Raw genomic sequence first — 56,977 nt, 5'->3', positions numbered from 1 at the left:
TGGAGCCGGTGCTCGACTACGTCGAGGCCCGCAAGCTGCCGCACACCGGCATCGAGTCGCTGCGCACCAACGGCGGCGTCGCGGAGGCGCTGCTCGCGCTGCGGCAGGAGAAGGTGGTCACCGCCTACACCGAGGGCACCGAGCCGGTGTTCTCGATCGAGCCCGGCCACCACATCGTCGCGGCGTTCTACCGCAACTCCGCGATCCACCACTTCGTCAACCGCGCCATCGTCGAGCTCGCCGTGCTCGAGGTCGACGACGCCGACGACGGTCGGGAGGCGCTGGCCGCCGGCTTCACCCACGCGCTCGCCCTGCGCGACCTGCTCAAGTACGAGTTCTTCTTCCCCGACAAGGAGACCTTCCGGTCGGAGCTCGCCGACGAGCTGACGCTGATCGACCCCCACTGGACCGAGGTCGGCCGGCCCGTCGCCCGCACCAAGGAGATCCTGCTCGCGAGCAAGTTCCTCTGCGCCCACCGGGTGCTGCGGTCCTTCGTCGACGCCCAGTGGCTGCTCGCGCAGCGCCTCGCGGCGTGGGACGTGGCGACCCCCGTCGTCGACGACGAGCTGTTCGACGACTGCCTCGCCGTCGGCCGCCAGCTCCTGCTGCAGGGCCGGCTGCACGGCCCGGAGGCGTTGTCCCGCGAGTTGTTCGCGTCGGCGCTGCGCCTGGCGGGGAACCGGGGACTCGTGGCGCTGCCCGACGACCCGACCCCCGAGGACCTCGCGACCCTCGCCACCCGTCGGCAGGAGTTCGCCGACGAGATCCGCGCCGTGGTCGGCCGGGTCGTCCGCATCGACGAGACCGATGCCCGCAACCGACAGGAGAGCACCGGTGTCAGGCCCTAGTCCCGAGTCCCTGCTCGCCGACGTCCGCGACGCCCCCGAGGGCCCGGCCGTCGGCGCGTTCTTCGACTTCGACGGCACCGTCATCGCGGGCTACTCGGTGGTGGCGTTCATGCGCCATCACCTGACCCACCTCGACATCGACGTGCCGACGACGGTGCGCACACTCGCCGCCGCCGGCAGCCAGGCGCTGGAGACCGAGGAGGACTTCAGGAAGTTCCTCGGCATCACGCTGCGCACCTGGGTGGGGCGGACCCCCGAGGAGCTGGAGAAGCTCGGCCGGCAGCTGTTCCGCGACGAGATCGGGCCGTCGGTCTACCCGGAGGCGTGGCGGCTGGTGCGCGCCCACCTGGAGCGGGGCCACACCGTGGTGCTCGCGTCGTCGGCGACGCGGTTCCAGGTGCAGCCGGCCGCCGAGGCCCTGGGCGTCGACCACACCATCTACACCGCGGTCGAGGTGGGCGAGGACGGTCGGATCACCGGTCGGCCCGACGGCCGCAGCCCCTACGGCGAGGGCAAGGCCGCCGCGGTGAAGGAGTTCGCCGCCGCCCACGAGGTCGACCTCGACCAGAGCTTCGCCTACTCCAACGGCAACGAGGACGTGCCCTTCCTCGCGACCGTCGGCCGCCCCACCGCGGTCAACCCGTCGTCGGGCCTGCGCCGGGCCGCGGCCGAGCGCGGCTGGCCGACCATCGACTTCCCCGGCCGGCCGTGGACCGGTCCGGTCGAGGTCGCCCGCACCGTCGGCACCTACGCCGGGATGATGGGCGGGTTCGTGACGGGGCTCGGGCTGGGCCTGCTGGGCGGGTCGCGCCGGGCGGGACTCAACCTGGGCATCGGGCTCGGCGGCGACCTGTCGCTGCTCGCCTCCGGGGTCACGCTCGACGTCGTCGGCGGGCACCACATCTGGGAGAACCAGCCCGCGGTCTTCCTGTTCAACCACCAGAGCCAGCTCGACGTGCTCGTCCTCGGCGGCCTGCTGCGCGGCAACTTCGCGCCGGTGGCGAAGATGGAACTGGCCAACAACCCGCTGTTCGGGCCGCTGATGCGGCTGCTCGAGACCGCGTTCATCGACCGCGCCGACAACGCGCAGGCCCGCAAGGCCCTCGAACCCGCCGTCGAGCGGCTGCGCTCCGGGGTCTCGGTGGTGATCGCCCCCGAGGGCACCCGCTCGGCCACACCGAGTCCCGGTCGGTTCAAGAAGGGCGCGTTCCACCTCGCGATGCAGGCGGGCGTGCCGGTGATCCCGCTCGTGTTCCGCAACACCGGTGAGCTGATGAGCCGCAACGCCATGGTCATCCACCCGGGCGTGGTGCAGGTCGCGGTGCTGCCGCCGATCGACGTCTCGTCGTGGGACCCGCAGGACCTGGACGAGAAGGTCGAGGGCGTGCGGCAGCAGTACCTCGACACGTTGGCCAACTGGCCGGGCGAGTAGCCGACCCTGACGTCAGCGGTGGCACACGGCTGACGTCCGGTGTCAGCCGTGGGCCACGCTCACCGGCCGACGAAGCGCGGCGTCCGCTTCTCCTCGCGGGCGCGGCGACCCTCCGCGAGGTCCTCGCTGGCCCAGCAGGCGCTGAAGCCGGCAGCGACGGCGTCGAGGGTGACCGGGTCCGTCGGGTCCTCGAGCAGCCGGTTCACCGCGAGCTTGTTGTAGGCGAGCGTGAGCGGGGCGAGGGCGGCGACCTCGGCCGCCCAGGCCAGGGCCGCCGTGCGCGGGTCGTCCGCGGTCCGGTCCACGAGGCCCGCCGCGGCGGTCACGTCGAGGCGCTCGCAGGTCAGCAGCATCCGCCGTGCCGGACCGCCACCGGCGAGCAGCGCCAGCCGCCGGACGGTCCACGGGTCGACGGCGAGCCCGAGCGCCGCCGTCGGGAGCCCGAAGACCGCCTGCGGGGAGCACACGCGCAGATCGGCGGCGATGGCGAGTTGCGTGCCGGCCCCGATCGCCGGCCCCTGGACGGCCGCGACCACGGGCACCTCGACCTCGACCAGCCGCTGCAGCATCGCGTAGAGCGCGTCGAGGAACCCGGCGTCCCCGACGGTGTGCAGGTCGGCCCCGGAGCAGAACGCGGTGCCCTCGCCGGTGAGCACCACCGCCCGGGTGCCGCCTGCGATGGCGGTGTCCAGCGCGGCGTGCAGGTCACGGCAGTGCTCGGTGTCCAGGGCGTTGCGCCGCTCCGGGCGGACGATGCGCAGCTCGGTCACGGCGTCGTGGACGTGCGTCTCGATCACCGTGCCATCGTGTCAGCGGTGGCACACGGCTGACGTCGGACGTCAGGAACCCGCCACCGCCGCCGCGTAGGCCGCCGCCAGCCGCTCCGTGGCCGACGGCCCCTCCGGCGCCGGAGCGCCGAGGTGCACCGTCCGCAGCTCGGCCATGAACGCCGCCCAGAGTTCGGGGCCGCCCGCCTCCAGCAGCTCGGCGCGGACGCGCAGCGGCTCCGAGGTCTCCCGGTGGCGCAGGCCCCACGAGCCGAGTACGGCGTAGACCGGGACGAGCTGGATCGCCGCCTCGGTGAGGCTGTACGTGGCCCGGCGTCCGCGCCCGGGGTCGTCCCGGGTGAGCAGTCCGCCCTCGACCAGCCGCTTCAGCCGGTCGGCGAGGATGTTCGAGGCGATCCCCTCCTGCGACCCCGCCAGCAGCTCCCGGAAGTGCCGTCGGCCGCCGAAGGTGATGTCGCGGAGCACCAGCAGGCTCCAGCGGTCGCCGAAGGCCTCCACCGCCTGGTTGATGGGGCAGCCGGATCGCGTCTCCATGGCGCTTGCACTTTACCACCGCTTGTCGTTAGAACTGGTTGCATGTCACCACCACTTGCGACCGCCGAGACGCTCGGTCCCGACGACGGGTGGCCCGTGCTGCTGATCGGGGGTGCCACGTGGTCGCGCGACTGGTGGGACGGGATCGCCACGGCACCGCTCGTGCGGGCCGGCGCCCGCGTCGTGCGCTACGACCACCGCGACACCGGGGAAGCCGAGCACTGGCCGCCGGGCGCACCGGGCTACACCGGCGCGGACCTCGTCACCGACGCGCTCGCCGTGCTCGACGGACTCGGGATCCGGGCCGCCCACGTGATCGGGCTGTCGATGGGCGGTGGCATCGCGCGGGAGCTCGCGCTGACGCACCGCGACCGGGTGAGCGGGCTGACCCTGATCGCGACGACGGCCGTCGACCCGCGCGTCACCGGGCTCCCCGGCCCCGACCCGTCCCTCGCCCCCGGACCGGAGCTCGACGACCCCGTGGAGACGATCGTCGAGGGCGAACGGCCCTGCGCCGGCCCCGGGCGCTTCGAGGAGGCCCGGGTCCGGGCCATCGCCCGGCAGGTCGTCGCCCGCACCCGGGACCTGGCGAGCGCGACCAACCACGTCCTCGTGGCCGGCGACCCGACGACCGGCCCCGACGATCTGACCGCTCTCGCCGGGCTGCCGGTCACCGTGGTGCACGGCAGCGCCGACCCGGTGTTCCCGCTCGCCCACGGCCACGCCCTCGCGGCGGCGATCCCGGGTGCGGAGCTCGCCGTCGTCGAGGGCATGGGCCACCAGCTCCCGCCGGAGCGGGACTGGGAGCCCGTCGTCGGGACGGTGTTCAGCCGAGCGCGGCGATGATCCTCGGGCGCATCTCGCTCGCCGAGATGACCGCATCCACGGACCCGACCTCCACCGCCCGGTGGATGCTGTGCACCCGGTCGAACTCCGCGGCGACCTCCCCGAGCTTCTCGGCCCGGACGGCCGTGCGGACCTCCCGCAGGCGCGCGGCGAGCGGGGCCCGGTCCACCTCGTCGGCCGCGCGGACCGCCTCGGTGAGCTCGGTGACCCGCGGGTCGGCCTCGGTGCGCTTGTCGACCTCGGCGGCGAACACGACCGCCGCGGCCGGTGCACCGCCGATCACCGAGGCGAACGAGCCCTCCACGGCGAGCACCGTCATGCGGGGGTTCAGCGCCTTCGAGAACACCACGAACGCCCCGCCGTGGTACCGCGAGATCACGCAGAACACGATCGGACCGTCGAAGTTGACCACCGCGCGGCCGATCTCGGCGCCGTACTCGAGCTGGATGTTGCGCATCGAGTCCGGCGAGCCGTCGAAGCCGGAGAGGTTGGCCAGCACGACGACGGGGCGGTTCCCGCTGGCGGCGTTGATGGCCCTGGCGGCCTTCTTCGACGACTTCGGGAACAGGGTGCCCGCGGTGTAGGTGTCCGGGCCGTCGGTCGGCGGGAAGCCGCGGCGCGGCACGGCACGCGACTCGATGCCGAGCAGGCAGACCGGCTGCCCCCCGAGGTGCGCGTCGAAGACGACCGCCGTGTCGGCGTCCGCCATCCCGGCCCAACGCTCCAGCGTCGGGTGGTCGGCGTCGGCGAGCGCCCGCATCACCGTGCGGATGTCGAACGCCTTCTTGCGGTCCGGGTTGGTGGCCGACGAGAAGATCTCGCCGATCGTGGTGAACGTCGAGTCCGGCGAGTCGTGCGGTGCCGTGGTGATGTCGCGGTCGACCGGGTCGCTGGTCGGCAGGCGCCGCGGGCCGGCCTCGCCGGGGACCACGTAGGAGTGCTCGTGGTGGGCGAGCACGATGTCCCGGGCACTGCCGAGGTCCGGCGCCCAGTACTGCGCCTGGCCGTTGGGGCCCATCACGCGGTCGTAGCCGCCGATGCCGAAGTTGTCCTCGGCCGACACCCCGCCGGAGAAGTCGAGCGACTGCTTGCCGGTGAGCACCATCGCCGACTCCGGCGTCATCACCAGGATGCCCTTGGTGTGCATGAGCATCGTGGCCTCGGCGTTCCAGTACGGCTGGGCGCCGACGTTGATGCCCGCGACCACGATGTCGATCTCGCCGCCGGCCTGGGTGAACTCGATGATGCGCTTGAGCCCGCGCGCCACCCAGTCCATGTTCTCGGTGCCCGAGCGCATCGCGATCCGCGCACCGGCCGACAGCGCGTACCACTCCACCGGCACCTGCATCGCCTCGGCGAGGTCGAGGGCCGCGATGATCCGCGAGCACTCCGGCTCCGACACCGCACCCAGGGCCTTCGTCGGGTCGCCCGCGAGGACCACGCGGGTCACGCCCTCGGGGTAGGCCTCGGTCGGGGTGGTGACGACGGCGACGACGATGCCGGCGCTGTTGCCGCCGGGCTCCCGGTGGACCGGCACGAGCCGCCCGACCCCCGGGGTCGAGCTCGGCGGCGCCGCGTCTCCCGCTGCGTCGACCGCTGCCTCGAGGTCGTACTCGACGATCGTGCCGGTCTCCCCGGCCACGACGTTGAGCACCTCGTAGGGGTGCACCGTGCCGCGACGGCGGGCCCGCATCACCTTCTGCCCGTAGTCGTCCATCGGGGCGAGCCGCTCGGTGGGCGGCGGGCCCACCGAGTACTGCACCCCGGCCCCGGGCTGGGCGTAGAAGCGGCCGGTGATCGGATACACGCCCTCGGGGGTCGCGATCCGGCCGGACGCGAGGACCTCGTCGATCCCGGCGCCCGAGGTGATCGGCGCGATGCTGGCCCGGACCGCCGTGACCTGCTCCAGCTCGGCCTCGATCGGCGGCCAGATGTGCAGCCAGACGTGGTTCATGTCGAGCGGGACCGAGCGCGAGGACCGGACCGCCCGGGCACGCCGGATGCCCTCGACGCAGTCGGCGATGGCGCGCTCGACCTGCGGCAGCGAGGTGACCCGGCCGTCGGCGTCGCGCACGACGGCGAGCTCGCGCACCTGGGCGAGCGCGACGAGCCGCTGGTCGGCGGGGTTGTCCTTCGCGATCGCGTGGTAGAGCAGCACGTCGTCCGGGGCGTCGACGCGGGTGATGTCGAAGTTCCGCAGGCGCCACAGGTCGAGCCGCCGGCCGACCATCGGGTGCACGCCGCGGACGAGGTCGTCCTCGACCAGCCCGCCGTCGTCCCCGGGCCGCATGGTGAAGTAGCCGACCGGACGTCCGGGCGTGCAGACCGCCACCGCGACCCGGCGCACGGCGTGCGCGAAGGCGGTGGCGCCCAGCCGCTCGCGCAGGGCCGCGCAGCAGGCCTCGGCGTCGTCCGGCGCGTCCGGCCAGGCGAGGTAGAGGTCGACCACGGCCGCCTGGCCGGGGTGGTGCGCCGCCACGCGCTCGGCCAGGGCGGTGGCGAGGGCGCTGTCGGGCGTCAGCTCGTCGACGGTGCCGACCGTCGACACCAGCCGCGTCGGGCGGGCGTCGAGGACGTAGTCGGCCTCGACCGCCGGCCGGTCGGCCACCGTCGGCGTGCGCAGGTCGTCGAGGTCGAAGCCGCGGTAGTGCCGCCGGGTCAGCACGTCCAGCAGCGGCTCGCGGACCGGGACACCGGCCAGGAGGCGGTCGGCGAGCAGGCCGACGATCCGCTCCGGGGTGGCGGCCAGCGCCTCGATCCGCTCCGCGCGGTCGGGGGCGTCGGGGTGCTCGTCGAGGTAGGCCAGCTCGGCGGCCACGCCCTCGAGCGCGGCCGCCCGCTCGCGCGCGACCACGGGCTCGTCGAACCAGCGGTAGCGCACGCTGCGCGCCAGGTCGCCGACCGCGGGGAACCGTCGCTGCATCGCGCGGACGAGCCGGTCGAGCAGCTCGCGGACGCCGACGGCCCGGTCGTCGTCGATCGCGGGCTCCACGAGCCAGCGCTGCAGGATCGCGGTGACGATGGCGAGGTCGGGGTCGGAGCGGCCCTGGGCGAGGAAGACCCGGAAGACGACCCGCTCGAGCTCGGGGGTGCGGGCGAGGTCGTCGATGCCGTAGTGCGCCAGGACGCTGCGCAGCTTGGCCGTGAACATCTCCGGCAGCGCCCCGCGCTCGACGTCGAGGCTCTGCAGGTAGGTGTGGAAATACTCGCGGGGGCTGTGCACCCGCATCTCGGCCCGGGCCTCCTCGTCGGCCGGGCGGTTGCGCGAGAGCTCGGCGAAGTCGGCGAAGACCGCGAGCAGGTCGATCTCGGCGTCGCGGACCTCCTCGCCCGCCGCCGCGCGGGCGTCGCGGTCGGCCAGGTAGCGGGCGAGGGCCGCCTCGGTGCCCCAGCCGCCCTCCTCGCCGGGCCCGACGTCGTAGCCGAGCAGCACCGCGACCAGGTCGTCGAGGGCACTGCCGGCGTCGTCGCCCGCGTCGGGCAGGTCGAGCTCGACGGCGGCCGGGTCGGCCTGCTCCGCGGCCTCGTCGGGGTCCTCCAGCGGCTCGAGACGCGCGAGCGGCGTCCCGGTCTCCACCTGGCTGCCGGTCGAGACGTGCAGCTCCCGCACCACGCCCGCGAACGGCGCGTGGAGCTGGGTCTCCATCTTCATCGACTCGAGCACGAGCACCGGTGCCCCCGCCGCGACCTCGTCGCCGACCGCCACCGGGACGGCGACCACGAGCGCGGGGGCGGGGGCGCGCACCACGCCCCCCTCGTCCCGGCTGACGCGGTGCGCGATGCCGTCGACCTCGACGAAGTGCACGGGGCCGTGGGTCGCCGAGAGCACGCGGTGGCCCTGGCCGCCGACGACCACGCGCCGGTGGTGGTCGTCGAGCAGGTGCACCGTCACGTGCACCACCCGGTCGGCGGCGCCGTCCCCGCCGACGACGGTGACCCGGAAGCGCTGGGCGCCGATGCGGGAGACCTCGAGGCGGTGGCTGCGGCCGCGCAGGGTCAGGTCGAAGGGACGGGCGGAGCGGTGACCCACCTGCGGGCGGCCGCCCCGGGCGGTCTCGAGCAGCCGGGCGACCTCGACGAGCTCCTCGCTCTCGTACGCCTCGATGGCGGCGCTCACGAGCGCGATCCCGGAGTGGCGGTCCTCGACGAGACCGCCCTCGGCGCGGACCCGGTCGATCCACCCGGTGTCCGCCGACCCGTCGATCACCTCGGGGCGGTCGAGGAGGTCGAGCACGAAGCTCTTGTTCGTGACGCCGCCCTCGACGACGACGGCGGTCTCGGTGACGGCCCGCCGCAGCCGGGCGAGCGCCTCCTCCCGGGTGCGCCCGGAGGCGATGATCTTCGCGATCATCGAGTCGAAGTCCGGCGGGATGACGTCGCCGCGGCTGACGCCGGTGTCGACCCGGATGCCGGGGCCGCTCGGCAGCTCCAGCAGCTCGATGCGGCCCGGGGAGGGCGTGAAGTCGCGGTCGGGGTCCTCGGCGTTGAGGCGCGCCTCGACCGCGTGCCCCACCTCCGCCGGCCGGGGACCGGTGAGCCGGCCCCCGCTCGCGACGTGGATCTGCAGCCGGACCAGGTCGGTGCCGGTGGTGACCTCGGTGATCGGGTGCTCGACCTGCAGCCGGGTGTTCACCTCGAGGAACGAGAACGTCTTGTCCCCGGGGTGGTACAGGAACTCGACGGTGCCGGCGCCGCAGTAGCCGACGCGCTGCGCGAGCCGTTCCGCCGCGGCCTTCAGCTCGTCGGTCTGCTCGGGCGTGAGCAGCGGGGACGCCGACTCCTCGAGGATCTTCTGGTTGCGTCGCTGCACCGAGCAGTCGCGCACGCCGAGGGCCCAGGCGGTGCCGTGGGAGTCGGCGATGACCTGCACCTCGACGTGCCGCGCGCCGGTGACCAGCCGCTCGAGGAACACGACGTCGCTGCCGAACGCCCGCCGGGCCTCGTCGCGGGTGTGCTGGAAGGCGGCGCGCAGCTCGTCCGCGCCGCGGATCGTCCGGATGCCCCGGCCGCCGCCGCCCGCCGCGGCCTTGAGCATCAGCGGGTAGCCGATCGCGTCGGCCGCCCCGAGCGCGGCGTCGAGGGAGTCGACCGAGCCGCCGCTCCAGGGGGCGACGGGCACGCCCGACTCCTCGGCGAGCAGTTTCGCGCCGATCTTGTCCCCGAGCCGGCGCATCGCCTCGGCGCTCGGCCCGATGAACGTGATCCCGAGGTCCGCGCACCGCGCGGCGAACCCGGGATCCTCCGCGACGAAGCCCCACCCGACCCACACCGCGTCCGCCCCGGTCGCGCGCAGGGCGTCGGCGAGCCGGTCGTGGTCGAGGTAGGGCCGGTCGGCCGCCGCACCGAGCGGGTAGACCTCGTCCGCCTCGCGGACGAACATGGCCGCCGGCTCCGCGTCCGTCGCGAGCGCGATCGTGCGGATCGGCTCGTCGCCCGCCCCGCGCCGCTCGGCGTTGATGTCGCGCACGGCGTGGATGAGGCGCACCGCCGCCTCGCCGCGGTTGACGACGGCGATGCGCCGCACCGCCCGCGGCGCGCGGCCTTCGTCGGACGTCATGGTGTCGACCCTCCCCGATGCAGCCAGAGGCGGTGTGGTGCCTTCGTCGGACGCCATGGCGTGAAACTTGCCGTCTCCCGGGCGTACTCGCCAGTCCGTCGGCTGCGGAACTGCGCACACGGTCCCGCCGGTACGCGCTACCCCTCGTCCGGCGTCCCTGCCGCTCCGGCCGGAGGGGCATGATCGGGGCGTGGAGACCCGACGCGATCCCGCCGTGGACGTCCCCGAGGCCCTGTTCGCCGACCCGGCGGCCGAGACCCGCTGGCGCGGGCGGTTCACCGCCGCCCGTATCTCGGTGCCCGACTGGGCCCGTGACGCCCCGGAGCGCAGCGTCTACTCCTCGAACGCCAGCGGCACCTGGGAGGTCTACGCCTGGGACCGCGCCACCGACGACCACCGCCGGGTCACCGACCGGCCGAACGGCACCCGCGGCGCCACGGTCTCCACCGACGGCGCGTGGATCTGGTGGTTCGACGACACCGACGGCGACGAGTTCGGCACCTGGGTGCGCGAGCCGTTCACCCCCGACGTCGGGAAGGCGGAGCCCGCCGTCGCCGGCGCCGAGCGCGGCTACCCGGCGGGCCTCGACCTCGGCGCCACCACCACCGCGATCGGCTGGTCGACCGACGACGGCTCGACCCTCGCGGTCCAGGTCGGCGGGGCCGCGCTCCGCACGGTCTACGCCCACACCGAGGACGCCGGGATCGGCGCGCTCTCCCGCGACGAGACCCTGCTCGCGATCTCCCACTCCGAGCACGGCGACTCCCGCCACCCCGCGATCCGCGTGCTCCGCGTCGAGGACGGCTCGGCGGTGGCGGACCTGTACGACGGCGAGGGGCTCGGCGTCGAGCCGGTGGAGTTCGCGCCCGTCGCGGGCGACCCGCGGCTGCTCGTGCAGCACGAACGGCGCGGGCGCGACGAGCTGCTGATCTGGGACCCGCTGACGGGCACCGAGACCGAGCTGGCCATCGACCTGCCCGGGGACCTCTCGGCGGGGTTCTACCCGGACGCGTCGGCCCTGATCGTCGCGCACACCCGGGCGGGACGGACCACGTTGCACCGCTACGACCTGACGAGCGGGGAGCTCACCGACCTGCCCACCGCGCGCGGCTCGGTCGGCGGTGCGGACGTGCGCCCGGACGGGTCGGTCGAGTACGGCTGGTCCTCGGCGGAACAGCCGTCGAGCGTGCGGGTGCTGCGCCCGGACGGCACCGACGAGGTCCTGCTGACGCCGCCCGGGGAGCGCCCCGCGCCGTCGGTGGTGCTCGAGGACGCCTGGGTGCCCGGGCCCGGCGGCGACGTGCACGCGCTGTACTCGCGCCCGGCCGGCACCACGGGCCCGGTCCCGACCCTGTTCATGATCCACGGCGGGCCGCAGGCCGCGGACGAGGACCGCTACTCCGCGGTGCGCGCGGTGTGGCTGGACGCGGGCTTCGCCGTCGTGCACGTGAACTACCGCGGCTCCTCGGGCTACGGCTCCGCGTGGCGGGACGCCATCGAGGGGCGCCCGGGCACCACCGAGCTCGAGGACATCGCGGCCGTGCAGTCGTGGGCCGTGGAGTCCGGGCTGGCCGACCCGGCGGCGTGCGTGCTCGAGGGCTGGTCCTGGGGCGGCTACCTGACGCTGCTCGGGCTCGGCGTGCAGCCGCAGCGGTGGGCCGTCGGCGCGGCGGGCGTGCCGGTGGCGGACTACGTCGCGGCCTACGAGGACGAGATGGAGCCGCTGCGGGCGTTCGACCGCTCGCTGTTCGGGGGCTCCCCGACCGAGGTGCCGGAGCGCTACCGGACGGCGTCCCCGCTGACCTACGTCGACGAGGTCACCGCCCCGGTACTCGTGCTGGCGGGGGAGAACGACCCGCGCTGCCCGATCCGGCAGATCGACAACTACCTGGACCGGCTGGCCGCCCTGGACAAGTCCTACGCGATGGTCCGCTACGACGCCGGGCACGGGTCGCTCGTGGTGTCCGAGACGCTGAACCACACGGCCGCCGAGATCGCCTTCGTCCGCCGGGCGCTCGGCATCTCGGTCCCGATCACGGGGTAGGAGAACCCGCGTGATTCTCGCGGAGAAGCTGCGCAGCGGCGCGCGGACCATCGGCTACTGGGTGCTCTCGGACAACCCGCAGGCCGTGGAGCGGGTGGCGGGGGTCGGCTACGACTACGTCTGCTTCGACGCGCAGCACGGCCTGCTCGACTACCGCGCCCTGCTCGACGGCCTCACGGCGCTCGACGCCCGTGGCTGCGCGGGGCTCGTGCGGGTGCAGGACAACCAGCAGTTCTGGATCGGACAGGCCCTCGACGCGGGCGCGGCGGGCGTGGTCATCCCGATGGTGAACTCGGCCGACGACGCCCGTGCCGCGGTCGCGGCGTGCCGCTACCCCCCGACGGGACGCCGGTCCATGGGTCCGGTCCGCGCGGAACTGCGCTTCCCGGCGCGGCCCAGGGAGGCCGACGCGGCCGTCCTCTGCCTGCCCATGATCGAGACCGCGGAGGGGCTCGAGGCGGTCGAGGAGATCGCCGCGGTGCCGGGCGTCGACGGCCTCTACATCGGCCCGTCCGATCTGCGACTGGGCCTCGGCGGCGCCGCGCCGGACGACCCGGCCTACGACGACGTCTTCGACCGGGCCCTCGAGCGCGTCCGCACGGCGTGCGCGGCCGCGGGCATCATCGCCGGAATCCACACGCCGAGCGGGGTCGTCGCGTCGCGCCGGTTCGCCGAGGGCTTCACCTGGTGCAGCGTCGCGAGCGACCTGACGCACCTCGAGGAGGCCGCCCGCGGTCACCTGGGCGACGCCCGGGCCTGATCAGGCCACGACCGCCCGGAGGCCCTCGACCGCGGCGTCGAGGTGCCACGGGAGGTCGTGCTCGCCCGGGTCGTCGACCCACCGGGTGAAGGCGAGCCGGAAGGCCGCCATCCCGGCCTCGGCCGCCAGGACCGCCTCGGCGTGCCCGACCCCGCGCTCCTGCAGACTCGTGGCCATCGCGGCGGCCACGCGCGCGAGCTTGATCAGTTCGCGTTCCTGCAGTTCGGGGTGGGCGTCGATGACGCCCTGCCGGACCCGGGACCCGGCCCGTCGCTCGTCGTTCAGCCACGTCCCGGCCGCCGCGAGCCCGGCGACCACGGCCTCCAGCGGCGTCAGCTGCGGCGGGGCGGCCGTGAGCGCCTCGACGACCCCGGCGGCGAACTGCTCCTGCCCGGCGAACAGCACCTCGCGCTTGTCGGCGAAGTGCCGGAAGAACGTGCGCTCGGTGAGCCCGGCGCGCTCCGCGATCTCCGCGACGGTGACCCCGTCGTAGCCGCGCTCGACGATGAGCTCCATCGCAGCCTGCTGCAGGCGTCCCTGCGCGCCCGGCTGCCATCGACCCATCCGTCCATCCTAGGGATGTCAGCGACTGACATGAAGGTGTAGCGTCCATGTCAGTCGCTGACATCCGCGGCGACCGTTCTCTCGGAGGTTCTCCTCATGCGCGTGTTCGTCACCGGCGCGTCCGGCTGGATCGGCTCCGCCGTCGTCCCGGACCTGCTCGCCGCCGGTCACACCGTCGCCGGGCTCGCCCGCTCCGACGCCTCCGCCGCCGCGGTCGAGGCCGCCGGCGCCACCGTCGTCCGCGGCGACCTCACCGACCTCGACGTCCTGCGCTCGGCCGCCGGCGCGGCCGACGCCGTGATCCACCTCGGCTTCCGCCACGACATCGCCTTCTCCGGCGGCTTCGCCGACGCGGTCGGCTCGGACATCGCCGCGATCACCGCCCTCGGCGAGGGTCTTCCCGACGGCGGCGCGCTGACGATCGCCGGAGGCATCCTCGGCCTGGCCTCGGGCGAGCCCGCGACCGAACGGGACGTGCCGGCCCCGGACTCCATGGCCGCGGGCCGCCAGGCCTCGACGACCGCCGTCCTGGCCCTCGCCCCCCGCCTGCGGACCTCCGTCGTCCGACTCTCCCCCACCGTCCACGGCGACGGGGACGCCGGCTTCGTGCCGACCCTGATCGACGTCGCCCGGCGGCACGGGGTCTCGGGGTACCCGGGCGACGGCTCGGCCCGGTGGACGGCGGTGGCGCGGGAGGACGCGGCCCGCCTGTTCCGCCTGGCGGTCGAGGTCGCGCCCGCGGGCTCCGTCCTGCACGGCGTGGCCGACGAGGGCATCCCGCTCCGGGAGATCGCCGAGACCATCGGGCGCCACCTCGACGTGCCGGTCGAGTCGATCCCGAGCGAGCGCATCGGCGAGCACTTCGGCTTCCTCGGCGGCTTCCTGGGCCTGGACAGCCCGGCGACCAGCGCGATCACCCGTGAGGTGACGGGCTGGCAGCCGACCGGCCCGGGCCTGCTCGAGGACCTCGACAAGGGGCACTACTTCGCCCCGTCGAAGGGCTCGAAGTACTGAGCCCTGCACGAGCGAAGGGCCCCTCCGGTCGATCTGTCCGACCGGAGGGGCCCTTCGCGCTCAATGGGTGTCCGAGGATCAGCCGGCCTGCTTGGCCTGCCACATCCAGTGGGCCTCCTCGAGCTTCGCGGTCTGCCCGATGAGCAGGTCCTCGGTCACCGGGTCCGGCTGCGAGGTCTCGGCGATGCGGGCACGGTGGCGCTCGACGAGGACGGCGAGGATCTCGACGATCGCCGCGGTGACGTCCTCGACGGACCGCCAGCCCTCGTCGAAGGTGGGCAGGCCGCTCTGCTTGGCCACCGTCTCGGCGCGGCCGTCGGGCGAGATGCCCAGTGCCGCGGCCCGCTCGGCGACCTCGTCGGTCTGCGTGCGGGCGAGGTCGACCAGCTCGTCGAGGTGCAGGTGCGCGTCCCGGAACGTCCGGCCGAGCACGTTCCAGTGCGCCTGCTTGCCGATGAGGGACAGATCGGTGAGGTCGGCGACGGCCTCCTGCAGCACCCGGCCGACGACCTCCTGCGCCTCGGCGGGCAGCGGGCTCGTGATGGGCGCGGTGGTCATGGTGTCTCGCTCCTCCCGCGGCCGTCGGCGGCGGCCGCTCACGGTGGGTCCACCACCCGGGTCACCCGGATCCTGCCCACACACACCGAGACCCGCCCCACGATCGGTGGGACGGGCCTCGGCGGGTCCGCGGGGTCAGCTCTGCGCGAGCTGCCTGCTCTCGTGGCCCAGGAGCTCCCGGGTGGCCTGCTCGACGCGGTCGCCCATGCCCTGGTCGATCGAGCGCCAGTAGTCGAACGCCCGCTCGAGGACGTCCTCGCCGACACCGCCGGCAAGATGGCCCGAGACGTTCGTGACGAAGCGGTCGCGCGCGTCGTCGCCCCAGACCTCCATCATCAGCGTCCGGGCCTGACCCTCGTCGGAGTCCTCCGGGTGCTGCACGTACGCGGCCCGCTGGATGTCGCCGTCGGCGTACCAGGTCGGCGGCTGGTTCACGTGGCCCTGCGGGACCTGCGGGCTGCCCTTCGAGTTCGGCACGTAGACCGGGTCGACCGAGTTGACCACCCGCATGGCCCCGGCGTGGGTCTGCGCGTTCGTCGGGTTCTTCGGCGCGTTCACCGGGATCTGTTTGTAGTTGACCCCGAGCCGGGCCCGGTGCGCGTCGGCGTAGGAGAACCCGCGGGCGAGCAGCATCCGGTCGGGCGAGAGCCCGAGCCCGGGCGGCTGGTTGTTCGGCTCGAACGCGACCTGCTCGATCTCGGTGTGGAAGTCGACCGGGTTCCGGTTCAGCGTGAGCCGCCCGACCTCCTGCAGCGGGTAGTCCGAGTGCGGCCACACCTTGGTGAGGTCGAACGGGTTGAACCGGTAGGTCTTCGCGTCCTCGAAGGGCATGATCTGCACCTTCAGCGTCCACGACGGGAAGTCCCCGCCCGCGATCGCGTCGAACAGGTCGCGGCGGTGGTAGTCGTTGTCGATCCCGCACATCTCGTCGGCGCGGTCCTGCGTCATCGTCCGGACGCCCTGGTCCGAGATGAAGTGGTACTTGACCCAGAACTCCTCGCCGGCGGCGTTGATCCACATGTAGGTGTGGCTCGAGTAGCCGTTCATGTGGCGCCAGGTCTCGGGGACGCCGCGGTCGCCCATCAGCCAGGTGACCTGGTGCTTCGACTCCGGCGACAGCGTCCAGAAGTCCCACTGCATGTCGTGGTCGCGCAGGCCGTTGTCGGCACGGCGCTTCTGCGAGCGGATGAAGTTCTGGAACTTCATGGGGTCGCGGATGAAGAAGACCGGCGTGTTGTTGCCGACCATGTCCCAGTTGCCCTCGCGGGTGTACAGCTTCAGCGACCACCCGCGCGGGTCGCGCCACGTGTCGGGGCTGCCCCGCTCCCCGGCGACGGTGGAGAACCGGATGATCCCCTCGGTGACCTCACCCGGGGAGAAGACCGCGGCCTTCGTGAACGCCGTGACGTCCTGGGTCACCTCGAAGGTGCCGAACGCGCCGGAGCCCTTGGCGTGCGGCTGGCGTTCCGGGATGCGCTCCCGGTTGAAGTTCGCCATCTGCTCGATCAGGTAGTGGTCCTGGAGCAGGATCGGGCCGCCCGGCCCGACCGTCATCGAGAATTCCTGGCTCTGCACCGGGATGCCGGCGTCGTCGGTGGCGACGTTCGTGGTCAGGTCGTCGGAGCTCAACGGGTCACCTCTCGTCCGCGAAAGCGCGATCCGTAGTGCCTACCCGATCGGCCGACGTCGCTACACGCCTCCGTCCCGACGGCGGGTCGGTGCCGGTCCGCGCACGCGGACCGGACCCGTCGTCAGGAACGCACGAGCTCCTCGGCGATCTCGTAGGTGTTGAGCGCCGCACCCTTGCGCAGGTTGTCCCCGCACACGAAGAAGTCGAGCGTGTTCGGGAAGTCCAGCGCCTGCCGGATGCGCCCGACGTAGGTGGGGTCCTCGCCGACGACGTCGGCCGGGGTCGGGAACCGGCCCTGCTGCGGCTCGTCGACCACGACGATCGAGGGCTGTGCGGCGAACACCTGCCGGGCGGTCTCGACCTCGACGGGCGAGGCGAACGTCGCGTGCACGGCCAGCGCGTGGGTGGTGACGACGGGGACGCGCACGCAGGTCGCGGACACCTTGAGGTCGTCGATCCCGAGGATCTTGCGCGACTCGTTGCGGACCTTGAGCTCCTCGGAGCTCCACCCGCCGTCGCGGTACGAGCCCGCCCAGGGCACGACGTTGAGCGCCAGCGGCGCCGGAAACGGCGACTCGGCGGGCAGCCCGGCCGCGGAGAGTGCCTCGCGGACGTCGCCGGCGCGATGACCGACGCCCTTGCCCGCCACCGCGGACACCTCGGCCTGCAGCCGGTCGATACCCTCCTGGCCCGCCCCCGAGGCGGCCTGGTAGCTCGCGACGACGAGCTCGGTGAGCGTGAAGGCGCGGTGCAGGGCCCCGATGGCCGCCATCATCGACAGCGTCGTGCAGTTCGGGTTCGAGACGATGCCCTTGGGTCGCTCGTGCGCCGCGGCCGCGTTGACCTCGGGCACCACCAGCGGGACCTCCGGGTCCATGCGGAACGCCCCGGAGTTGTCGACCGCGATCGCGCCGCGGGCGGCCGCGACGGGCGCCCACGTGGCGCTGACCTCGTCGGGCACGTCGAACATCGCGATGTCGACGCCGTCGAAGGCCTCCTCCGACAGCGCGATCACCTCGATCTCCTGCCCGCGGACGGTGAGCCGCCGGCCGGCCGAGCGGGGAGACGCGATGAGCCGGATCTCCGACCACGGCACGGTCTCCCGCGCGTCGATGATGTCGATCATGACGGAGCCGACCGCACCGGTGGCGCCGACGATGGCGAGGGTGGTCACTGCAGGTACTCCTTACCGACCGGTGCCGGCGTGGACGACGGCCTCGGTGTCGCCGCCGAGGTCGAAGGCCTCGTGGAGGGCGCGCACGGCGTCGTCGAGCTGGGTGTCGCGGATGAGCGCGGAGATGCGGATCTCCGAGGTGTTCATCATCTCGATGTTCACGCCGGCCTCCGCGAGCGACTCGCAGAAGGTCGCGGTGACGCCGGGGTGGCTGCGCATGCCGGCACCGACGAGGGTCACCTTGCCGACGTGCTCGTCGTAGATGACCTCCTCGTGGCCGACCTCGCCCTGCACGGCGGAGAGCGCCTCGACCGCGCGGGGGCCGTCCTTGACCGGCAGCGTGAACGTCACGTCGGTCTTGCCCGTCTTCAGGTGCGAGATGTTCTGCAGCACCATGTCGATGTTGATGTCCACGTCGGCGACCGCCCGGAAGATGCGGGCGGCGAAGCCGGGCTGGTCGGGCACGCCGACGACGGTCACCTTGGCCTCGGACCGGTCGTGCGCGACCCCGGTGAGGACGGCCTGTTCCACGCTGAGCTCCTCGATGGACCCGACGATCGTCGTGCCGGGCTGGTCGGTGTACGAGGACCGCACGCGCAGCGGCACGCCCTCGCGGCGCGCGTACTCCACCGCGCGCAGGTGCAGCACCTTCGCCCCGCACGCGGCCATCTCGAGCATCTCCTCGTAGGTGATGGTCTCGAGCAGCTTCGCGTTCGGGACGATCCGCGGGTCGGCGGAGTAGACGCCGTCCACGTCGGTGTAGATCTCGCAGACGTCGGCCTGCATCGCCGCGGCCATCGCGACGGCGGTGGTGTCCGACCCGCCGCGGCCGAGCGTCGTGATCTCCTTGGAGTCCGCGCTCACGCCCTGGAAGCCCGCGACGAGCGCGACGCCGTCCTCGGCCAGCGCGGAGAAGATGCGGCCCGGCGTCACCTCGATGATGCGGGCGTCGCCGTGCTTGCCGGTGGTGATCATCCCGGCCTGCGAGCCGGTGAAGCTCCGCGCCCGGCCACCGAGCGCGTTGATCGCCATGGCGAGCAGCGCGTTGGAGATGCGCTCGCCCGACGTCAGGAGCATGTCCAGCTCGCGGGGCGGCGGCGCCGGGTGCACGGCGAGCGCGAGGTCCGTCAGCTCGTCGGTGGTGTCGCCCATCGCGGAGGCGACCACCACCACGTCGTTGCCGTCCTTGCGGGTCCGCATGATCCGTTCCGCGACGCGCTTGATGCGCTCCGCGGACTGGACGGACGACCCGCCGTACTTCTGGACGACGAGCGCCACGGCGACCGACCTCCGGCTCCTCGGGTTGACGTTGGCGGCGTCCACCCTAGCCGAGCCGAAATGGCCGGATATGAGCCTTCGCTCACGGCGCCAGTGCGTTGAGGATGCGCGCGACGACGGCCCCGATGATGAGCCACACGACGGCGGCGAGGCCGAAGTTGAGGATCACCTTGAGCGACTCGCTCGACGGCACGAACAGGTCGCCGATGCCGAGCGTGAGGTTGTTCGCCGCGTCGGCGAAGAACGTGAAGATCCCGTTGCTCTGGTTGGCCGAGGCGACGAACAGCACGATGTAGATGACCAGGATCGCGGCGAAGATCGTGCACAGGATCTTGACGACCGAGGCCACCAGGGACATGGACTTGCTCGCCAGTGCCCGCAGATCCGCCGAGGTGTTGGCCTTGCGCTGCGAGCCGGTGTCGGCGTCCTGCGTCATGGCGCAGATGATGGCATGCATCACTACCGACTGGTAAGCCGAACCCCGGCCCGGCCGCCGCCCCGTCGCCGAGTGGTGGTTCGCGTCACGCGGCGTGCCCGCTTGCCCACCCCGGGGTGGTTGGGTCTACCGTGGCGAGCGATGCTTCGCGTGCTGCTCCTTCCCAGCCGCGGCGGGGTCTGACCGAGACCGGCCCCCTGCCGCGGGTGATGCGCGCTCGCCGGTCGGCCCGGAACCCACACCTCCGGGATTCCTGCACCGCCGCACGGAGACCCTGATGAGCATCACCCCTGACATGCCGGCCGCCGGCATCCGCGAGACCGTCGTCCACCCCGACGGCGAGATCCCGGCCGACCAGCCCGCGTGGAACACGCAGCGGCCGAGCCGGATGCCGACCCACCGCTACAAGCCGTTCGCCGAGCTCGTCGAGCGCGTGTCGCTGCCCGACCGCACCTGGCCGGACACGGTGATCACGAAGGCCCCGCTGTGGGGCGCGGTCGACCTGCGCGACGGCAACCAGGCGCTGATCGACCCGATGACCCCTGCCCGCAAACGTCGGATGTTCGACCTGCAGGTACGGATGGGCTACAAGGAGATCGAGGTCGGCTTCCCGGCCGCCTCGCAGACCGACTTCGACTTCGTCCGCGAGATCATCGAGCAGGACGCGATCCCGGCCGACGTCCGGATCCAGGTCCTGACCCAGGCGCGGCCCGAGCTGATCACGCGGACCTTCGAGTCCCTCGAGGGCGCCCACTCCGCCGTCGTCCACCTCTACAACTCGACATCGATCCTGCAGCGCCGCGTCGTGTTCCGGTCCGACCGCGACGGCATCACGAAGATCGCCACCGACGGCGCGAAGCTGGTCCGCGCCGAGGCGGAGCGCCGGCCCGGCACCGACTGGCGCTTCCAGTACTCCCCGGAGTCCTACACCGGCACCGAGCTCTCCTACGCCAAGGAGATCGTCGACGCCGTCGGTGACGTCTGGGAGCCGACGCCCGAGCGCCCGATGATCGTCAACCTGCCGGCGACGGTGGAGATGGCGACGCCGAACGTCTACGCCGACTCGATCGAGTGGATGCACCGCAACCTGGCCCGCCGCGACTCGATCATCCTGTCGCTGCACCCGCACAACGACCGCGGCACGGGCGTCGCGGCCGCCGAGCTGGGCGTGCAGGCCGGGGCCGACCGTATCGAGGGCTGCCTGTTCGGCAACGGCGAGCGCACCGGCAACGTCTGCCTGGTGACCCTCGGCATGAACCTGTTCAGCCAGGGCATCGACCCGCAGATCGACTTCTCCGACATCGACGAGATCCGTCGCACCGTCGAGTTCTGCAACCAGCTGCCCGTCGGCGAGCGCCACCCCTGGGGCGGCGACCTGGTGTTCACCGCCTTCTCCGGCTCCCACCAGGACGCGATCAACAAGGGCCTCGAGGCGATGCGCGTCGAGGCGAGCGAGGCCGGACACCCGGTCGACGAGCACCCGTGGGAGGTCCCGTACCTGCCGATCGACCCGAAGGACATCGGCCGCACCTACGAGGCGGTCATCCGGGTCAACTCGCAGTCGGGCAAGGGCGGCGTCGCCTACCTGATGAAGACCGAGCACCAGATGGAGCTGCCGCGGCGGCTGCAGATCGAGTTCTCGCGTCGGGTGCAGGAGGTCACCGACACCGAGGGCGGCGAGGTCTCGGCCAAGGAGATGTACGACATCTTCGCCGAGGAGTACCTCATGCGGCGCAGCCCGCTGGAGCTCGTCAGCTCCCGCGTCGCGACGCACGACGACGGCAAGGCCGAGCTGACCGCCACCCTCAAGGTGGAGGGCGAGGTCCACGAGGTCACCGGAGTGGGCAACGGCCCGATCGCGGCCTTCGTCGACGCCCTCGCCTCCGTCGGCTACGACGTGCGGGTGCTGGACTACGCCGAGCACGCCATGGCCGCCGGTGACGACGCCCGCGCCGCGGCCTACGTGGAGGCCGCGGTCGGTGACGGCGCCGGCGCCGACGTCGAGGTGTGGGGCATCGGCATCGACGGCTCGATCCTCACCGCCTCGCTGAAGGCCGTGGTGTCGGCGGTGAACCGGGCGCTGCGCTGACGCCTGTGAGCACTTTCCGTGGCTGCAGCCACGGAAAGTGCTCACGGGGCCGTCGGCCTCCTGCCGGCGAGCGCCCGGCCCAGCGTCAGCTCGTCGGCGAACTCCAGGTCGCCACCCATGGGCAGGCCGCTGGCCAGCTTCGTCACGGTGAGGCCCGGGAAGTCGCGCAGGAGCCGGACGAGGTAGGTGGCCGTGGCCTCGCCCTCGGTGTTGGGGTCCATGGCGAGGATGACCTCGCTGATCTCCGGCTCCTGCTCCCCGTCCTCGGTCTGCTGACCGCCGATGCGGCGGAGGAGTTCGCGGACGCGGAGCTGGTCGGGGCCGATCCCGCCCATCGGGTCGAGCGCGCCGCCGAGCACGTGGTAGCGCCCGCGGAACTCGCGGGTGCGCTCCACGGCCATGACGTCCTTGGGCTCCTCGACGACGCACACCAGCGTCGCGTCGCGGCGCGCGTCGGCGCAGATGCGGCACCGCTGCTTCTCGCTGACGTTGCCGCAGACCTCGCAGAACACGACGCCGGCCTTCACCTTGGCCAGCGCGTCCTGCAGGCGCGTGATGTCGGCCTCCTCGGCGCCGAGGAGGTGGAACGCGAGGCGCTGGGCGCTCTTCGGCCCGATCCCGGGGAGCCGGCCGAGCTCGTCGATCAGGTCCTGGACCGGGCCTTCGAACACGCTCCCTACATCCCCAACTGCGGGCCGCCGCCACCCATGTCCAGCCCGCCCGCGAGCGGGCCCATCTTCTCGGCCTGGAGCTGCTGCGCGGCGTCGGCGGCGTCGGCGAGCGCCCCGAGCACCAGGTCCTGCAGGGTCTCGACGTCGGTCGGGTCCACCACCTTGGGGTCGATGGTGATCCCGCGGATCTCCCCGGCGGCGGTCTGGGTGACCGTGACGAGGCCGTTGCCGGCCTGACCGGTCACCTCGGTCTCCGCCAGTTCGGCCTGGGCGTTCATGAGCTGCTCCTGCATGGCCTGCGCCTGCTGGAGGAGGGCACCCATGTCGGGCATGTCCGGCTGTCCTGGCTGCACACCCCCAGGGTAGGGGCTCCGGCGTTCCCGACGACGGGCGCGGGTTGCGGGTGGCAGGGTGGCGCCGTGAGCGACACCGCCGAACTCGTGACCCGCCTGCTCTCCGCCCGAACGTGGCGGGCCTTCGACGTGGCGGCCGACGGCCGGGTCCTCGCCGGCGACGACACCTCGGGCACCGTCCAGCTGGTCGAGCTGGCCCCCGACGGCACCCGGCGGCCGCTCACGGCGCTGCCCGGCGCGTGTGCCGGGCGCTACCTGAAGGGCGTGGAGCCGCGCACGATCGTCGTCTCGCACGACACCGACGGCGACGAGCGCGCCCAGCTCTCCCTGCTCCGGCCCGAGGACGTCACCGCCCCGTTCGGGACCGACGACCTCGAGCCGCTCGTCCGCGACCCCCGGTACATCCACTCCCTCGCCGAGGTCCTCGACGACGGCCGTGTCGTCTACGCGACGAACCGCCGCAACGGCGTCGACTTCGACCTGGTGCTGCGCCACGTGGCGTCCGGCGAGGAGACCGTGCTCTACGACGGCGGCGGCATGGTGGGCGGCGCGTCGGTGGCCCCCGACGGGTCGGCCGCGCTCATGACCCGGCCCGGCGTCCCCGCGCTGAGCTCCCAGGTGCTGCTCCTGGCCGGCAGCGGGACCACCGAGGTCACCTCCGCCGACGAGCCGGCCATCCACGGCGGGCTGCAGTGGCTGCCCGACTCCTCGGCCGCCCTCGTCACCACGAACAGCGGACGGGACCGGACGGGCATCGCCCGGCTCGACCCGTCGTCGGGAAGCCTGGAGTACCTCGTCACCGACGACGCGCACGACGTCTCCGGGCGACTCTCGCCCGACGGCCGGCTGCTGCTCGTCGCGACCGACGACGACGGCTCCTCCCGCTTCGCGATCCACGACGCCGAGACCGGGGCGCACCTGCGCGACGTGGTGACGCCCGGCGTCGGGGTCGGGGACTACCTGACGTTGCCGCGCTGGTCGGCCGACTCGCAGGGCCTCGCCCTGACGTGGACCTCGCCGACCGTCGCCGCCGACGTCGTGCTGGTGGACGCCGCGACCGGGCGCACCGGGACCGTGGCCTCGTGGGCCGAGGACCTCGACGGGCTGGACCTGGTCACGCCGACCAGCGTCGGCATCCCGACCCCCGACGGCGAGACCGTCCCCTGCTTCGTCTACTCCCCGGCGGTCCCGACCGGGTCGAGCGTGCTGATCATCCACGGCGGCCCCGAGGGTCAGTCGGTGCGCTCGTTCTCGCCGATCACGCAGGCGCTGGTCGCGCAGGGGCACACGGTGCTCGTGCCCAACGTCCGCGGGTCGGTCGGCTACGGGAAGCGCTGGTACTCCCTCGACGACGTGGACCGCCGGCTCGACTCGGTCGCCGACCTCGCCGCGATCCACGACTTCCTGCCGCAGCTCGATCTGGACCCGACCCGCTCGGCGCTGTGGGGCGGCTCGTACGGCGGCTACATGGTCCTCGCGGGGGTGTCGTTCCAGCCCGAGCGCTGGGCGGCCGGGGTCGACATCGTCGGCATCTCCTCGCTCGTGACGTTCCTCGAGAACACCTCGCCGTACCGTCGCGCGCACCGCGAGCGGGAATACGGGTCGCTGGAGCGCGACCGGGAGTTCCTGGAGTCCGCCTCGCCGCTCAACCGGATCGGCGACGTGCGCGCGCCGCTGTTCGTCATCCACGGCGCCAACGACCCGCGGGTCCCGTTGTCGGAGGCCGAGCAGGTCGCGGCGGCGGTCCGGAGCAACGGGGTCGAGGTGGAGCTGGTGGTCTACGACGACGAGGGCCACGGGCTGGCCAAGCGCGCCAACCGGCTCGACGCCTATCCGCGGGCGATCGACTTCCTGGGCCGCGTCCTGGGCTGAGTCTCGCCGGCGCGGCGGTGACACCAGGCAGGCCCCCGCGCCTGCCTCGTGTGCACCTCGCGACGGGGGCGGGCCGGTGGCCCTAGTGCCCGTCGACGCGGCGGGCGCCGAGGTGCTGGGTGAGCAGCTCCATCGCGGCGTCGTCGGGGTTGCGCGCCGCGACGCGCTCGCCGCCACCGGGGTCGGCGTGCGCCTCGGCGTACATGTCCTCCTCGGTGACCTCGTCCTCGTCCGGCGGCTCGGGCGGGGGCGGGATGTCAGCAGGCGGGCTCGCGGGACGGGGCCGCTCGGGGGCCGCGGCGGGTGCACCGCCCGCGGCGGCCCGCGCGACGCTCGGGCGCTGGAACTGCGGCCGCCCGCCGGCGGCGCCGTTCTCCGCGCGCTGCGGCTCGGGCCGTGACGGGCGCTGCGGCTCCGGGGCCGGCTCCGGCCGGGACGGGCGCTGGGGCGCCGCGGTACGGGCCGGTGCTCCCCCACGTCCGCCCTCCGGCGGCGGCGGCGGGGCGCTCGCCTGCTGGCCGGCCGCGTCGGTGGCCCGCAGCGCCCACTCCCCGGAGAGCACCCGGGAGAGCGCGGCCGTGACGTGACCGGCGCGGTTCGGCTGGGAGAGCTGACGGGCGAGCGGCGCCGTGGGCATCGCGAGCACCACCGTGGTGCCCTCGACCGCCGCCACCGTGGCGTTCTGCAGCAGCGCGTGGGTCGGCTTGTTCCCCTCCCGCACGGCGGCCATGACCTCCGGCCACACCCGGCGCAGGTCGGCGGCGTCCATCGCGCCGGGGGCCGCGGCGGCGGGAGCGGCCGGAGCAGCCGGTTCCGGACGGTCGGGCGCGGTGCGCTGCGGGGCCGGGCGTTCCTGCGCGGCCGCCGGGCGCTGCTGGGCCGGGCGCTCCTGGGACGGACGCTCCTGGGACGAACGCTCCGGGGCGGAGCCCTGGCGGCGGGGCGCCTCCTCCGGCGCCTCCCGACGCGTGGCGGGCGCCGGCGGCTGGTCGCCCCGGTCCGGGCGCGGCGCCTCGACCGTGGCCGTCGGGCGTCCGGTGGGCGGCTGGACGGTCGCGTCCTGCGCGTCGGCGCGCGGTGGCGGGGCCGGTGCGGGTTCGGCGGCCTGCTCCGGCTCCGACGGTCGCTGGGAGGGTCGCTGGAAGCGGGGCTCGCCCACCGGCTCCGGGCCGTCGTCGGGAACGGCGAGGGGACCCCCGGCGCTCGCGACGGCGCCGGCCTGCAGTCGGCGTTCGACGCCCTCGAGCCGCTGGACGAGCGCCGCGTCGGACGCGGACGCCGCGGGCAGCAGCATCCGGGCGCAGACGAGCTCGAGCAGGAGGCGCGGCGCCGTCGCCCCGCGCATCTCGGTGAGCGCAGTGTGGACGAGCTCGGCGTGCCGGGCGAGGGCCGCGGGGCCGAGGCGCTGGGCCTGGTCGACCATGCGGGCCATCTCGTCGGCCGGGACGTCGACCAGGCCCTTGTCGGCGGCGTCGGGCACGGCGTGGACGAGGATGAGGTCGCGCAGGCGCTGCAGGAGGTCGGCGGCGAACCGCCGGGGGTCGTGCCCGGCCTCGACGAGCCGGTCGACCGCCCCGAAGACCGACGCGCCGTCCTGCGCGCCGAGGGCGTCGACGACGTCGTCGAGGATCGCGACGTCGGTGACCCCGAGCAGCCCGACCGCCCGCGCGTAGGTGACGCCCTGGTCGTCGGCGCCGGCGAGCAGCTGGTCGAGCACCGACAGCGAGTCGCGCGCGGAGCCACCGCCCGCGCGGATGACCAGCGGGTACACCGCCGGCTCGACCCGCACCCCCTCCTCGTCGCAGATGCGTTCCAGCAGCGCCCGCAGCGTGCTCGGCGGCAGCAGCCGGAACGGGTAGTGGTGCGTGCGCGACCGGATGGTGGGCAGCACCTTCTCCGGCTCCGTCGTCGCGAACACGAAGATCAGGTGCTCGGGCGGCTCCTCGACCACCTTGAGCAGCGCGTTGAACGCCGCCGTGGTGACCATGTGCGCTTCGTCGATGATGAAGACGCGGTAGCGGGAGCTGACCGGCGCGTAGGCCGCTTTGTCCCGCAGGTCCCGGGCGTCGTCGACACCGTTGTGGCTGGCCGCGTCCATCTCGGTGACGTCGAGCGAGCCGGGGCCGTTCGGCGCGAGCGCCACGCAGGACTCGCAGACCCCGCACGGATCGGGCGTCGGCCCCTGCTCGCAGTTGAGCGAGCGGGCCATGATCCGCGCCGACGACGTCTTCCCGCAGCCGCGCGGGCCCGAGAACAGGTAGGCGTGGTTGATCCGGCCGGCGGAGAGCGCCGTGCGCAGCGGATCGGTGACGTGCTCCTGCCCGACGACCTCGGCGAAGGTGCCGGGCCGGTATCTGCGGTAGAGGGCGAGTGCCACGATCGCGAGGTTACGCGGGGGGTCCGACAGCCCCGGCCCGGGGAAGAAAGGGGACCCCGCGCACCCGCCAGAGCCCGCTTACCCTTGCTGCCTTCCGGCCCTGGGGGAGTTCACAGGATGGACGCCGCGCGGGGTCCGGCGCCCACTCTACCGACCGCCGCGCGGCCCTCCGACCCCGGTGTGTTCCCGCGTTCGGGACGACGGGCTGGGCCGGTCCCGACGGAGCGCCCCCGCACCTCGGGGGGCCTGGGACGGGACGCGGCCGCACCTCCGGCGCCGGGCTCCCACCTCGCGGGCGGCGGGAGGTCGCCCTGTACCCTCGTCGACGGAGGATTGGCCGAGTGGCCTAAGGCGCACGATTGGAAATCGTGTTGGGCTAACCCCCTCACGGGTTCGAATCCCGTATCCTCCGCCAGCTCCACGAGGCGCCGGGTCCCCACGACGGGGCCCGGCGTTCGTCGTTGCAGAGCGACCTGCTCCGTCAGGAACGCAACCCCCGGACGAGCAGCGTGGCGAGCTGCTCGTAGGCCTCGGCGTCGTCGAGCCCGGTGGTCGCGGCGATCCGGCGCTGCTGGATCGCCTCCATCGTCGAGGCGACCACCTCCGCGGCGAAGGCGACGTGCACGTCGCGGAACGCGCCGGACTCGACGCCCTCGGTGATGATCTCGCGGACGCGGCGGGCGGCCGCCCGGGTGTTGCGCTGGTAGATCGCCGCGGCGGGCGCGAACGAGGCGACGTCCTCGAAGAACGCCGGGGAGGCGGGCTCGAGCTCGGCGGCCACCGCGCGCAGGTACGCGGCGATCCGGTCGGCGGGCTCGGACCGCGTGGCGACCGCCGCCTCCACCCGCACGGTCGCCGCCCGGAAGAACCGGACCACGGCCGCCGTCACCAGCTGCTCCTTGGACCCGGCGAGCCCGTAGAGCGTGCGCTTCGAGCAGCGCAGACGGGCGGCCACGTCGTCGAGGGTGAAGCCGGCGAAACCCTCGGCCAGGAACAGCTCGACGAGCGCGTCGGCGAGCTCGTCCCGTCGGGCGGCGCCGCGACGAACCGGAGAGGCCACCTGGTAATCCTACCGCCCCGACGCTACTGTCGACGGTACTGGCGTTCCGATCTCAGTACCGTTAGGACGTGACATGGCCGTCGACCGCCTCCTGCCCACCGACGAGGCCCGGGCGCTGATCGAGCTCACGCGGGAGGTCGCCGACAAGGAACTGGCCACGCGTGTCGACGACCACGAGCGCGGTGACGGGACGTATCCCGAGGGCCTGTTCGCCACCCTCGGCGAGACCGGCCTGCTCGGCCTGCCCTACCCCGAGGAGTACGGCGGCGGCGGCCAGCCCTACGAGGTGTACCTGCAGGTCCTCGAGGAGCTCGCGGCGCGCTGGGCCACGATCGCGGTCACGACGAGCGTGCACGGCCTGGCCTGCTTCCCGGTCGCCACCTTCGGCACAGAGGCCCAGAAGCAGGAGTGGCTGCCGCGGATGCTGGCCGGCGAGATCATCGGCGGGTACAGCCTGTCCGAGCCGCACGCCGGGTCCGACGCCGCCGCGCTGCGCTGCCGCGCGGAGCAGGGCGAGGACGGGAACTACCGCATCACCGGTGAGAAGGCGTGGATCACCCACGGCGGGAAGGCCGACTTCTACGCCCTGTTCGCCCGCACCGGTGAGACGGGAGACGGAGCGCAGCGGAGCTCGACCACGGGGGGCAGCCGCGGCGTCACCTGCTTCCTCGCGCCCGGGCACACCGAGGGCCTGACCTTCGGCCGCCCCGAGGAGAAGATGGGGCTGCACGCGGTCCCGACGACGAGCGCCACCTGGGACGGCGGGGTCATCGAGGCCGACCGCCGCATCGGCGAGGAGGGTCAGGGCCTCCAGATCGCGTTCGCCGCGCTGGACTCCGGGCGGCTCGGGATCGCCGCGTGTGCGGTCGGGCTCGCCCAGGCCGCGCTCGACGCGGCCGTCGACTACGCGAACGAGCGGCGGACGTTCGGCAAGCGCATCGTCGACCACCAGGGGCTGGGCTTCGTCCTGGCCGACATGGCCGCCGCGGTCGACTCGGCGCGTGCGACCTACCTCGACGCGGCCCGCCGCAAGGACGCCGGCGTGCCCTACTCGCGCCAGGCCTCCGTCGCGAAGCTCGTCGCCACGGACGCCGCGATGAAGGTGACCACGGACGCCGTGCAGGTGTTCGGCGGGGCCGGCTACACCCGCGACTTCCCGGTCGAGCGGTACATGCGCGAGGCCAAGATCATGCAGATCTTCGAGGGCACCAACCAGATCCAGCGCCTGGTGATCTCGAGGCACTTCGCACGCTGAATCGCCCGTGACGGACACTGACGGGTGATGCGCGGATTCCTCATCACCCTGGCCGTGCTCGCCGTGCTGCTGGTGGGCGTCGACTTCGGCGCCCGCTTCGTGGCCCAGGACCGGGTGGCCTCCCAGCTGCAGACGCAGCTGAAGCTCGACGCCGAACCGCGCGTCGACATCCACGGCTTCCCGTTCCTGACGCAGGCCGCGGCCGGCGAGTACCCCTCGGTCACCCTCACCGCCGAGCACATCCCCTACCGCCAGCTCCGGGACATCACGCTCGTGGCCGACCTCGGCGACGTGCGGCTCCCGCCGCAGTCGCTGCTCGACGGCTCCGTGCGCTCCATCCCGGCGCGGACGGTGACCGCGAGCGCCGAGGTCGATCCGCCCGACCTCGCGCGGATCCTCAAGGTCTCCGACGTGACGGTCCAGCCGGTCACCGCGCAGACCCTGGCGGCGCGGGGGTCGAAGGTCGCGGACATCGACCCGTCGCAGGCCGTGGAGCTGACCTCCACGACGACCGTGCTCGGCCAGCAGGTCCGGGCGTCGGTCATCGCCACGTTCCGGCTCGCCGGCGGGCAGATCGTGCTCTCGGCGCGGGACATCGCGGTGGACGCCGGTGACGCCCCGTCGTCGGTGTCCGGCGCCGTCACGAGCGCGCTGCGCTCGCGGCTCGGGAGCTACTCGGCGCGCCTCGACCCCGGGCAGCTGCCGTTCTCGATCACGGCGACCGACCTCCGCGCGGAGAACGGCAAGCTCGTCGTCTCCGGCACCGCGCAGGACGTCGACCTCCTCGGTGGCTCGCTGTAGCGGATCGCGTGACAGGCTGACGTCGTGCAGACCATCCGCTGGGGCATCGCCGGACCGGGCCGGATCGCGGCGAACGTCGCCCGGGACCTCGTCGCGGTCGGGGGCACCGAGCTCGTCGCGGTCGGATCCCGGTCGGCCGAGCGGGCGGAGGCGTTCGCCGCGGAACACGGCGCCGCGCGGGCGCACGGCTCGTACCGGGCGCTCGTGGACGACGGGGGAGTCGACGCGATCTACATCGCCACCCCGCACCCCCAGCACGCGGACCTCGCCGTCGCCGCCCTCGAGGCCGGCAAGGCGGTGCTGGTGGAGAAGACCTTCACCGCGACCCTCGCCGGGGCCTGGCGCGTGGTGGACACCGCCCGACGGCACGGCGTGTTCGCGATGGAGGCGATGTGGACCCGCTTCCAGCCCGCCGTCGTACGGGCCCGTGAGATCTACGAGGCCGGCGAGATCGGCGAGGTCCGCGCGGTGCAGGCGGACCTCGGCACGGTGCGCGACGTCGACCCCGCCGACCGCCTCTTCAACGCCGAGCTCGGCGGCGGCGCCCTGCTCGACCTCGCCGTCTACCCCGTCTCCTTCGCCCAGATGGTGCTCGGCGGGAGCCCGTCGCGCGTGCACGCGGTGGGACGCCTGGAGACCACGGGCGTGGACGCCGAGAACGCGCTGGTCATGGCCTGGGAGGACGGCCGGTTCGCCACCGCCCAGACCTCGTTCCACTCGCCGTCGCCGGGGCAGGCCCGCATCTTCGGCTCCACCGGCTGGATCGACGTGCTCCCCCGCTTCCACCACCCGACGACGATCGTGGTGCACCGCTCCCCCGACGACCCCGGTGAGCGCCTCGAGCTGCCCCCCACCGGCGCCGGGTACTCGCACGAGATCGTCGAGGTGAACTCGTGCCTGCGCGCGGGGCGCACCGAGTCCGCGGTGATGCCGCTCGACGACACGCTCGCCGTCCAGGGCGTCCTGGCCGAGGCCGCGGACCAGCTCGGGCTGTCGTTCAGCGAGGCGGCCCTGGCGCTGTAGGCGGGAGCCACAGCCGTCCCTCGATTCCCGACGCCGGGTCGGTGCGGGCGGGCAGCGCGGCCAGCTCGTCGGCGTGATCGGCCATGCCGAGGGCCGCGTACGCGGCGTCGAACGCGTCCTCGGTGGCGGTCACGGCGGCGCGGAGCTCCGTGGGGACGCGGGGGTCGGCCTCGACCAGGGCCCGGCGCGCGTCCGCCGAGGACTTGACGACGGGGCCGGTCATCGCCCGCGGGTAGACCTCCACGACGAGCACCCCCCGTGGCCCGGGCGCCGGGTCCATCGGCCACACCCCGACGCCCGCCCGGCGCCACCGCCCCAGCAGGGCCATCCCCCGGACCGACCCGGTCCCGACCGCGCCCGCGCCGCCGATCTGGAACGTCGACAACGGGTTCAGCCCCCGGTCCCGGGCCTCGAGCTCGGTGTCGCGGTACAGGTCGACGTCGGTCGGCTTCCGGGTCCCCGCCCGACCCCAGAACGGCGGGTCGCACGCCTCGAGCCAGGTCTCGCCCTCGTCGCGCGCCAGGTCCCACACCTGCGGCAGCGACCTCGCGCCGTATCGGGTGGGGAACCAGGCCGGAAGGCCGAACGAGAAGTCCATCCCGACGACGGCGGGCTCGGCCCGGTCGCGCAGGTCCAGCAGCAGGTCCCCGACGCCGTCGCGGTCGAGCCCGCCCCGCACGTCGACCAAGCGGCCCGGCACCGCCTCGGCCACCCGGATGCGCTTCGCGGCGCCCCGCAGGTCCCCGGACCAGTCGACGGCGAGGATGCGCACGGGACGCCATCCTGCCGGGCCTGCACCGGGCCGCGAGACGCACATCAGGCAGGCGCGAGGGCCTCCCGACATGCCTCACCTGAACCTCGCCGTCGACGTCGCGAGCCTCAGCGCCGGATCACCCGTTCGTCGTAGCAGAACGACCGCTGGACCCTTGTACCGGACCGCTCGTCCCGACGCGCGCCGGACCACTCGTTCCGGGCGGAACTCGTCGCCCCAATAGCCCCACGTGTCACACGCGTGGAGAGTCCTAGCCGACCGTTCGTCGCGGGGCAGCTGCGCCGAACGGTCGCCCGCACTACTCCATCCCTCTCGAGGAGGATCTCCGTGGCCAAGCATCGCGCGCCGCGCCGGCTCACCGCCCGACGTGCCGCCACCCCCGTCGCCGCCCTCGCCCTGTCCGCGGCGGCCCTCACCGCGGTCGCGCCCATGGCGTCGGCCCACACCCGGCTCGACGGCCGCGACGGCCCGTCGGGCAACGGGAACATCGGGCTGCTCAACGACCTCACCCTGCTGCCCGTCAACGCGTGTGGACTGCAGGTACCGATCCTGGGGAGCATCCTCGCGGCGCCGACCCCGACCTGCTCGAACACCCACGGCTGACCGGCGGGGCGTCCCCCGGAGATGTCGGGGGACGGGGGACGCCCTCAGCCCACGAGGAGCCGGCCGGCCGGCGGCTCCTCGGCGTGCGTGGCCGGGACGCGAAGCCGGACCGTGGTCCCGCTCCCGGCCCGGCTGTCGACGTGCAGGTCGCACCGCCCGCCGTACGCGGCGCGCAGGCGGCGGTCGACCTCGGCGATCCCGCCGTGCCGGGCGTCGACCAGCGACGCGGCCCGGGATGCCTCCGGGCCCATCCCGGCGCCGTCGTCGGAGATCGTCACCACGCAGTCGGGGCCCGCGCCGGCCGCGGTGATCCGCACGGTGCCGCCGCCCAGCACGGGCTCGATGCCGTGCCGCACGGCGTTCTCCACGAGCGGCGCCACCACGAACGGCGGGAGCACGACGTTCTCCACCTCGGGCGCCACCGTGATCTCCACGCCGAGCCGCTCGCCGAAGCGGGCCTGCTCGAGGGTGAGGTAGCGCCGGGCGTTGCGCAGTTCCTCGGCGACCGTGGTCCTCGTGTCGGAGGTGCGGAACGAGTAGCGCGTGAAGTCGGCGAACTCGTTCAGCAGCTCGCGGGCCCGGGTGGGGTCGACCCGCACATAGCTCGCGATCGCGGTCAACGCGTTGTGCACGAAGTGGGCCGAGAACCGCGACCGCAGGGCCGCCTCGACGTCGACGTCGGGCAGGAGCACCTCGGCGGCGCCGGCGGGCACGAGCACGGCGGCTTCGGCTGCGCCGGGCGACGCGACGACGTCCACGCCCCGCGTGTTCCCCGCTGCGGGCACCGGGGGCCGCTCCACCGTCTCCAGATCGTCGAGCGCGAGATCCGTCGCGACGACCGGTGCGGCCAGCACCGGCGCGTGCACCGTCGCGGGGTGGGTGCCCGCCCGCAGGCCCTGCCACACCGGCCGACCCAACAGGCCGGTCGGCGTCCAGCGACGGTGCTCCACCCGGCCCACCAGCCGGGGGGCGACCCAGCGCGCAGCTGCCTGCACGTCCGCGGGGAGGTCGCCGTGGAAGGGGCTGACCAGCCGGTCCAGCCCCACCGACGCGTCGAGGATCTCGCGACGGGCCGCGGCCGTGACGCCGGTGGACACCCGGCCCGCGTAGCGCAGCACCCCGTCGCTCGGCACGCCGAGCAGCAACGAGCCGACGCCCTCGGAGCTCCCCCGCGGCGGCAACCACCCGCCGACGACGACGTCCTGCGCCTGCGTGATCTCGGCCGTGATCCAGCTCCGGGACCGCCGGCCGCTCTGGTAGGTCGACTCCAGCCGCTTGGCGACGACGCCCTCGAGGCCGTACTGCCGGGCGGTGCTGACCACCTCGTCCGCGGCGACGCCGGTGAACGACGGCGGCACGACGAGGTTCCCCCCGGCGAGGTCGATCTCGGTGAGCAGCTCGCGCCGCTGGCGGTAGGGCATGCGGGCGGTGGACCGGCCGTCGACCTCGAGCACGTCGAACACGTAGTAGGAGACGGGCGTGCCGCTGACCAGGGCCCGCGAGGGCCGGGCCACCCGTCGGCGGCGACGCAGCCGCGCCATGCTCGGCCGACCCACCGGGTCCTTCGCGACGACGACGCCGTCGAGCACCAGTCCGTGCGCGGCGGGCACCCCGACCTCCGGGAAGCCCGCCGTCACGTCGTGCCCGTCGGCGTCGATCAGGCGCAGCTCGCCGTCCTGGGCGTACGCGAAGCAGCGCAGCCCGGACCACACGAACTCGAACGCCCACCCGGCGCCCCGGGGCAGCTCACCGGTCGAGGCCAGCATCGGCCGGGCCGCACCGCGCGGGCCGGGGACGCGGGGCCACACGTCGGCGGGGGCAGCAGCACCGGACGCCATGCGCACGCCTCCCCGTCGTCTGCCGCGCCGGCCCGCTCCGACGCCGCTCGCCGGGGACGCTCCGTCGCGTGTTCCCGACAGCTGCCACGGTAGCCAGACCCCCCGACGACGACGCCGGGTTTGCACGCCGCGCCACGGCGTGCTGCGGCCGGACAGCGACGCGACGCGACGAACGGCCGACCGGGCATCGTCGCGCGGGTCGGCGGACGGCGCACGGTGGAGGCGGGCCGCCGGACGACGGGGCTCGCCCGGACGGCGCGGAGCGTGCGATGGAACGAGCCCCTCCGGTCGATCCGGAGGGGCCCGTCACCCGCGACGCGGGCCCGTCAGATGAGCGGCCCGCTGGCCACCACCGTCGACGGGCGCGGCGGCACCGGACCGGCGGCCTCGGCCGACACCGCGTACGCCCCCTGGGAGAGCCCGGTGGACGGACGGGTGCCGGTCGGGGTGAAGCCGCCCGCGGCGTCGAACGTGCCCACCGCGGTCGCCGTCCCGCCCGCGACGCGCCAGAGCACGAAGGTGCGGTTCGGACCGATGTCCGGCATGTCGACGGGCACGACCCGGGGGCCGGCCTGGTCGTCCAGCACGACCGCGAGCACGGCGCCGCCCGGCTGGAGCAGCGCCGCGTGGCGCACGTCCGGGTTCCGGGCCTCGGCGGAGCTGATCACCTGGTCCGCGCGGGTGGCGGACGCGGCCCGCGCGTCGGTGTCCGGGCCGGTGGCGATCCCCCGGGCGGAGAACACGACCACGCCCGCCACCACCGCGACGAGCGCGAGCACGGCCGCACTGCGACGGCGCGGCGACCGCGCCGGGGCGGTCCGCGGCGGCGGGGGGTCGGGGACCGCGGCGGCGGCCGGCGCCACCGCCGCGACCGGCACGACGGGGGCCGGGGCGGTCGGGCGCGCCGGCTCGGCGTCCGCGGCGGCGAGGATGCGGCCGCGCAGCCCGGAGGGCGGTTCGCTGTCCGCGACCGCGTGGGCGAGGGCCGCCATGGTCGCGTGGGTCTCGGAGAGCAGCGACCGGCACGGCGCGCACGTGCGCAGGTGCTCGGTGACGCGGTCCTCCTCCTCCGGTTCGAGGGCGTGCAGGGCACGGCCGACGACGGCGCCCGCGAGCTCGCCGTCGTGCGGGATCCCGTCGGCGCTCACCAGGTGTCCCCGAGCAGCTCGAGGCCCGACGTGCCGAGGACCGGGGCGAGGAGCACCCGCAGCTTGGCCACCCCGGTGAACATGCGGGACTTCACGGTGCCGATCGGCACGCCCGTGATCGAGGCGACCTCCCGCTGGGTGTAGCCGCCGTAGTAGGCGAGGCCGAGCGCCTGGCGCTGCTCGGAGGGGAGGTGGCGCAGGGCGGCGCGGACGTGCTCGGCGATGACCGAGCCCAGTGCGGCGCGGTCGGCCGAAGGGACCGCGGACGATTCGAGGCCGACCTCGGGCTCGTCGGTGGGCACGTGGTGGCGACGGCGGGTCGCCTCCCGCCGGACCGCGTCGACCGCCTTGTGGTGCACGAGCGTCAGCAGCCAGCTGATCACCGAGCCGCGGGTGCGGTCGAACCGCTCCGGGTCCCGCCACAGGACGAGGAACACCTCCTGCACGACGTCCTCGGCGAGCCCCTCGTCCACGCAGATGCGGCGGGCGAGCGAGTAGGCCGCACGCCCGTGGCGGGCGTAGAGGAGGTCGAGGGCGCCGGTGTCGCGGGCCGCGAGGCGGGCGACGAGATCGGCGTCGGTGACGTCCGCATCGACCGGAGCGGGTCCGGAGGCGCTGGCGTCCGGGCTGGGGTCCGGACGAGGCCGCGGTGGTGCAGCCAGGTCGGGCCCGGCCGCGCGGGACGGTGTCATGGCGGGTGGGGCTCCTTCGGTGAGACCGCGTCCCCGGCCACGGCCGGCGACGTGGGGGCTTTCGTGACGACGGGCGCGGTCGGTTCACCCCCGGCCGCGGGAGATCACCGGGCGCCGCGACCCGTCGTCGGGAATCCGCGGATGAGAAGGCCGCGACCTGCCCTGACGGACGGGGCGCAATCCCCCCGCGCGAGCGGCGCAGGAGTGAGCCGGGCCACCTACCCTCGGGGGACAGGCGATCTGCGGAAGGTGCTCATGGCTGGTCAGTGGTTCGAGTCGGTGGCGGAGGCGCAGCGCCGCGCGAAGAAGCGGCTGCCGAAGTCGGTGTACGGCGCGCTCGTGGCGGGCAGCGAGGCGGGCTACACGCTCGACGACAACACCGGCGCCTTCCGGGAGCTGCAGTTCGCCCCGCACGTGGCGGACCTGCCCTACGAGAAGTCGCTCGCGACGACGATCATGGGGCAGGAGATCTCCATGCCCGTCATGATCTCGCCGACGGGCGTCCAGGCGGTCAACCCGGAGGGCGAGGTGGCGGTCGCGCGGGCGGCGGCCTCCCGGGGGACCGCGATGGGCCTGTCGTCGTTCGCGAGCCGGTCGATCGAGGACGTCGTCGCGGCGAACGACAAGACGTTCTTCCAGATGTACTGGGTCGGCGACCGCGAGACCCTCGCCGCCCGGGCCGAGCGCGCCAAGCGGGCCGGCGCGAAGGGCCTCATCGTCACCCTCGACTGGTCGTTCTCCCACGGTCGCGACTGGGGCAGCCCGGCCATCCCGGAGAAGATGGACCTCAAGACGATGATCAAGTACATCCCGGAGGGCATCACCCGGCCCCGCTGGGGGCTGGAGTTCCTCAAGGCCCGGTTCATCCCGGACCTCACCGTCCCGAACATCCCCGTCGACGGCTCCGAGCCCCCGACCTTCTTCGGCGCCTACGGCCAGTGGATGTTCACCCCGCCGCCCACCTGGGCCGACGTGGCCTGGCTCCGCGAGCAGTGGGGCACCGACCTGCCGTTCTGCGTGAAGGGCATCACCCGGGTCGACGACGCCAAGCGGGCGGTCGACGCCGGCGCGACCGCGATCCAGGTGTCCAACCACGGCGGCAACAACCTCGACTCCACCCCGGCCCCGATCCGGGTGCTGCCCGGGATCGTCGAGGCCGTCGGGCGCGACGTCGAGGTCATCATGGACGGCGGGGTGCGCCGCGGCTCCGACGTCGTGAAGGCCCTGTGCCTCGGCGCGAAGGCCGTCGCGATCGGGCGCGCCTACCTTTGGGGCCTCGCCGCGGCCGGGGAGGCCGGCGTCGGCAACGTCCTCGACATCCTGCAGAGCGGGATCGGCTCGGGCCTCATGGGCCTGGGCAAGTCCTCGGTGCAGGAGCTGGCCCCGGAGGACCTGCTCATCCCGCCGAACTTCACACGCCAGGCCGGGGTCGCCTGAGCCCTCGTTCCGGACGAACGGGTCGTTCGTGCCGATAGACGCCACGAACGACCCGTTCGTCAGGTCGGAGGCCACCCCGGACACACGAACGCCGGGCGCTCCGCGAGAGGGAGACCCGGCGTCGATGGCGGTAGCGGTGGGATTCGAACCCACGGTGGGCAGAACCCACACACGCTTTCGAGGCGTGCTCCTTTGGCCGCTCGGACACGCTACCGGGAGCAACCCTACCGGGCGCCCCCACCGGGTTCGCCGCCACCCCGGAACCACGCGCGCAGCAGCTCCGAGCAGGCCGGTTCGCGCACGCCGCCGATCACCTCGGGGCGGTGGGTGAGCCGCCGGTCGCGCAGCACGTCCCACAGCGAGCCCGCCGCCCCGGTCTTCGGTTCCCAGGCGCCGAACACCACCCGGTCCACCCGCGCGAGCACCGCGGCGCCGGCGCACATGGTGCAGGGCTCGAGCGTGACGGCGAGGGTGCAGCCCTCCAGCCGCCAGCCGTCGTCGTGAACGCGTGCCGCGGCCCGCAGGGCGAGGACCTCGGCGTGGGCCGTGGGGTCGCCGAGCGCCTCGCGCGCGTTCGTGGCGCACGCGAGCTCCCGCCCGGACGCGTCGACGACCACCGCCCCGACCGGCACGTCGGCGGGGTGCGCCGTCCGTGCCACCTCGAGGGCGCGGTCGATCAGGACCTCAGGACGCAGGCGCGGTCTCCACGATGCGGGCCAGCTCGTCGGCGAAGCCGCAGCGCCGGGCGATCGCGGTCAGCTGCTCGTCCGGGTAGAGGTCGATCTCGTCGACCAGCACGGCGAGCTCGTCGGCGGGGACGCCGAGGTCGGCCAGCATCCCGAGGTCGCCCTCGGGCCAGGGGTCGTCGTCCACCTCGTCCTCGTCGGGGACGTCGAGGCGCAGCAGGTCGAGCACGTCCGCGGCGACGTCGTAGTCCAGCGCCGCGACCGCGTCGGAGAGCAGGAGCGAGACTCCCCCGGGCACCGGGCGCACGAGGACGAAGAACTCGTCGTCCACATCGAGCAGTCCGATGACCGCTCCGGTCGAACGCAACGCCCGGAGCGCGGTGATGGCGGAATCCAGGTCGGCGAGCGCGGTACGGTCCATCGAGACCGCACGCCACCGGCCCTCCTCCCGGGTGACCGCGACGGCCCAGCCGTCGAGGGGCACGACGGTGCCCTGACCACCGCCACGGGGGGCGGCCTGTGCGCCCTGTCCTGCCATGGTCACCACGGTAGGACCAGCGACCCATGCCGTGAAGGGTGAGGACGCCACGCGCACCGAATCGACATCTTCCGCGCGCCGGGCGGTCGCCCCCCGGGGACCGGGGGTGCAGGATCACGGGTGTGAGGACGTCTGGCGAGGCCCGGCAGGAGGTCCGGCGACGGGCGGCCCACCGTGCTCCGGAGCGGGCGCTGATCGCCGAGGCCCGAGCCCTGCAGCCCGACACGATCGCCCTGCGCCGCACCCTGCACCGCCAGCCCGAGCTCGGTCTCGACCTGCCCCAGACGCAGGCCGCGATCCTCGCCGTCCTGCGCGACCTGCCGGTCACCATCACGTGCGGGCGGTCGTCGACGTCGGTGGTGGCCACGCTCACCGGCACCCGGCCCGGCCCCGTCGTCCTGCTGCGCGCCGACATGGACGCCCTGCCGCTGCACGAGGACAGCGGGCTCGACCACGCCTCGCGGGTCGAGGGCGCGATGCACGCCTGCGGGCACGACCTGCACACCGCGATGCTCGCCTCGGCCGCCCGCCTGCTCGCCGGGCGGCGTGACCGGCTGGCCGGGACGGTCGTCTTCATGTTCCAGCCCGGCGAGGAGTCCCGGCACGGGGCGCTCGCGATGCTCGCCGAGGGGGTGCTCGAGGCCGGCGGGGCCCTCCCCGGCTCGGCGATGGCGCTGCACGTGACCTCGCGCTTGAGCTCCGGCACGCTGCAGACCCGCGCCGAGTCGATCATGGCGTCGTCGGACGACTTCACGGTAACGGTGCACGGCGCGGGCGGCCACGCCTCGGCCCCGCACGACGCCCTCGACCCGGTGCCGGCGGCCGCGGCCATGGTCGGCGCGCTGCACACGATGATCGGGCGGCGGGTCAGCGCGTTCGACCCGGCGGTGCTCACCGTCGCCCACCTCACCGCCGGCACCACCACCAACGTCATCCCGGAGACCGCGACCCTCGAGGGCACCGTCCGCACGCTCTCCGAGGACACCCGCGAGCAGGTGCTGGCCGAGCTGCGTCGGGTCTGCACCGGGACCGCCGAGGCCTACGGGTGCACCGCCGAGGTGGAGATCGACCGCGGCTACCCCGTGACGGTCAACGACCGCGAGGTGGCGGACCGGGTCGCCGACGTGGGCCGGTCGGTCCTCGGCTCCCGGTTCGTCGAGCCGATGCCCGACCCGATCATGGGCTCCGAGGACTTCTCCTACGTGCTCGGCCGCGTGCCCGGGGCGCTGGCGTTCCTCGGCGCCTGCCCGCCCGGCGTCGACCCGGCGGACGCGCCCCCGAACCACTCGAACCGCGTCGTGTTCGACGAGGAGGCGATGGTCGCGGGCGTCGCCCTCTACGCGGGGTACGCCCTGGAGGTCCTCCGCCCCTGACGTGTCGCTGGAGTGGGTGAACGGCCGTCACCGGCCGGTCCCGCCCTACGCTCCGACCCGTGGGGACAGTGGAACCGGACACCGGAGCGGTACTCGCCGCCGCGCTGACCCGGCCCGTGTGCGTACTCGGGCTCGGTCTCATCGGCGGCTCGCTGCTGCGTGCCGCCACCGACGCGGGCCGCGAGGCCTGGGGGGCGTCGGCGTCGGAGACGACGATCGAGAAGGCCCGCGCGGACGGCTACGACGTCAGCGACACCGTCGCCGACGCGTTGCGCCGCGCCGCCGACGCGGACGCCCTCGTGGTCGTCGCCGTGCCGCTCACGTCGCTGGACGACGTGCTGGCGCTGGTCGGCAAGGAGGCGCCGGACTGCCGGCTCACCGACGTCACGAGCGTCAAGGAGCCGGTGCGCGACGCCGTCGACCGGTGGGCGCCCGCGACCCGCTTCGTCGGCGGCCACCCGATGACGGGCACCGAGTTCTCGGGCTGGGACGCCGGGTCGCTGCAGCTCTTCCACGACAAGGTCTGGGTCGTCGCGACCGACGACGACACCGACCTCGCGGTCTGGACCGACGTCGTCGCCCTCGCCCTCGCCTGCGGCGCCACCGTGGTGCCGGCCGCGTCCGACGAGCACGACGTCGCCGTGGCGCGCATCTCCCACCTGCCGCACCTGCTCGCGGCGGTCCTCGCCGCGGTCGGCGCCGACGGCGGCGAGCTGGCGCTCGCGCTGGCGGCCGGGTCGTTCGCCGACGGCACCCGGGTGGCCGCCACGCGCCCCGAGCTGACCGCCGCGATGTGCGAGGGCAACCGCGCGTCCCTGCTCGCCGCGCTCGACGACGCCCTCGGGCGGCTCGGCGCCACGCGCGGCTCCCTCGCCTCCACCGGGGGCCTGCTCGCCACCCTCACCGCCGGCCACGACGGCCGCAGTGCCCTCGAGGCCGCCCGCCTCGACCGCCGCGAGGTGCGCATCGACCTCGCCGACACCCCGGCCGAGCACCTCGAGGCGATGCGGGACCTGGGCCGCACGGGCGGCCGGATCATCGGCTGGACCGCCGAGGCGCTGGAGACGGCGGCACCCGAGGAGGACTGACGCGCCTCACCACAGCCCGGGCGGTTCCTCCTGCCCCCGACTGTGCCGACCCCGCGGGACCTTTCCCGACGACGGGGCGGGGCCGGACGGGCGCTCCGCCGGCGGCAGCGCGGACAGCGCCGGGCCGGCCGGGGGCTGCTCGGCGGTGGGGAGGTCGACGGCCGTGGCGGCGGTCGGCGCGGTCGGCGCCTCGGCCGGGGCCACGACGCGCAGCCAGTCCTCGCCGGCGTCGGCGTCGTAGGGCGTGTCGCGGCGGCGCGCCATGACCCCCGGCAGCCCCTGCTCCCGGACCCCGGCGAGCAGCGCGGGCCCGTCGTCGTACACCGGGGAGACCTGGATGCGCCCGACCTCGTCGAGGCTGAGCCGCCCGAGCGTGGCGCGGCGCTCGTCGAGCGGGCGCGCCGTCAGCGGGACCCCGTAGAGCCGCAGCACGTCGTAGACCATGAGGATCGCCGGACGGGCGCGCGCCAACGTGCGGGCCTTGCGCGGATCGGCGCGGCGCAGCCGGTCGAACAGCGCGAGGGACGACGGCTGACCGGCGTCGAGCAGCACCGCCTCGCCGTCGAACAGCCCGTCGGGCACCACGTCGGCCAGCGGCGCGAACTCCGGGAACCGGGCCGTGACGTCGTCGCCCTCGAGCGTGCGCAGGCACAGCGTGCCGTCCTCGACGTCGGCGAGCAGGCGGATGCCGCTCCAGTCGACCTCGTAGGACCACTCCGCACCCACGGGCAACCGCCCCGGCACCGGCTGCATCGGCCGGATGCCGGCGCCGCGCACGCCGACGTCCTGCATGCCCACATCGTGCCCCGGGGGCCCGACACCCTCGTGCCCGACACCCCGTGCCCGGGCCGCCCGGCGAAATCCTGTGAGGCGGGACGCATGTGGGGCATCCTGGGGTCCAGCACCGGTGACGCCCGGTGACGGATGAGGGGAGCCGCGCGATGCGCGCGATCTGGAGCGGCGCAGTGTCGTTCGGGCTGGTCAACGTCCCGGTCCGGCTCTACGCCGCGACGTCGAACCACGACATCCGCTTCCACCAGGTGCACGAGATCGACGGCGGGCGCATCCGCCAGAAGCGCACCTGCTCGGTCTGCGGCGAGGAGGTGGCCTACTCGGAGATCGCGAAGGGTTACGAGACCGACGACGGCCAGCTGATCATGCTCGACGACGACGACCTCGCCACGCTGCCCACCGCGACCGGCCACGAGATCGACGTCGTGCAGTTCGTCCCGGTCGACCAGGTCGACCCGCTGCTGCTGGACAAGAGCTACTACCTCGAGCCCGAGAACAAGGCGCTCAAGCCCTACTCGCTGCTGCGCGAGGCCCTGCGCGAGACCGACCGCATGGCGGTGGTGAAGGTCGCGCTGCGACAGCGCGAGACGCTGGCCCTCCTGCGCGTGCGCGAGAACGCGATCGTGCTGCAGACGATGCTCTGGCCCGACGAGGTCCGCGAGGCCGAGTTCCCGGTGCTCGACAACGACGTCGAGGTCCGCCCGCAGGAGATGGCGATGGCGTCGTCGCTCATCGACTCGCTGTCCGGCGACTTCGAGGTCGACCAGTTCGAGGACGAGTACCGCAAGGCCGTCGGCGAGCTCATCGAGTACAAGCGCGAGCACGGTGGCGGGCGGCCGGCCCCCGAGGAGGCCCCGGCCGAGGACGCCGGCGACATGACCGACCTGCTCACCGCACTGCGGCGCTCCGTCGAGGCCGCGGGCGGCAAGGCGGCGGACACCTCGTCGTCGGGCTCGTCGGACTCGTCCTCCTCGGGCTCGTCGGGCTCGTCGAAGAAGAAGACGACGACGAAGGACGACGCCCCCGAGGAGGAGGCGACGGAGAAGAAGTCGACCCGCAAGCGGTCCGCCGCCGCGAAGTCCGACGACGACACCTCGACCGGGACGAAGAAGTCCGCCACCACCCGGTCGCGCCGCAAGAAGGCCGACGACGACGCGGAGGAGAAGGCCAGCTAGTCGCGGCGCCGCCCGCGAGAGGGACACCGGGCAGGCTCACGACCCCCCGGGCCTGCCGGCGTGCCCCTCGCGACGGGTCCGCGGAGCGGGCTACGAGGCGCGCACGTAGGCGTCGCGGTTCGGGACGTCGTAGCCCTGGTCCTCGATCGCCTCCACGACGGCGCCGAGCTGCAGCTCGTCGTCGTGCTCGACGTGGACCACGCGGTTCTCGAGGTCGACGTCGATGCCCTCGACGCCGTCGATCGGCGAGAGCGCGCCCTCGATCGCGGCACGGCAGTGGTCGCAGTGGATCTCGGGGACCGAGAGGGTCGTCGTGGCCATGGGGAAGTCCTTCCGCACATCTGGGTGGGTCCCCCGCGACGGTGCCACGCCCACCCGGGCGGCGTGGCGCCCACCCCGGGGGCGTTTCGCCGGGCGAGCGCCGGGGATCCCGGGCCTGTCCGTCGGCCGTCGCGCCGACCGTTACCCCCCGAGGGTATCCCACCTGCTGTTTCGAGGAGTGTCGCATCACCATGGCCACGTCCGACCGCCCGCTCGAGGGCCGCACCATCGGGTTCCTCGCCGCCAAGGAGGGCACCGAGCAGGTCGAGCTCACCGAGCCCTGGAAGGCCGTGGAGAACGCCGGCGGGACGCCGGTGCTGATCTCCGAGACCCCCGGCTCGATCCAGGCCTTCAACCACCTCGACCACGGCGACCGCTTCGACGTCGACGCCGTGGTGAGCCAGGTGAAGACCGACAACTACGACGGCTTCGTGCTGCCCGGCGGCGTCGCCAACCCCGACCTGCTGCGCACCATCCCGAACTTCGTGCGGCTCGTCGGTGAGGCGTTCGCCATCGGCCTGCCGGTCGCCGCGATCTGCCACGCCCCCTGGCTGCTCATCGAGGCCGACGTCGTCCGCGGGCGCCGGATGACCTCGTTCCCGAGCCTCGCCACCGACCTGCGCAACGCCGGGGCGGAGTGGGTCGACGAGGAGGTCGTCGTCGACGACCGGCTGATCACCAGCCGCAACCCCGACGACCTGCCGGCCTTCTGCGCCACGCTCGTCGAGGAGTTCGCCAGGGCGGAGAAGCGCGCCGAGAACCACGCCGCCGAGGTCCGCTAGATCTCTTCCCGACGACGGGTGCGCCGCACCCGTCGTCGGGAACGTGGGACGGGGTACAGAACGGACATGCCCCGCCGATGTCGCGCCCTGCTCCTCTCCGCCGTCGCCGCGAGCCTCACGCTCGCCGCGTGCGGCACCCAGACCCCGCAGGCCCCCGCCCCGTCGTCGTCCCCGACGTCCTCCCCGAACGTCGCCCCGACCACCGGGCTGCTGGTCCCCGGCGTACCCACCGAGGGCACGCGCCCCGACACCGCGAACCTCTCGCTCGCCGCGGAGCCCCAGTCGGCCCCGGTGCCCACCGTCGCCCCGCCCGGTCGTCAGGTGCAGGTCGGCTCGGCCCCCGAAGGCGTGGTGGTCGACCCGGTGACCCGCACGGTCGCGGTCGCCACCCGCAACCCGAACTCCCTGGTCCTGCTCGACGCCGACACGGGCGCGATCCGCACCCGCACGCCCCTGCCGGGGTTCGTCCGGCACCTGCAGCTCGCGGCGCCCGGCGGCCCGGTCCTCGTGCCCGTGGAGAGCGCCAACGCCCTCGTCCGGGTGAACCTGCCGGGCGGTCAGGCCGACCCGCCGCTGTTCGTCGGCACCGTCCCGCACGACGCCACGCAGGACCCGAACGGCACCGTCATGACCGCCGACGAGCTCGGCGGCACGGTCTCAGCGGTCCGCGGGGACCGGGTGGTGAAGATGTTCACCGACGCGGTGCAGCCCGCCGGCCTCGCCCCGGTCGGCGACCTCGTCGGGCTGATCGACGTCCGCAAGGACGACCTGACGATCTATGACGTGAACACGCTGACCATCGTCGGCAGCGCACCCGCCGGGGCCGGCCCGACCCACCTCGTCGCCGACCGCCACGGCCGCATGATCGCGACCGACACCCGCGGCAACCAGGTCCTGGTGTTCCAGCCGAACCCGAGCGGACCGCCGACCCAGGTCGGTGCCGTGCCGCAGCCCGGTGGCCCCTACGGGATCACCTACGACCCGGTGCGCGACCGGGTCTACGTGGCGTCGTCGGGCACCAACGAGGTCATCGGCTATGACATGACCACCCCGCAGCCCCGCGAGGTCGCCCGCGTCGCGACGGCGCAGGGGCCCTACACGCTGGGCGTGGACCCGACCTCGGGGCGGCTCTACATCGCGAGCGTGAACACGGGCGTCATCCAGATCGTCGACGCGCCGTAGGCCGCGGGGAGCAGGAGAGCGACCTCTCCTGCTCCCGGCGGACGGTGGCGGTCAGGAGGCCGCGGCCACCTGGGCGCGCTCGCCCGCGGCGCCGAGGACGATCTCCGCGACGTCGCCGTCGGGGTCGGTCGGCCACGGCGAGAGCGGCGAGGTCCGGGAGATGCCGTCGAGGACCTCGGCGAGCGCCTCCGGCGTGGTCGGCCACGGGGCGAGGCCCGCGTCGGCGAGCACCGTGGCGTTGGCCCGCCCGTGCCCGGGGATCGGGCAGTAGGTCACCGCGGGGAGGTTCGCGACGAGGGCCTCGGTCACCGAGAGCCCGCCCGCGTTGTGCAGCAGCACGTCGCAGGCGCCCATCAGCGCGGGCACGTCGTCACGCCAGCCCAGGGCGGTGACGCGGGGCATCGCGTCGAGTTCGGTGCGCAGCGTCGTGTTCCGGCCGCACAGCACGACGACGTGCGTGGCCGGGTTGGTCAGGGCCGCCGACACCAGCGACGGCACGTCCCCCAGCCCCAGCGAACCGGCGCTGATCAGCACCGCGGTCTCGTCGTCCCCCAGGCCCAGCTCACGACGGGTCTCGGCACGATCGGCGTCGGTGTGCGCGCGGGAGAACGCGGGCCCGACGAGCGGACCGGCGGGACGCACGTCGACCCCGTACATCGCGTCGGCGGCCGCCGCGCACGCGCTGGTGACCGACAGGTGGGTGTCGACACCGGGGTGCAGCCACATGCGGTGCGGCGCGGGATCGGTCAGATAGCTGATCACCGGCACCCCGATGCGGCCGGCGGCCCGCATCCGGCCGAGGGTCTGGCAGGAGAGCGGGAACGTGGACACCACGACGTCGGCGTCCCGCGTCCACCGGCGCACCGTGCGCTCGGAGAACGTGAGGAACGTCAGGATGATCCCGCGGACGTCCCAGCGGTGCTCCAGCGCATAGAACAGCCAGTCGAAGAACCGCGGCATCCGGTTGACGGTGAAGCCGTAGCCGTCGCCGATGATGACCTGCCCGTAGCGCGGGAGCGCGTCGAGGTAGTCGTGCACGTCCACGACGGCCCCGCGCGCCCGCAGGCGCGCCGCGAGCTCGTAGGCCGCCCGGTCGTGGCCGGCGCCGACGCGCGCGGTGAGGACGACGACGCGGGGGGACCGGTCGGGCCGCGGCTCCTCGGTCGGGCGGGTGGTCCGCCGCAGGACCCGCAGGTGCCGGGTACGCAACGAGCGACCCCGGGTGCGGGTGGACCTCGGGGCGCCGAGTGCGGTCATCGGTCGGGGGGCTCCTCTCGGGCGTGACGACGGCCGACGGGCCGGGTCGTTCCGACCTGCAGACGATCGTCCGGGTGCCGTGACCCTCCCGTGAACCTACTGTGACCCACGGTGGACCTCGACGCGGGACTCATGATCGGCGCGTCCGGAGGACGGGCGATGAGGCGCGGGTGAAGCGTCGCGGAAGGACGCGTGTGGGATTGAACGGGAGCCGCCTCTCGTGTGAACAGCACACCCGGACGGGTGCGTGCCCCACGCGGTCGGGAGACTGGAGCGCGTGACGAGCCCGCCGATCGACCGCGCGCNGCGGCTGCTCATCGTCTCCGGCGAGATCGGTCAGGGGCACGCGGCCGTGGCCCACGCGGTGCAGACGATCGTCGCGCGCGACCGCCCGGACTGCGACATCCGGCTCGCCGAGGCCTTCGCCCGGATGGGCCACGGCTCCGGTCCGGTCTTCCGGTGGCTGTTCGAGTTCGCGGTGCAGTGGACCCCCGTGCTGCAGGAGGCCTGGTACGCCGCCGTCACGCGCTCCCGGCTGGTCCGGTGGTTCTACCGCGAGGTGATGGGCGCCTGGGTCGCCCGCGCCCTCGCCGCGGATCTCGAGGGGCCCCACGCGCGCCTGGCCGCGGACGGCGCGCCCGACGTCGTCGTCTCCACCCACCAGCTCGCGACGGCGGGGCTGGCCTGGCTGCGCCGCCGCGGGCGGCTCCAGGCCCGCGTCGTCGCGGCGATCTGCGACTTCGCCCCGCACGCCTACTGGACCTACCCGGGCGTCGACGAGTACCTCGTCCTCGACGACCTCGCCGCCGCCCCGACCCGGGTCATGGACCCGGGCGCCGGGGTCACGGTCCGCTCCGCGCTCGTGGGTGCGCCCTTCGGCCCCGTACCCGCCGAGGAGGCCCGCGCGGCCCGCGCCCGCCTCGACCTCCCGGCCGACGCGCTCGTCGTCGTCGTGACGGCGGGCTCGCTCGGCCTCGGCGGCGTGACGGCCGCGGTGAAGGCCGCGCTCGCCGCCGACCCGCGCTGCCACGTCGTCGCGCTGTGCGGCCGCGACGACCGGGCCCGGCGCCGACTCCGCGCGCTCGAGGACCGGGTGGGTTCCGGGCGGCTGCGGGTACCCGGCTGGGTGGACGACGTGCCGACCCTGCTCGCGGCGGCCGACGTCGTCGTCAACAACTCCGGCGGTGCGACCGCGCAGGAGGCCCTGGCCTGCGGCCGGACGCTGGTGCTCTACCAGCCGCTGCCGGGCCACGGCCGTGACTCCGCGCGGCTGCTCGGACGCGCCGGCCTCGCGCACACCTGCCGTCGACCGCGGGAGCTGACCCGGCTGCTGCAGGGCTGGCTCGCGGAGCCGGCCGCCCTCGACGCGGCCCACGCGCGCGCCGCCGCCTGGTCGCGGCGGCAGGCCGGGGTGGACCTCGCCGCCGTCCTCAAGCTGCCGACGGTGGAGATGCCGTGACCGCCGCGATCGCCCTGCTCGCCGCCCTCGTCGGCGCCGCGGGCATCTCCACCGGCACCGTGCTCCAGCAGCGCGCCGGGCAGGAGATCGAGGAGCCGGGATCGACCCGGGAACTGCTCGCCCGCGTGCTGCGCCGCCGCCGGTGGTGGGCGGGACAGGCGGTGATCGCGATCGGGTTCGGGTCGTACGCCTACGCCCTGCACGTCGGGCCCGTGGCGCTCGTGCAGCCCGTGCTCGTCACGGGCCTCGTGTTCGGCACGATCGCCTCCGCGGCCCTCGCCGGACGTCGGCTGGACCGGCGGCTGCTCGGCGCGTCGGTCGTGTGCGTGCTCGGGCTCGCGGCGTTCCTCACCATCGCGCACCCGCAGGGACCCGCCGTCCTGCCGTCCCCCGCCGTCACCCCGCTCGTCGTGGTCGGGCTGCTCGCCGGGCTCGTGGGCCTGCTGGGCCTGCGCGGCGACGGCTGGTCCGAGCCGCTGCGCGCCGCGCTGCTCGCCCTGGCCACCGGCGGGTTCTACGGCCTGACCGCCACGCTGTTCGCCACCGCGCTCGCGTCCTCGGACCTGGTCACCGCCGTGGTCTCCTGGCCGTTCGCGTTCGCCCTGGTCACCTCGCTGTGCGGCTGGACGTTCTCGCAGCGCGCGCTGCACCTCGGGCGCCTCAACGCCCCCGTGAACGCCGTCATCGGCACCACCGACCCGGCCGTCGCGGTGACGCTCGGCGTCCTGGTCCTGGGCGAGTGGGTGCGGACGACGCCGCTGGCCCTCGCCGGCGAGGTCGTGGCCGCTGCGGTCGTGATCGCGGGCACCGTCGCGATCACCCGCCAGAGCGCGGCGCTGCTGCGCACCGACGACACGGATGTGGCCGACCGCCAGCCGGTCTGGGGCTGATCATGTCCTGGGACACCGTCAACGCCGTCCTCCCGACGATGCTCATCATGATCGGGTGCACGGTGCTGGCGGTGCTGTTCGCCCGGGACCGGTAGTCGCCCCGCCCCGGGGCCCGCGCCGTCGACATCGGCCAGGGTGACGTGCCGTGGACGGTGCTCGCCGATCCCGCAGGCGAGCCCTTCTGCGTGATGGAGTCCCGCGAGGCGTACCGAGACACCGGTCCGATCGCCGCCCTGCCGCTCGACAGCGCCGACCCGGAGCGCGACGCGGCGTTCTGGGCCGCCGTCACGGGCTGGGTGCCGGCGACCGGCACGCCGGGCCTCGTGAGCCTGCGCCACCCGTCCGGGGTCGGACCGCTGCTCGAGCTCTGCCCGGAGCCCGCGCCGAAACAGGGGAAGAACCGCCTGCACCTCGACGTGCGCGCCGAGCGCTCCGACGGCGACCCCGCACCGCGGGTGCTCGACCTCGGCGCCCGGCTCGTCGAGGACCCGGACCTGCCGTGGACGGTGTGGGCCGACCCGTCGGGCAACGAGTTCTGCATCCTCGGCGCCCGCTGACCCGGGCGTCCCGGACTACCGGTCGAGGACGGCCACGCCCAGCTCGGTCACCGTGTCGCCGAGCGCCAGGATGGCCCCGGCCATCGCCTCGGCCGGGACGTCCGGTGATTCGACGGCCTCCAGCACCAGTTCGTTGATGCCGCCGACCAGCGCCTGGGCCACCCCGCCGGACAGCTCCCGGCCACCGGCCGCCGCGAGGGCGACGAGACCGTCGGCGAACCGACGCATCACCTCGCGGCGCACGGCGAGTCCGGCCGGACCGGCGGAACCGACCTCGGTGAGCATCGCGCGCGTCAGGAGCGGGTGCTCGGCCATCGCGGCGAGGTAGGCACCGGTGACCCCGGCGATCTCCTCGCGGACCGGCCGTCCGGTGCCGACCGTCGACGCGGCGGCCTCCGCGATGCGGTGCAGCGGGGCCTCGGCGACGACGCGGTAGGTGGCGAGCAGGCACTCCTCGCGGTCGGCGAAGTGCTGGTAGAAGGTCCGCTTCGACACGCGGGCGCGGGCGACGACGTCGGTGACGGTCACGCTCGCGTAGCCCTGCTCGGCGAGGAGCTCGCCCATCGCGGCGATGAGCCGGTCGCGGTGGTCCGAGCCCGGCGAGGTCCCGGTCCGGATGGCGGCCACGACCGGGTGCTCCCCGGCTCTCGTGTGCGCGCTCACAGTCACTGGCCTATGGTACCAGCTCGTACCATCCTCCCGAGGAGCACGGTACGTCGCCGTACCAAGGGAGGGCACCCGTGACCACCGAAGCCGCACCACCCGTCGTCGGGAACGAGACCGACGTCCCGCACCTGTCCGTGGCCATCGTCGGCAACGGGTTCTCCGGGCTGGGCACCGCGATCCGGCTGCGCCAGGCCGGCGTCGAGGACTTCCTGGTCTTCGAGCGCCACGGCGACGTCGGCGGGACCTGGCGGGACAACTCGTACCCGGGCTGCGCGTGCGACGTGCCGAGCCACCTGTACTCGTTCTCGTTCGCCCCGAACCCGGACTGGAGCCACGCGTTCTCCCCGCAGCCGGAGATCCACGCGTACCTGCAGCGGATCCACCGCGAGTACGGCATCGAGCGGTTCACGCGGAACCACCACGAGGTGACCGACGCCCGCTGGTCGGACGAGACGCAGCGCTGGACCGTGACGACCACGCAGGGCACGTGGACCGCGGACGCGCTCGTGCTCGGCAGCGGCGCGCTGTCCGACCCGTCGTTCCCCGACGTGCCGGGGCTCGACGCCTTCGAGGGCGAGGTCTTCCACTCCGCCACCTGGCGCCACGACCTCGACCTGCGGGGCCGCCGCGTGGCCGTCATCGGCACCGGAGCCTCGGCGATCCAGTTCGTGCCGGAGATCGCGCCCGTCGTCGGGCACATGACGGTCTTCCAGCGCACGCCCCCGTGGATCATGCCGCGGCGTGACCGCCGGATCACCGGGGTCGAGAAGTGGCTCTTCCGCCGCTTCCCGGCGCTGCAGAAGCTGAACCGCGAGGCCATCTACTGGGGCCGCGAGACGTTCGTGCTCGGGTTCAAGGACCCACAGCGCATGGCGAAGGCCGCGAAGCTCGCCGAGAAGCACATGCGCACCCAGGTCACCGACCCGGAGCTGCGCGAGAAGATCACGCCGAGCTACTCGATGGGCTGCAAGCGCATCCTGCTGTCCAACACCTACCTGCCGGCCCTGGACCGCCCGAACGTCGAGGTGGTGACCGAGAAGATCACCGAGGTGCGGCCGCACGCCGTCGTCACCGCGGACGGCGTCGAGCACGAGGTCGACGCGATCATCGCCGGCACCGGCTTCGCCATCAGCGACCTGCCGATCAGCCACCGGGTGTTCGGCCGCGACGGCCGCAGCCTCGCCGAGCACTGGGGCGACACGATGTTCGCCCACAACGGCACCATGATCAACGGCTTCCCGAACCTGTTCACGCTGCTCGGACCCAACACCGGCCTCGGCCACAACTCGGTCGTGTTCATGATCGAGTCACAGATCAACCTGGTGATGGACGTGCTGCGCCGGCTGCGCACCCGTTCGGTCGGGGCGGTCGAGCCGCGGCAGGACGTGCAGGACCGCTTCGTCGCCGAGATGCAGCGGCTCACCGAGGGCACGGTGTGGACCGACGGCGGCTGCCGGTCGTGGTACCTCGACGGGCACGGGAACAACTCGGCACTCTGGCCGACGTTCACAATGCCGTTCCACCGGCGCCTCAAGCACATGAAGACCGACGAGTACGTCCTGCACCCCCGACGCATCCTGGAGCGTTCGTGACCTACGACATCACCGGCCGAGTCCTCTTCATCACCGGCGCCGCCCGCGGCATCGGCGAGGCCGTCGCCCGCGCCGCCGCCGCGAAGGGGGCGCGCGTGGCCCTCGTCGGGCTGGAGTCCGAGCGCCTCGAGCGGATCGCGGGCGAGCTCGGCCCGCAGCACACGTGGGCGTCCTGCGACGTCACCGACCAGTCCTCGCTCGACGCCGCGGTGAAGCACACCGTCGCCGAGCTCGGCGGGATCGACGTGGTCATCGCCAACGCGGGCATCGCCAACCACGGCACCGTCGCGGAGTCGCCCGCGGACGTCGTCGCCCGCGTCATGGAGGTCAACCTCATCGGGGTCTCGCGGACGGTGTCCGCGACGATCGCCGAGGTGGAGAAGCGGCGCGGCTACTATCTGCTCGTCTCCTCGCTCGCGGCGTTCACCGCGCTGCCCGGCATGGCCGCGTACTGCGGGTCGAAGGCCGGCGTCGAGAACTACGGCAACGCCCTGCGCTTCGAGCTCGCCCACCGCGGCATCGGCGTCGGCACCGCGCACATGGGGTGGATCGACACCGACCTCGTGCGCGACGTGAAGGCCGACTCCTCGACGTTCGAGGACACGCTGCGCAAGCTCCCGCCGCCCCTGGGCAGCATCGCCACGGTCGACGAGTGCGTCGCGGGCTTCCTCGAGGGCATCGCGAAGCGCAAGCGGCGGGTCTTCGTCCCGAAGTCGGTCGGCCTGCTCGCGGGGCTGCGCCCGATCACGTTCTCCTGGCTCGGCGACCTCCCGGTCATGGCCCAGGCGAAGAAGATGGTGCCGCAGCTCGAGGCCCAGTTCCGCAAGACCGGCCGGGCATTCGGGCGTACGTCGGTCGGCATGGGTGAGCCGAAGGGCTGAACCCGCTGGCTTCATTGAACGAACCCTCACCGAAGTCACGGGGAGGGCACACCGGGGCGGGCAGACTCCGCCCGTGACCGATCTCGCGACCGGACCCGTCTTCATCGACGCCTACTGGGCGGATCCCTACGGCACGCTCTCGCGCCTGCGCGAGATCGCGCCGGTCCGGGAGGTCGACCTTCCCGACGGCGGGTCCACGTGGCTGATCACGCGCTACGCCGACGTGCGCGCGGCGTTCGTCGATCCCCGCCTGGCCAAGGACTTCCGCTCCACCATGCCGCCGGAGCAGCGGCCCGCGGAGCCGCTGATCCCGGGCCCGGCGGGGCACATGCTGCTGCTCAACGACCCGCCGGTGCACACGCGGCTGCGCAAGCTCGTGGTCTCGACCTTCACCGTGCGCCGGATCGCGGCGCTGCGGCCCGCCATCGAGCAGATCGCCGCCACGCTGCTCGACCGGGCCGCGGAGGTCGGCGAGGTCGATCTCGTCAACGACTACGCCGTGCCGCTGCCGATGCAGGTGATCTGCGAGCTGCTCGGGGTCCCGCTCGACGACCGCGACGCCTTCGCGCTCTGGTCGCGCACGATGATCGACGACACGTCGCAGCCGGAGAAGCACCAGGCGCAGGCCAGTCTCACCGCCTACCTCTCCGAGCTGGTCGCGGCGAAGCGGGACGCGCCCGACGAGGCCCTGCTCTCCGCCCTGACCCGGGCCTCGGAGGACGGCGACGCGCTGTCCCACGACGAGATCGTGGCCATGGGCATGATCCTGCTGATCGCGGGGCACGAGACCACCTCGAACCTCATCGTCAACAGCGTCCACGCGATCCTGCGCGACGACGCCCTGCGGGAGCGGGTGCTCGCCGCGGACTCCCTCACGCCCGTCGTCGAGGAGTTCCTGCGCTGGACCTCGCCCGTCGCCAACGCCCCGCTGCGCTTCGCCACCGAGGACATCGCGATGGACGGCGTGACGATCCCGCGCGGCGCCCTCGTGACGCTGTCGGTGGCGGCGGCCAACCGGGACCCCGCCCGGTTCGACGCCCCCGAGCTGCACGACGACGGGCGCGACCTCACCGGTCACGTCGCCTTCGGCCACGGCATCCACTTCTGCCTGGGGGCGTCCCTCGCCCGGCTGGAGGGCGAGATCGCGCTCACCGCGCTGTTCCACCGGTTCCCCCACCTCGCGCCCGCCGTGCCGCTCGACGAGATCGTCTACCGCCACAGCATGTTGATCCACGCGCTCGCGGCGCTTCCGGTACGGCTGTCGCCGTAGGTCCTGACACACTGCGCCCATGGGCGAGGCGCGGTGGGTGCTGGCCGTGGACCACGGCACCTCGACGACGTCGGGAGCGGTCGCCGACGTCGATCCCGACGACGGGTGGACCCGGGTCTCGACGGTCGCCGTCGACGGCGCCGCGGAACTGCCCTCCGTGGTCCTGTCCCGCAGCGACGGGGTCGTCCTCGCGGGCCGTCCGGCCCTCGACGCCGCCCACGCCGACCCGCAGGCCGCCGTGCTGCGCGCCCGCGACTACCTCGGCGCGGCGACCGGCGGCCGCGACGACGCCCTGCTCGCCACCTGGCCGCGGCCGACCACCGCGGTGAACGTGGCCACGGCGCTCATCGCCCGCGTGCTGCAGGCCGAGAGCGGCCGTCGGGGCAGCGCGCCGACGGTGCTCGCGCTCGTCCACCCGCCGTCGTGGACGGACCCGGCCACCGGGCGGGCCGCGCTGACCGCGGCGGGCCGGTCGGCGCTGCGGGCCGTCGAGGGCGCCGTCGACACCGAGGTGGCGCTCGTGCCCGCGCCCGTCGCCGCGGCGGTGCGGCTCGGCGGGAGCGGACCCGTCGTCGTGGTGGACCTGGGCGGCGGCGGCACCGAGATCGCGGTGGTCGACCGCAGCGAGGGCGAGCACGGCACCACCGCGGCGGTGCTGCGCCCGGGCACCCGGACCGTCGACGTCGGCGCCGAGTCACTCGACGACGCGCTCACCCAGCTCGTCCTCGACCGGGCCCGCCCCGAGCTCGCGGACCGCATCCGCTTCTCCGCCGACCCGGACGCCCACCGCGCCTGGTTCTGGCTGCGCCGCGGCGTCCACGACGCGAAGGCCCGCCTCGGCAGCGACGGCGTCGTGGACATCGCCGTCCCCGTCCTCCCGCCCGAGAACCCGGGCCCCGGCACCGTCCGGATCACCCACGCCGACCTCGGCCCCCTCTTCGCCCCGGCCCTCGAGCAGGTGGGCGCGGCGACCCTCGACCTGCTGGGGGACGACCGCGCTCCCCTGCTCGTCCGCGGCGGGATCGCGGCCCTGCCGGGTGTCCGGGACTGGCTGGCCGCCCGCACCGGATGCGCGCTCGCCGGGGTCGAGGACCCGGGCGCGACGTCGTCGACCGGGCTCGTCTGCGGGGCCGCGGCCTGGGCGGCCGACCGGGCGGCGCTGGGCCGCTGAGCACCTCCCGGTGCCAGCAATGCGTCACTGCTTGCACCGGACGCCAGGAAGACCACATCGTCGACGCGCCCGCCCACGGTGCCGGATCTCCTGCCACTGGGTGCAAGCAGTGACGCATTGCCGGCACGGGTACACCCGATCCCATGGAGGGCGACGCCGTGCACCGGGCGGCCGCGCGGCTGAGCACGCTCGCCGGCGCGACGGTGACCCGCGCGGAGTTCCGCAACCACCTCGCGGGCGCCGACCTGCGGGGGGCCGTTCTCGAGGCGACGAAGGCCCACGGCAAGCACCTGCTCACCCGCTTCGCCGACGGGCGCACGCTGCACTCGCACCTGCGCATGGACGGCTCCTGGACGATCGTCCGCAAGCACCGCCCCGACGGACGGCCGGCCCTCCCCCGCCACCTCCTGCCGAACCTTCGGGTCGCGATCACGCTCAACGACGGCCGCAGCCTCGTCGGGCTCGGCGTGCCGGTGACCGACCTGCTCCTCACCCGCGACGAGCACCGGGTCGTCGGCCATCTCGGACCCGACGTCCTCGCCGGGCAGCCGACCGCGACCCAGGAGCACTTCGACCTCGACGAGGCCCTCGCCCGGCTGGGGCGCGACCCGGCCCGGCACGTCGTCGAGACCCTCCTCGACCAGCGCGGCGTCGCCGGCTTCGGCAACCTCTGGGCCGTCGAGCTGTGCTTCCTGCGCGGGCTGGACCCCTGGCGGCCGGTCGGTGACGTCGAGCTCGAGCCGCTGCTCGCGCTCGGCCGGCGGATGATCCGGCACTCGCTCGAGCACGACACCGGGATGACGACGACCGGGGTGAAGCGCAAGGGCCAGAACCACTGGGTGACCGGGCGGTCGAACCGTCCCTGCTACCGCTGCGGCACGCTCGTCCGGTTCCGGCCCGCGACCGGGGCGCCCTACGCGCGCGAAGTGTGGTGGTGCCCGTCGTGCCAGCCGCGTCAGGATGAGCGGCGTGGAACACCAGCCCGAACCGCGGATCGGTGACCGGGAGCGTCGCGAGGTCGACGAGCGCCTGCGCCGCGCCCAGGACGACGGCATGATCACGCTCGCCGAGTACGACGAACGGGCCCGGGCCTGCTATGCCGCCCGCTTCCGCAGCGAGCTCGAGCCCCTCACCGCCGACCTTCCCGACGAGGGCCCGTCCCCGGCCCCGCCGCCCGAGCCGGCCACCGTCGTCGCCGACCCGTCGTGGCACGACGACACCAGGACCCCCGAGCGGCGGGGACGTCGGCGGGGGTTCCGCGGGCTGCTGGTGGCCGTCGTCATCGGGGTCGCGGCGGTCGTGGCGCCGGGGGTGCTGTCGACGCAGGACGCGGCGGTGTTCGGCAGCAAGGTGGTCCAGGTGGCGCCCGGGCAGGGCGACATCCAGGTCGGGGTGCTGTTCGGCTCGACGAAGGTGGTGGTCCCCGACGGCACACAGACCACCACCGCCGGCACCACGATCTTCGGGTCCACGAACTGCAGGCAGGCCTGCGCCCCCGAACCGCCCGGTGCCCCGCAGCTGCAGGTCAGCGGCCGCGGCGCGTTCGGCAGCATCGAGGTGCTCACCGCCACCGAGTACGCGCAGGACCAGCAGCGCCACGCCCGGGACGACTAGGTGTACTGACCGGACACGTTGGTTGAACCGGTGTGACGACACGGTCTGAATGATCTTGAGGGGAGGACCTCTCGGGAGTGCTGTGGAGCTGTCTGACGGCACCCATCACCACCGGGAGGTCCTCCGTGGCCCACGCTAACGCGGCACTGACCCCGCGCAGCCGATTGAAGCTCGCGCGTCTGATCGTCGAGCAGAACTGGCCGATCGCCGCGGCCGCGATCCGCTTCCA

Annotated in this window: 50 protein-coding genes, 2 tRNA genes, 1 other RNA gene and 1 pseudogene (1 of these 54 cut by a window edge); 29 read left to right on the top strand and 25 right to left on the bottom strand. The window is 74.1% G+C overall.

What is annotated here, in order from left to right; all coding sequences use genetic code 11:
- Both A3CO_RS0113620 and A3CO_RS0113615 read left to right on the top strand, forming a co-directional pair.
- A protein-coding gene (locus A3CO_RS0113620) for a glycerol-3-phosphate 1-O-acyltransferase (RefSeq protein WP_211214476.1) crosses the window boundary here: on the top strand, positions 1-848 show its final stretch. The gene continues 1,609 nt to the left of window position 1, outside the view; only the last 848 of its 2,457 coding nucleotides appear in the window; its start codon lies off the left edge, out of view; the stop codon is at positions 846-848.
- Positions 835-2,280: an HAD-IB family hydrolase gene (locus A3CO_RS0113615; RefSeq protein WP_018332799.1), complete on the top strand. Its 1,446-nt coding sequence runs from the start codon at positions 835-837 to the stop codon at positions 2,278-2,280. The genes A3CO_RS0113620 and A3CO_RS0113615 overlap by 14 nt, the downstream gene beginning before the upstream one ends.
- Before the next feature lie 59 nt (positions 2,281-2,339).
- On the opposite strand, the gene A3CO_RS0113610 is transcribed toward A3CO_RS0113615, so the two are convergent.
- Both A3CO_RS0113610 and A3CO_RS0113605 read right to left on the bottom strand, forming a co-directional pair.
- Positions 2,340-3,077 carry an enoyl-CoA hydratase gene (locus tag A3CO_RS0113610; RefSeq protein WP_018332798.1) on the bottom strand — a complete coding sequence of 246 codons (738 nt, stop codon included), beginning with the start codon at positions 3,075-3,077 and terminating at the stop codon, positions 2,340-2,342.
- Positions 3,078-3,119: 42 nt separating this feature from the next.
- Complete coding sequence (locus A3CO_RS0113605) at positions 3,120-3,602, bottom strand: winged helix-turn-helix transcriptional regulator (protein ID WP_018332797.1); 483 nt, start codon at positions 3,600-3,602, stop codon at positions 3,120-3,122.
- A gap of 42 nt (positions 3,603-3,644) precedes the next feature.
- Here A3CO_RS0113605 and A3CO_RS32100 point away from each other — a divergent pair, with 42 nt between their 5' ends.
- Positions 3,645-4,448 (top strand): alpha/beta hydrolase, encoded by an 804-nt coding sequence (locus A3CO_RS32100; RefSeq protein WP_084681849.1) that lies wholly within the window; start codon positions 3,645-3,647, stop codon positions 4,446-4,448.
- Here the strand turns inward: A3CO_RS32100 and A3CO_RS0113595 are convergent.
- A complete protein-coding gene (locus tag A3CO_RS0113595; RefSeq protein ID WP_018332795.1) occupies positions 4,429-10,005 on the bottom strand; it encodes an ATP-binding protein in 5,577 nt (1,858 codons plus the stop codon). The genes A3CO_RS32100 and A3CO_RS0113595 overlap by 20 nt on opposite strands.
- A 190-nt stretch (positions 10,006-10,195) precedes the next feature.
- On the opposite strand from A3CO_RS0113595, the gene A3CO_RS0113590 reads away from it, so the two are divergent.
- A complete protein-coding gene (locus A3CO_RS0113590) occupies positions 10,196-12,049 on the top strand; it encodes a S9 family peptidase (protein WP_018332794.1) in 1,854 nt (617 codons plus the stop codon).
- A gap of 10 nt (positions 12,050-12,059) precedes the next feature.
- The gene (locus A3CO_RS0113585; RefSeq protein WP_018332793.1) at positions 12,060-12,809 is read left to right on the top strand and encodes an HpcH/HpaI aldolase family protein; all 750 of its coding nucleotides are present in this window, start codon (positions 12,060-12,062) and stop codon (positions 12,807-12,809) included.
- Here the strand turns inward: A3CO_RS0113585 and A3CO_RS0113580 are convergent, their stop codons facing one another.
- A complete protein-coding gene (locus tag A3CO_RS0113580; protein WP_026204582.1) occupies positions 12,810-13,373 on the bottom strand; it encodes a TetR/AcrR family transcriptional regulator in 564 nt (187 codons plus the stop codon).
- 96 nt (positions 13,374-13,469) lie between these two features.
- On the opposite strand from A3CO_RS0113580, the gene A3CO_RS0113575 reads away from it, so the two are divergent.
- On the top strand, positions 13,470-14,387 hold the full coding sequence (locus A3CO_RS0113575; protein WP_018332791.1) for an SDR family oxidoreductase: 918 nt from the start codon (positions 13,470-13,472) through the stop codon (positions 14,385-14,387).
- Positions 14,388-14,465: 78 nt separating this feature from the next.
- On the opposite strand, the gene A3CO_RS0113570 is transcribed toward A3CO_RS0113575, so the two are convergent.
- From A3CO_RS0113570 to A3CO_RS32095, 5 genes are all read right to left on the bottom strand, one after another.
- Entirely contained in the window at positions 14,466-14,945 is a 480-nt protein-coding gene (locus tag A3CO_RS0113570) for a Dps family protein (RefSeq protein ID WP_018332790.1), read from the bottom strand.
- Positions 14,946-15,080: 135 nt separating this feature from the next.
- Entirely contained in the window at positions 15,081-16,574 is a 1,494-nt protein-coding gene (locus A3CO_RS0113565; RefSeq protein WP_018332789.1) for a catalase, read from the bottom strand.
- A gap of 122 nt (positions 16,575-16,696) precedes the next feature.
- A complete protein-coding gene (locus A3CO_RS0113560) occupies positions 16,697-17,749 on the bottom strand; it encodes an aspartate-semialdehyde dehydrogenase (protein WP_018332788.1) in 1,053 nt (350 codons plus the stop codon).
- A gap of 12 nt (positions 17,750-17,761) precedes the next feature.
- On the bottom strand, positions 17,762-19,027 hold the full coding sequence (locus tag A3CO_RS0113555) for an aspartate kinase (RefSeq protein WP_018332787.1): 1,266 nt from the start codon (positions 19,025-19,027) through the stop codon (positions 17,762-17,764).
- An 82-nt stretch (positions 19,028-19,109) separates the two neighbouring features.
- On the bottom strand, positions 19,110-19,463 hold the full coding sequence (locus tag A3CO_RS32095; protein WP_157647546.1) for a hypothetical protein: 354 nt from the start codon (positions 19,461-19,463) through the stop codon (positions 19,110-19,112).
- 295 nt (positions 19,464-19,758) lie between these two features.
- Between A3CO_RS32095 and leuA the strand changes: the two genes are divergently transcribed.
- On the top strand, positions 19,759-21,552 hold the full coding sequence (gene leuA, locus A3CO_RS0113545) for a 2-isopropylmalate synthase (RefSeq protein WP_018332784.1): 1,794 nt from the start codon (positions 19,759-19,761) through the stop codon (positions 21,550-21,552).
- Positions 21,553-21,593: 41 nt separating this feature from the next.
- Here the strand turns inward: leuA and recR are convergent, their stop codons facing one another.
- Both recR and A3CO_RS0113535 read right to left on the bottom strand, forming a co-directional pair.
- On the bottom strand, positions 21,594-22,223 hold the full coding sequence (gene recR, locus A3CO_RS0113540) for a recombination mediator RecR (RefSeq protein ID WP_018332783.1): 630 nt from the start codon (positions 22,221-22,223) through the stop codon (positions 21,594-21,596).
- A gap of 5 nt (positions 22,224-22,228) precedes the next feature.
- Complete coding sequence (locus tag A3CO_RS0113535) at positions 22,229-22,555, bottom strand: YbaB/EbfC family nucleoid-associated protein (RefSeq protein WP_018332782.1); 327 nt, start codon at positions 22,553-22,555, stop codon at positions 22,229-22,231.
- A gap of 87 nt (positions 22,556-22,642) precedes the next feature.
- On the opposite strand from A3CO_RS0113535, the gene A3CO_RS0113530 reads away from it, so the two are divergent.
- Positions 22,643-24,448 (top strand): S9 family peptidase, encoded by a 1,806-nt coding sequence (locus A3CO_RS0113530; RefSeq protein ID WP_018332781.1) that lies wholly within the window; start codon positions 22,643-22,645, stop codon positions 24,446-24,448.
- A gap of 82 nt (positions 24,449-24,530) precedes the next feature.
- Here the strand turns inward: A3CO_RS0113530 and A3CO_RS0113525 are convergent, their stop codons facing one another.
- Positions 24,531-26,825 carry a DNA polymerase III subunit gamma and tau gene (locus tag A3CO_RS0113525; RefSeq protein WP_018332780.1) on the bottom strand — a complete coding sequence of 765 codons (2,295 nt, stop codon included), beginning with the start codon at positions 26,823-26,825 and terminating at the stop codon, positions 24,531-24,533.
- Positions 26,826-26,869: 44 nt separating this feature from the next.
- Positions 26,870-26,966: signal recognition particle sRNA small type (gene ffs / locus A3CO_RS36835), an RNA gene on the bottom strand.
- Positions 26,967-27,152: 186 nt separating this feature from the next.
- Between ffs and A3CO_RS0113515 the strand changes: the two genes are divergently transcribed.
- Positions 27,153-27,240, top strand: a tRNA-Ser gene (locus A3CO_RS0113515).
- A gap of 66 nt (positions 27,241-27,306) precedes the next feature.
- Here A3CO_RS0113515 and A3CO_RS0113510 read toward each other — a convergent pair.
- Positions 27,307-27,885, bottom strand: coding sequence for a TetR/AcrR family transcriptional regulator (locus A3CO_RS0113510; protein ID WP_018332779.1), 579 nt, complete (start codon positions 27,883-27,885; stop codon positions 27,307-27,309).
- Positions 27,886-27,958: 73 nt separating this feature from the next.
- On the opposite strand from A3CO_RS0113510, the gene A3CO_RS0113505 reads away from it, so the two are divergent.
- The 3 genes from A3CO_RS0113505 to A3CO_RS0113495 are packed head-to-tail and all read left to right on the top strand — an operon-like array spanning position 27,959 to position 30,964.
- Entirely contained in the window at positions 27,959-29,140 is a 1,182-nt protein-coding gene (locus A3CO_RS0113505; protein WP_018332778.1) for an acyl-CoA dehydrogenase family protein, read from the top strand.
- Between the two features lie 27 nt (positions 29,141-29,167).
- Positions 29,168-29,941, top strand: a complete 774-nt coding sequence (locus A3CO_RS0113500) for an LmeA family phospholipid-binding protein (protein ID WP_026204579.1) — start codon at positions 29,168-29,170, stop codon at positions 29,939-29,941.
- A gap of 24 nt (positions 29,942-29,965) precedes the next feature.
- Positions 29,966-30,964, top strand: coding sequence for a Gfo/Idh/MocA family protein (locus A3CO_RS0113495; protein ID WP_018332776.1), 999 nt, complete (start codon positions 29,966-29,968; stop codon positions 30,962-30,964).
- Here A3CO_RS0113495 and A3CO_RS32090 read toward each other — a convergent pair.
- Positions 30,939-31,736, bottom strand: coding sequence for a DUF429 domain-containing protein (locus tag A3CO_RS32090; protein WP_018332775.1), 798 nt, complete (start codon positions 31,734-31,736; stop codon positions 30,939-30,941). The two genes, A3CO_RS0113495 and A3CO_RS32090, sit on opposite strands and share 26 nt — an antisense overlap.
- Before the next feature lie 327 nt (positions 31,737-32,063).
- Between A3CO_RS32090 and A3CO_RS0113485 the strand changes: the two genes are divergently transcribed.
- A complete protein-coding gene (locus A3CO_RS0113485; RefSeq protein WP_018332774.1) occupies positions 32,064-32,339 on the top strand; it encodes a hypothetical protein in 276 nt (91 codons plus the stop codon).
- A 44-nt stretch (positions 32,340-32,383) separates the two neighbouring features.
- Here A3CO_RS0113485 and A3CO_RS35830 read toward each other — a convergent pair whose 3' ends face one another.
- The 3 genes from A3CO_RS35830 to A3CO_RS0113470 all read right to left on the bottom strand — a co-directional run bounded on the left by A3CO_RS35830 (position 32,384) and on the right by A3CO_RS0113470 (position 36,017).
- A complete protein-coding gene (locus A3CO_RS35830; RefSeq protein ID WP_018332773.1) occupies positions 32,384-34,177 on the bottom strand; it encodes an ATP-dependent DNA ligase in 1,794 nt (597 codons plus the stop codon).
- A 326-nt stretch (positions 34,178-34,503) separates the two neighbouring features.
- Positions 34,504-35,325 carry an anti-sigma factor gene (locus A3CO_RS0113475; RefSeq protein ID WP_018332772.1) on the bottom strand — a complete coding sequence of 274 codons (822 nt, stop codon included), beginning with the start codon at positions 35,323-35,325 and terminating at the stop codon, positions 34,504-34,506.
- Positions 35,322-36,017, bottom strand: a complete 696-nt coding sequence (locus tag A3CO_RS0113470) for an RNA polymerase sigma factor (RefSeq protein ID WP_018332771.1) — start codon at positions 36,015-36,017, stop codon at positions 35,322-35,324. The genes A3CO_RS0113475 and A3CO_RS0113470 overlap by 4 nt, the downstream gene beginning before the upstream one ends.
- Before the next feature lie 255 nt (positions 36,018-36,272).
- Here A3CO_RS0113470 and mftD point away from each other — a divergent pair, with 255 nt between their 5' ends.
- Positions 36,273-37,454, top strand: coding sequence for a pre-mycofactocin synthase MftD (mftD, locus tag A3CO_RS0113465; protein ID WP_018332770.1), 1,182 nt, complete (start codon positions 36,273-36,275; stop codon positions 37,452-37,454).
- A gap of 125 nt (positions 37,455-37,579) precedes the next feature.
- Here mftD and A3CO_RS0113460 read toward each other — a convergent pair.
- The 3 genes from A3CO_RS0113460 to A3CO_RS0113450 all read right to left on the bottom strand — a co-directional run bounded on the left by A3CO_RS0113460 (position 37,580) and on the right by A3CO_RS0113450 (position 38,678).
- Positions 37,580-37,668, bottom strand: a tRNA-Ser gene (locus A3CO_RS0113460).
- Between the two features lie 10 nt (positions 37,669-37,678).
- Positions 37,679-38,149, bottom strand: coding sequence for a nucleoside deaminase (locus A3CO_RS0113455; protein WP_084681847.1), 471 nt, complete (start codon positions 38,147-38,149; stop codon positions 37,679-37,681).
- On the bottom strand, positions 38,139-38,678 hold the full coding sequence (locus A3CO_RS0113450; RefSeq protein ID WP_051085948.1) for a tRNA adenosine deaminase-associated protein: 540 nt from the start codon (positions 38,676-38,678) through the stop codon (positions 38,139-38,141). Before A3CO_RS0113450 ends, A3CO_RS0113455 begins: the two co-directional genes overlap by 11 nt.
- Positions 38,679-38,800: 122 nt before the next feature.
- On the opposite strand from A3CO_RS0113450, the gene A3CO_RS32080 reads away from it, so the two are divergent.
- Both A3CO_RS32080 and A3CO_RS0113440 read left to right on the top strand, forming a co-directional pair.
- Positions 38,801-40,051, top strand: a complete 1,251-nt coding sequence (locus A3CO_RS32080) for a M20 metallopeptidase family protein (RefSeq protein WP_018332767.1) — start codon at positions 38,801-38,803, stop codon at positions 40,049-40,051.
- 68 nt (positions 40,052-40,119) lie between these two features.
- A complete protein-coding gene (locus A3CO_RS0113440) occupies positions 40,120-41,139 on the top strand; it encodes a prephenate dehydrogenase (protein WP_018332766.1) in 1,020 nt (339 codons plus the stop codon).
- Between the two features lie 6 nt (positions 41,140-41,145).
- Here A3CO_RS0113440 and A3CO_RS32075 read toward each other — a convergent pair whose 3' ends face one another.
- The gene (locus A3CO_RS32075) at positions 41,146-41,931 is read right to left on the bottom strand and encodes an ATP-dependent DNA ligase (RefSeq protein WP_051085947.1); all 786 of its coding nucleotides are present in this window, start codon (positions 41,929-41,931) and stop codon (positions 41,146-41,148) included.
- A gap of 149 nt (positions 41,932-42,080) precedes the next feature.
- On the opposite strand from A3CO_RS32075, the gene ku reads away from it, so the two are divergent.
- Positions 42,081-43,106, top strand: coding sequence for a non-homologous end joining protein Ku (ku, locus tag A3CO_RS0113430; RefSeq protein WP_026204577.1), 1,026 nt, complete (start codon positions 42,081-42,083; stop codon positions 43,104-43,106).
- A 90-nt stretch (positions 43,107-43,196) separates the two neighbouring features.
- Here the strand turns inward: ku and A3CO_RS0113425 are convergent, their stop codons facing one another.
- Positions 43,197-43,427 carry a heavy-metal-associated domain-containing protein gene (locus tag A3CO_RS0113425; RefSeq protein ID WP_018332764.1) on the bottom strand — a complete coding sequence of 77 codons (231 nt, stop codon included), beginning with the start codon at positions 43,425-43,427 and terminating at the stop codon, positions 43,197-43,199.
- A 191-nt stretch (positions 43,428-43,618) separates the two neighbouring features.
- On the opposite strand from A3CO_RS0113425, the gene A3CO_RS0113420 reads away from it, so the two are divergent.
- Complete coding sequence (locus tag A3CO_RS0113420; RefSeq protein WP_018332763.1) at positions 43,619-44,209, top strand: type 1 glutamine amidotransferase domain-containing protein; 591 nt, start codon at positions 43,619-43,621, stop codon at positions 44,207-44,209.
- A 66-nt stretch (positions 44,210-44,275) separates the two neighbouring features.
- The gene (locus A3CO_RS0113415) at positions 44,276-45,391 is read left to right on the top strand and encodes an NHL repeat-containing protein (protein ID WP_018332762.1); all 1,116 of its coding nucleotides are present in this window, start codon (positions 44,276-44,278) and stop codon (positions 45,389-45,391) included.
- Positions 45,392-45,442: 51 nt separating this feature from the next.
- Here the strand turns inward: A3CO_RS0113415 and A3CO_RS32070 are convergent, their stop codons facing one another.
- Positions 45,443-46,648 (bottom strand): MGDG synthase family glycosyltransferase, encoded by a 1,206-nt coding sequence (locus A3CO_RS32070; RefSeq protein ID WP_018332761.1) that lies wholly within the window; start codon positions 46,646-46,648, stop codon positions 45,443-45,445.
- A gap of 247 nt (positions 46,649-46,895) precedes the next feature.
- On the opposite strand from A3CO_RS32070, the gene A3CO_RS32065 reads away from it, so the two are divergent.
- The 3 genes from A3CO_RS32065 (at position 46,896) to A3CO_RS32060 (ending at position 49,554) form a co-directional block, all read left to right on the top strand.
- Positions 46,896-48,107 carry an MGDG synthase family glycosyltransferase gene (locus A3CO_RS32065; RefSeq protein ID WP_084681845.1) on the top strand — a complete coding sequence of 404 codons (1,212 nt, stop codon included), beginning with the start codon at positions 46,896-46,898 and terminating at the stop codon, positions 48,105-48,107.
- Positions 48,104-48,997: a DMT family transporter gene (locus tag A3CO_RS0113395; protein WP_018332758.1), complete on the top strand. Its 894-nt coding sequence runs from the start codon at positions 48,104-48,106 to the stop codon at positions 48,995-48,997. Before A3CO_RS32065 ends, A3CO_RS0113395 begins: the two co-directional genes overlap by 4 nt.
- Positions 48,998-49,137: 140 nt before the next feature.
- The gene (locus A3CO_RS32060) at positions 49,138-49,554 is read left to right on the top strand and encodes a VOC family protein (protein ID WP_018332756.1); all 417 of its coding nucleotides are present in this window, start codon (positions 49,138-49,140) and stop codon (positions 49,552-49,554) included.
- Between the two features lie 15 nt (positions 49,555-49,569).
- Here the strand turns inward: A3CO_RS32060 and A3CO_RS32055 are convergent, their stop codons facing one another.
- Positions 49,570-50,181 (bottom strand): TetR/AcrR family transcriptional regulator, encoded by a 612-nt coding sequence (locus A3CO_RS32055; protein ID WP_018332755.1) that lies wholly within the window; start codon positions 50,179-50,181, stop codon positions 49,570-49,572.
- Between the two features lie 113 nt (positions 50,182-50,294).
- Here A3CO_RS32055 and A3CO_RS0113375 point away from each other — a divergent pair, with 113 nt between their 5' ends.
- The 7 genes and pseudogenes from A3CO_RS0113375 to A3CO_RS38080 form a co-directional block, all read left to right on the top strand.
- Entirely contained in the window at positions 50,295-51,812 is a 1,518-nt protein-coding gene (locus A3CO_RS0113375) for a flavin-containing monooxygenase (protein WP_018332754.1), read from the top strand.
- The gene (locus tag A3CO_RS0113370) at positions 51,809-52,693 is read left to right on the top strand and encodes an SDR family oxidoreductase (RefSeq protein WP_018332753.1); all 885 of its coding nucleotides are present in this window, start codon (positions 51,809-51,811) and stop codon (positions 52,691-52,693) included. Before A3CO_RS0113375 ends, A3CO_RS0113370 begins: the two co-directional genes overlap by 4 nt.
- 73 nt (positions 52,694-52,766) lie before the next feature.
- Positions 52,767-53,963 (top strand): cytochrome P450 family protein, encoded by a 1,197-nt coding sequence (locus tag A3CO_RS0113365; protein ID WP_018332752.1) that lies wholly within the window; start codon positions 52,767-52,769, stop codon positions 53,961-53,963.
- 19 nt (positions 53,964-53,982) lie between these two features.
- Entirely contained in the window at positions 53,983-55,134 is a 1,152-nt protein-coding gene (locus A3CO_RS35825) for an Hsp70 family protein (RefSeq protein WP_018332751.1), read from the top strand.
- A gap of 143 nt (positions 55,135-55,277) precedes the next feature.
- The gene (locus A3CO_RS32045; protein ID WP_018332750.1) at positions 55,278-56,135 is read left to right on the top strand and encodes a DNA-formamidopyrimidine glycosylase family protein; all 858 of its coding nucleotides are present in this window, start codon (positions 55,278-55,280) and stop codon (positions 56,133-56,135) included.
- Complete coding sequence (locus A3CO_RS0113350) at positions 56,104-56,748, top strand: DUF1707 SHOCT-like domain-containing protein (RefSeq protein WP_018332749.1); 645 nt, start codon at positions 56,104-56,106, stop codon at positions 56,746-56,748. Before A3CO_RS32045 ends, A3CO_RS0113350 begins: the two co-directional genes overlap by 32 nt.
- A gap of 125 nt (positions 56,749-56,873) precedes the next feature.
- Positions 56,874-56,977: pseudogene (locus A3CO_RS38080) on the top strand (IS481 family transposase); the annotation flags it as partial.

Origin of the sequence: Actinomycetospora chiangmaiensis DSM 45062, from assembly GCF_000379625.1 — a bacterium.
Taxonomy (GTDB): domain Bacteria; phylum Actinomycetota; class Actinomycetes; order Mycobacteriales; family Pseudonocardiaceae; genus Actinomycetospora; species Actinomycetospora chiangmaiensis.
This window is presented reverse-complemented; position numbering and strand designations above follow the sequence as displayed.

Excerpts from the sequence above, each read along its gene's own strand:
- A3CO_RS0113605 (WP_018332797.1), bottom strand. The coding sequence starts at position 3,602 with ATGGAGACGCGATCCGGCTGCCCCATCAACCAGGCGGTGGAGGCCTTC.
- A3CO_RS32100 (WP_084681849.1), top strand. The coding sequence starts at position 3,645 with ATGTCACCACCACTTGCGACCGCCGAGACGCTCGGTCCCGACGACGGG.
- A3CO_RS0113595 (WP_018332795.1), bottom strand. The coding sequence starts at position 10,005 with ATGACGTCCGACGAAGGCCGCGCGCCGCGGGCGGTGCGGCGCATCGCC.
- A3CO_RS0113580 (WP_026204582.1), bottom strand. The coding sequence starts at position 13,373 with ATGGGTCGATGGCAGCCGGGCGCGCAGGGACGCCTGCAGCAGGCTGCG.
- A3CO_RS0113575 (WP_018332791.1), top strand. The coding sequence starts at position 13,470 with ATGCGCGTGTTCGTCACCGGCGCGTCCGGCTGGATCGGCTCCGCCGTC.
- A3CO_RS0113570 (WP_018332790.1), bottom strand. The coding sequence starts at position 14,945 with ATGACCACCGCGCCCATCACGAGCCCGCTGCCCGCCGAGGCGCAGGAG.
- A3CO_RS32095 (WP_157647546.1), bottom strand. The coding sequence starts at position 19,463 with ATGACGCAGGACGCCGACACCGGCTCGCAGCGCAAGGCCAACACCTCG.
- leuA (WP_018332784.1), top strand. The coding sequence starts at position 19,759 with ATGCCGGCCGCCGGCATCCGCGAGACCGTCGTCCACCCCGACGGCGAG.
- A3CO_RS0113535 (WP_018332782.1), bottom strand. The coding sequence starts at position 22,555 with ATGCCCGACATGGGTGCCCTCCTCCAGCAGGCGCAGGCCATGCAGGAG.
- A3CO_RS0113505 (WP_018332778.1), top strand. The coding sequence starts at position 27,959 with ATGGCCGTCGACCGCCTCCTGCCCACCGACGAGGCCCGGGCGCTGATC.
- A3CO_RS0113500 (WP_026204579.1), top strand. The coding sequence starts at position 29,168 with ATGCGCGGATTCCTCATCACCCTGGCCGTGCTCGCCGTGCTGCTGGTG.
- A3CO_RS35830 (WP_018332773.1), bottom strand. The coding sequence starts at position 34,177 with ATGGCGTCCGGTGCTGCTGCCCCCGCCGACGTGTGGCCCCGCGTCCCC.
- A3CO_RS0113470 (WP_018332771.1), bottom strand. The coding sequence starts at position 36,017 with ATGACACCGTCCCGCGCGGCCGGGCCCGACCTGGCTGCACCACCGCGG.
- mftD (WP_018332770.1), top strand. The coding sequence starts at position 36,273 with ATGGCTGGTCAGTGGTTCGAGTCGGTGGCGGAGGCGCAGCGCCGCGCG.
- A3CO_RS0113450 (WP_051085948.1), bottom strand. The coding sequence starts at position 38,678 with ATGGCAGGACAGGGCGCACAGGCCGCCCCCCGTGGCGGTGGTCAGGGC.
- A3CO_RS32075 (WP_051085947.1), bottom strand. The coding sequence starts at position 41,931 with ATGCAGGACGTCGGCGTGCGCGGCGCCGGCATCCGGCCGATGCAGCCG.
- ku (WP_026204577.1), top strand. The coding sequence starts at position 42,081 with ATGCGCGCGATCTGGAGCGGCGCAGTGTCGTTCGGGCTGGTCAACGTC.
- A3CO_RS0113425 (WP_018332764.1), bottom strand. The coding sequence starts at position 43,427 with ATGGCCACGACGACCCTCTCGGTCCCCGAGATCCACTGCGACCACTGC.
- A3CO_RS0113420 (WP_018332763.1), top strand. The coding sequence starts at position 43,619 with ATGGCCACGTCCGACCGCCCGCTCGAGGGCCGCACCATCGGGTTCCTC.
- A3CO_RS0113415 (WP_018332762.1), top strand. The coding sequence starts at position 44,276 with ATGCCCCGCCGATGTCGCGCCCTGCTCCTCTCCGCCGTCGCCGCGAGC.
- A3CO_RS32070 (WP_018332761.1), bottom strand. The coding sequence starts at position 46,648 with ATGACCGCACTCGGCGCCCCGAGGTCCACCCGCACCCGGGGTCGCTCG.
- A3CO_RS35825 (WP_018332751.1), top strand. The coding sequence starts at position 53,983 with ATGGGCGAGGCGCGGTGGGTGCTGGCCGTGGACCACGGCACCTCGACG.
- A3CO_RS32045 (WP_018332750.1), top strand. The coding sequence starts at position 55,278 with ATGGAGGGCGACGCCGTGCACCGGGCGGCCGCGCGGCTGAGCACGCTC.